This window comes from Pseudomonas sp. KH_021 (genome assembly GCF_057838865.1).
Map to the genome: position 1 here is coordinate 3,823,311 of NZ_CM174477.1, position 57,671 is coordinate 3,880,981.

The 57,671-nt window shown below is 59.5% G+C and carries 47 protein-coding genes and 4 pseudogenes (2 of these 51 cut by a window edge); 21 read left to right on the forward strand and 30 right to left on the reverse strand.

What is annotated here, in order from left to right; genetic code table 11:
• Window positions 1-430: the start of a DUF1302 domain-containing protein gene (locus AC3IX4_RS17650; RefSeq protein ID WP_489256696.1), read on the reverse strand. The gene continues 1,442 nt to the left of window position 1, outside the view; 430 of the gene's 1,872 nt are visible here — the first part of the coding sequence; it begins with the start codon at window positions 428-430; its stop codon lies off the left edge, out of view.
• Between the two features lie 305 nt (window positions 431-735).
• On the opposite strand from AC3IX4_RS17650, the gene AC3IX4_RS17655 reads away from it, so the two are divergent.
• Window positions 736-1,779, forward strand: coding sequence for an AraC family transcriptional regulator (locus AC3IX4_RS17655; RefSeq protein WP_489256697.1), 1,044 nt, complete (start codon window positions 736-738; stop codon window positions 1,777-1,779).
• A 15-nt stretch (window positions 1,780-1,794) separates the two neighbouring features.
• On the opposite strand, the gene AC3IX4_RS17660 is transcribed toward AC3IX4_RS17655, so the two are convergent.
• From AC3IX4_RS17660 to AC3IX4_RS17675, 4 genes are all read right to left on the reverse strand, one after another.
• The gene (locus tag AC3IX4_RS17660; RefSeq protein WP_489256698.1) at window positions 1,795-3,126 is read right to left on the reverse strand and encodes an MFS transporter; all 1,332 of its coding nucleotides are present in this window, start codon (window positions 3,124-3,126) and stop codon (window positions 1,795-1,797) included.
• Window positions 3,127-3,234: 108 nt separating this feature from the next.
• Entirely contained in the window at window positions 3,235-4,287 is a 1,053-nt protein-coding gene (locus AC3IX4_RS17665) for a beta-keto acid cleavage family enzyme (RefSeq protein ID WP_489256699.1), read from the reverse strand.
• Window positions 4,288-4,362: 75 nt separating this feature from the next.
• The gene (locus AC3IX4_RS17670) at window positions 4,363-5,211 is read right to left on the reverse strand and encodes a TauD/TfdA dioxygenase family protein (RefSeq protein ID WP_489256700.1); all 849 of its coding nucleotides are present in this window, start codon (window positions 5,209-5,211) and stop codon (window positions 4,363-4,365) included.
• Window positions 5,212-5,225: 14 nt separating this feature from the next.
• Window positions 5,226-6,206, reverse strand: coding sequence for a quinone oxidoreductase family protein (locus tag AC3IX4_RS17675; protein WP_489256701.1), 981 nt, complete (start codon window positions 6,204-6,206; stop codon window positions 5,226-5,228).
• Between the two features lie 388 nt (window positions 6,207-6,594).
• Here AC3IX4_RS17675 and AC3IX4_RS17680 point away from each other — a divergent pair, with 388 nt between their 5' ends.
• From AC3IX4_RS17680 to AC3IX4_RS17695, 4 genes are all read left to right on the forward strand, one after another.
• A complete protein-coding gene (locus tag AC3IX4_RS17680) occupies window positions 6,595-7,908 on the forward strand; it encodes an MFS transporter (protein ID WP_489256702.1) in 1,314 nt (437 codons plus the stop codon).
• 2,210 nt (window positions 7,909-10,118) lie between these two features.
• Window positions 10,119-10,427, forward strand: coding sequence for a transposase (locus AC3IX4_RS17685; protein WP_489256703.1), 309 nt, complete (start codon window positions 10,119-10,121; stop codon window positions 10,425-10,427).
• Entirely contained in the window at window positions 10,412-11,245 is an 834-nt protein-coding gene (locus AC3IX4_RS17690) for an IS3 family transposase (RefSeq protein WP_489256704.1), read from the forward strand. The genes AC3IX4_RS17685 and AC3IX4_RS17690 overlap by 16 nt, the downstream gene beginning before the upstream one ends.
• 163 nt (window positions 11,246-11,408) lie before the next feature.
• Window positions 11,409-11,855 (forward strand): REP-associated tyrosine transposase, encoded by a 447-nt coding sequence (locus AC3IX4_RS17695; protein ID WP_489256705.1) that lies wholly within the window; start codon window positions 11,409-11,411, stop codon window positions 11,853-11,855.
• A gap of 39 nt (window positions 11,856-11,894) precedes the next feature.
• Here AC3IX4_RS17695 and AC3IX4_RS17700 read toward each other — a convergent pair whose 3' ends face one another.
• From AC3IX4_RS17700 to AC3IX4_RS17745, 10 genes are all read right to left on the reverse strand, one after another.
• Entirely contained in the window at window positions 11,895-12,608 is a 714-nt protein-coding gene (locus tag AC3IX4_RS17700) for a maleate cis-trans isomerase family protein (RefSeq protein WP_489256706.1), read from the reverse strand.
• 93 nt (window positions 12,609-12,701) lie between these two features.
• Entirely contained in the window at window positions 12,702-13,934 is a 1,233-nt protein-coding gene (locus AC3IX4_RS17705) for an OprD family porin (RefSeq protein WP_489256707.1), read from the reverse strand.
• Window positions 13,935-14,046: 112 nt separating this feature from the next.
• Complete coding sequence (locus AC3IX4_RS17710) at window positions 14,047-15,054, reverse strand: asparaginase (protein ID WP_489256708.1); 1,008 nt, start codon at window positions 15,052-15,054, stop codon at window positions 14,047-14,049.
• 3 nt (window positions 15,055-15,057) lie between these two features.
• Window positions 15,058-15,420, reverse strand: coding sequence for a non-heme iron oxygenase ferredoxin subunit (locus AC3IX4_RS17715; protein ID WP_489256709.1), 363 nt, complete (start codon window positions 15,418-15,420; stop codon window positions 15,058-15,060).
• 19 nt (window positions 15,421-15,439) lie between these two features.
• Complete coding sequence (locus AC3IX4_RS17720) at window positions 15,440-15,997, reverse strand: nuclear transport factor 2 family protein (RefSeq protein ID WP_489256710.1); 558 nt, start codon at window positions 15,995-15,997, stop codon at window positions 15,440-15,442.
• A complete protein-coding gene (locus AC3IX4_RS17725) occupies window positions 15,994-17,229 on the reverse strand; it encodes an NAD(P)/FAD-dependent oxidoreductase (protein ID WP_489256711.1) in 1,236 nt (411 codons plus the stop codon). The genes AC3IX4_RS17720 and AC3IX4_RS17725 overlap by 4 nt, the downstream gene beginning before the upstream one ends.
• Window positions 17,226-17,552 carry a cupin domain-containing protein gene (locus tag AC3IX4_RS17730; RefSeq protein ID WP_489256712.1) on the reverse strand — a complete coding sequence of 109 codons (327 nt, stop codon included), beginning with the start codon at window positions 17,550-17,552 and terminating at the stop codon, window positions 17,226-17,228. Before AC3IX4_RS17730 ends, AC3IX4_RS17725 begins: the two co-directional genes overlap by 4 nt.
• Window positions 17,549-17,965: a cupin gene (locus tag AC3IX4_RS17735; protein WP_489256713.1), complete on the reverse strand. Its 417-nt coding sequence runs from the start codon at window positions 17,963-17,965 to the stop codon at window positions 17,549-17,551. Before AC3IX4_RS17735 ends, AC3IX4_RS17730 begins: the two co-directional genes overlap by 4 nt.
• Before the next feature lie 14 nt (window positions 17,966-17,979).
• A complete protein-coding gene (locus AC3IX4_RS17740; RefSeq protein ID WP_489256714.1) occupies window positions 17,980-18,363 on the reverse strand; it encodes a hypothetical protein in 384 nt (127 codons plus the stop codon).
• Between the two features lie 5 nt (window positions 18,364-18,368).
• Window positions 18,369-19,655 carry an aromatic ring-hydroxylating oxygenase subunit alpha gene (locus AC3IX4_RS17745; protein ID WP_489256715.1) on the reverse strand — a complete coding sequence of 429 codons (1,287 nt, stop codon included), beginning with the start codon at window positions 19,653-19,655 and terminating at the stop codon, window positions 18,369-18,371.
• A 239-nt stretch (window positions 19,656-19,894) separates the two neighbouring features.
• Between AC3IX4_RS17745 and AC3IX4_RS17750 the strand changes: the two genes are divergently transcribed.
• From AC3IX4_RS17750 to AC3IX4_RS17770, 5 genes and pseudogenes are all read left to right on the forward strand, one after another.
• Complete coding sequence (locus AC3IX4_RS17750; protein ID WP_489256716.1) at window positions 19,895-20,467, forward strand: TetR/AcrR family transcriptional regulator; 573 nt, start codon at window positions 19,895-19,897, stop codon at window positions 20,465-20,467.
• A 726-nt stretch (window positions 20,468-21,193) separates the two neighbouring features.
• A pseudogene (locus AC3IX4_RS17755) lies at window positions 21,194-21,415 on the forward strand (glycine betaine/L-proline transporter ProP); the annotation flags it as partial.
• 485 nt (window positions 21,416-21,900) lie between these two features.
• On the forward strand, window positions 21,901-22,914 hold the full coding sequence (locus tag AC3IX4_RS17760) for a TRAP transporter substrate-binding protein (RefSeq protein WP_489256717.1): 1,014 nt from the start codon (window positions 21,901-21,903) through the stop codon (window positions 22,912-22,914).
• Between the two features lie 127 nt (window positions 22,915-23,041).
• Window positions 23,042-23,614, forward strand: a complete 573-nt coding sequence (locus AC3IX4_RS17765) for a TRAP transporter small permease (RefSeq protein WP_489256718.1) — start codon at window positions 23,042-23,044, stop codon at window positions 23,612-23,614.
• Window positions 23,607-24,950, forward strand: coding sequence for a TRAP transporter large permease (locus AC3IX4_RS17770; protein WP_489256719.1), 1,344 nt, complete (start codon window positions 23,607-23,609; stop codon window positions 24,948-24,950). Before AC3IX4_RS17765 ends, AC3IX4_RS17770 begins: the two co-directional genes overlap by 8 nt.
• 89 nt (window positions 24,951-25,039) lie before the next feature.
• On the opposite strand, the gene AC3IX4_RS17775 is transcribed toward AC3IX4_RS17770, so the two are convergent.
• The 10 genes from AC3IX4_RS17775 to AC3IX4_RS17820 all read right to left on the reverse strand — a co-directional run bounded on the left by AC3IX4_RS17775 (window position 25,040) and on the right by AC3IX4_RS17820 (window position 40,708).
• Window positions 25,040-25,234 (reverse strand): hypothetical protein, encoded by a 195-nt coding sequence (locus AC3IX4_RS17775; protein ID WP_489256720.1) that lies wholly within the window; start codon window positions 25,232-25,234, stop codon window positions 25,040-25,042.
• Between the two features lie 30 nt (window positions 25,235-25,264).
• Window positions 25,265-25,531 (reverse strand): DUF1120 domain-containing protein, encoded by a 267-nt coding sequence (locus AC3IX4_RS17780; RefSeq protein ID WP_489256721.1) that lies wholly within the window; start codon window positions 25,529-25,531, stop codon window positions 25,265-25,267.
• Window positions 25,532-25,714: 183 nt separating this feature from the next.
• Window positions 25,715-30,907: a dermonecrotic toxin domain-containing protein gene (locus AC3IX4_RS17785; RefSeq protein ID WP_489256722.1), complete on the reverse strand. Its 5,193-nt coding sequence runs from the start codon at window positions 30,905-30,907 to the stop codon at window positions 25,715-25,717.
• Between the two features lie 174 nt (window positions 30,908-31,081).
• Window positions 31,082-32,077: an acyl-CoA dehydrogenase family protein gene (locus AC3IX4_RS17790; RefSeq protein WP_489256723.1), complete on the reverse strand. Its 996-nt coding sequence runs from the start codon at window positions 32,075-32,077 to the stop codon at window positions 31,082-31,084.
• 25 nt (window positions 32,078-32,102) lie between these two features.
• Window positions 32,103-33,260, reverse strand: a complete 1,158-nt coding sequence (locus AC3IX4_RS17795) for an acyl-CoA dehydrogenase family protein (protein WP_489256724.1) — start codon at window positions 33,258-33,260, stop codon at window positions 32,103-32,105.
• Entirely contained in the window at window positions 33,257-34,468 is a 1,212-nt protein-coding gene (locus AC3IX4_RS17800; protein ID WP_489256725.1) for a lipid-transfer protein, read from the reverse strand. Before AC3IX4_RS17800 ends, AC3IX4_RS17795 begins: the two co-directional genes overlap by 4 nt.
• 27 nt (window positions 34,469-34,495) lie before the next feature.
• The gene (locus AC3IX4_RS17805; protein WP_489256726.1) at window positions 34,496-35,635 is read right to left on the reverse strand and encodes an acyl-CoA dehydrogenase family protein; all 1,140 of its coding nucleotides are present in this window, start codon (window positions 35,633-35,635) and stop codon (window positions 34,496-34,498) included.
• A 762-nt stretch (window positions 35,636-36,397) separates the two neighbouring features.
• Entirely contained in the window at window positions 36,398-37,936 is a 1,539-nt protein-coding gene (locus AC3IX4_RS17810; RefSeq protein ID WP_489256727.1) for an acyl-CoA synthetase, read from the reverse strand.
• A 1-nt stretch (window position 37,937) separates the two neighbouring features.
• On the reverse strand, window positions 37,938-39,494 hold the full coding sequence (locus AC3IX4_RS17815; protein ID WP_489256728.1) for a long-chain-fatty-acid--CoA ligase: 1,557 nt from the start codon (window positions 39,492-39,494) through the stop codon (window positions 37,938-37,940).
• A 59-nt stretch (window positions 39,495-39,553) separates the two neighbouring features.
• Entirely contained in the window at window positions 39,554-40,708 is a 1,155-nt protein-coding gene (locus AC3IX4_RS17820; protein ID WP_489256729.1) for a CaiB/BaiF CoA transferase family protein, read from the reverse strand.
• Between the two features lie 283 nt (window positions 40,709-40,991).
• On the opposite strand from AC3IX4_RS17820, the gene AC3IX4_RS17825 reads away from it, so the two are divergent.
• On the forward strand, window positions 40,992-41,843 hold the full coding sequence (locus tag AC3IX4_RS17825) for an AAA family ATPase (RefSeq protein ID WP_489256730.1): 852 nt from the start codon (window positions 40,992-40,994) through the stop codon (window positions 41,841-41,843).
• On the opposite strand, the gene AC3IX4_RS17830 is transcribed toward AC3IX4_RS17825, so the two are convergent.
• Window positions 41,783-42,988 carry an ISL3 family transposase gene (locus tag AC3IX4_RS17830; protein ID WP_489256731.1) on the reverse strand — a complete coding sequence of 402 codons (1,206 nt, stop codon included), beginning with the start codon at window positions 42,986-42,988 and terminating at the stop codon, window positions 41,783-41,785. The two genes, AC3IX4_RS17825 and AC3IX4_RS17830, sit on opposite strands and share 61 nt — an antisense overlap.
• Window positions 42,989-43,114: 126 nt before the next feature.
• On the opposite strand from AC3IX4_RS17830, the gene AC3IX4_RS17835 reads away from it, so the two are divergent.
• From AC3IX4_RS17835 to AC3IX4_RS17850, 4 genes are all read left to right on the forward strand, one after another.
• Window positions 43,115-45,136, forward strand: coding sequence for a helix-turn-helix transcriptional regulator (locus AC3IX4_RS17835; protein WP_489256732.1), 2,022 nt, complete (start codon window positions 43,115-43,117; stop codon window positions 45,134-45,136).
• A gap of 167 nt (window positions 45,137-45,303) precedes the next feature.
• Window positions 45,304-46,443: an acyl-CoA dehydrogenase family protein gene (locus tag AC3IX4_RS17840; protein WP_489256733.1), complete on the forward strand. Its 1,140-nt coding sequence runs from the start codon at window positions 45,304-45,306 to the stop codon at window positions 46,441-46,443.
• A 52-nt stretch (window positions 46,444-46,495) separates the two neighbouring features.
• Window positions 46,496-48,007, forward strand: a complete 1,512-nt coding sequence (locus AC3IX4_RS17845) for a WS/DGAT/MGAT family O-acyltransferase (RefSeq protein ID WP_489256734.1) — start codon at window positions 46,496-46,498, stop codon at window positions 48,005-48,007.
• 59 nt (window positions 48,008-48,066) lie between these two features.
• On the forward strand, window positions 48,067-49,509 hold the full coding sequence (locus AC3IX4_RS17850; protein ID WP_489256735.1) for a DUF3336 domain-containing protein: 1,443 nt from the start codon (window positions 48,067-48,069) through the stop codon (window positions 49,507-49,509).
• A 276-nt stretch (window positions 49,510-49,785) separates the two neighbouring features.
• Here the strand turns inward: AC3IX4_RS17850 and AC3IX4_RS17855 are convergent.
• Window positions 49,786-50,124: pseudogene (locus AC3IX4_RS17855) on the reverse strand (transposase); the annotation flags it as partial.
• 248 nt (window positions 50,125-50,372) lie between these two features.
• Here AC3IX4_RS17855 and AC3IX4_RS17860 point away from each other — a divergent pair.
• The 5 genes from AC3IX4_RS17860 (at window position 50,373) to AC3IX4_RS17880 (ending at window position 53,931) form a co-directional block, all read left to right on the forward strand.
• On the forward strand, window positions 50,373-51,014 hold the full coding sequence (locus AC3IX4_RS17860; RefSeq protein WP_489256736.1) for a glycoside hydrolase family 19 protein: 642 nt from the start codon (window positions 50,373-50,375) through the stop codon (window positions 51,012-51,014).
• A gap of 43 nt (window positions 51,015-51,057) precedes the next feature.
• Window positions 51,058-52,167: a DUF3616 domain-containing protein gene (locus AC3IX4_RS17865; protein WP_489256737.1), complete on the forward strand. Its 1,110-nt coding sequence runs from the start codon at window positions 51,058-51,060 to the stop codon at window positions 52,165-52,167.
• A 20-nt stretch (window positions 52,168-52,187) separates the two neighbouring features.
• Window positions 52,188-52,868, forward strand: coding sequence for a hypothetical protein (locus AC3IX4_RS17870; RefSeq protein ID WP_489256738.1), 681 nt, complete (start codon window positions 52,188-52,190; stop codon window positions 52,866-52,868).
• Window positions 52,869-53,051: 183 nt separating this feature from the next.
• Window positions 53,052-53,519, forward strand: a complete 468-nt coding sequence (locus AC3IX4_RS17875; RefSeq protein ID WP_489256739.1) for a hypothetical protein — start codon at window positions 53,052-53,054, stop codon at window positions 53,517-53,519.
• Between the two features lies 1 nt (window position 53,520).
• Complete coding sequence (locus AC3IX4_RS17880; protein WP_489256740.1) at window positions 53,521-53,931, forward strand: hypothetical protein; 411 nt, start codon at window positions 53,521-53,523, stop codon at window positions 53,929-53,931.
• A 201-nt stretch (window positions 53,932-54,132) separates the two neighbouring features.
• On the opposite strand, the gene AC3IX4_RS17885 is transcribed toward AC3IX4_RS17880, so the two are convergent.
• Together AC3IX4_RS17885 and AC3IX4_RS17890 are read right to left on the reverse strand one after the other, a co-directional pair.
• Window positions 54,133-54,792 (reverse strand): SH3 domain-containing protein, encoded by a 660-nt coding sequence (locus AC3IX4_RS17885; protein WP_489256741.1) that lies wholly within the window; start codon window positions 54,790-54,792, stop codon window positions 54,133-54,135.
• Window positions 54,793-55,251: 459 nt separating this feature from the next.
• Complete coding sequence (locus tag AC3IX4_RS17890; protein ID WP_489256742.1) at window positions 55,252-55,488, reverse strand: hypothetical protein; 237 nt, start codon at window positions 55,486-55,488, stop codon at window positions 55,252-55,254.
• 474 nt (window positions 55,489-55,962) lie between these two features.
• On the opposite strand from AC3IX4_RS17890, the pseudogene AC3IX4_RS17895 reads away from it, so the two are divergent.
• Window positions 55,963-57,336, forward strand: a pseudogene (locus tag AC3IX4_RS17895) (transposase).
• A 176-nt stretch (window positions 57,337-57,512) separates the two neighbouring features.
• Here AC3IX4_RS17895 and AC3IX4_RS17900 read toward each other — a convergent pair.
• Window positions 57,513-57,671 (reverse strand): annotated as a pseudogene (locus AC3IX4_RS17900) (recombinase family protein) (its annotated part continues 162 nt past the right edge of the window); the annotation flags it as partial.

Below are 57,671 nucleotides of genomic sequence, written 5' to 3' on the forward strand. Positions count from 1 at the left end.
GCTGAATCACACCGGCCGGACGCGCGGCCACCAGATTACCGGCATTGCCCGCCTGACCCGGGAACGGGTTGGAGCTTGAACCGACATCGTCATAGGCATGGTCATACCAACTCGCGGCACTGACACGAAAGCCCATGCTGTCTTGGTAGACCACGTCCAGCTCGGTCAACAGATCGACCCGCTGGCTCACGGCACTGCCAACACTGAAATTCTTGTCGCCGTCGTTGAGGTTGGCGGTGTTGGCGATCTTTGAGTTCTGACCTTCTACCCGTTGACCGACACTGGTCTTGAGGGTGTTATCGAAGCGCACGGCCCAGTCTTCACTATCACCGCTGAGCTCAAAGGCATGGGCGGTCGGCAGGGTGGCGAGCAGAATAGCTGTGGACAGCAAGCTGCGACGCAGGGGGCTGAGTCCTGTAGTGGTGCGCATTACGTTGTCTCCGCATTTTGTTTTTTTATTGTTGATGCTCACAACGACTCACACGGTCTTGGCGGTGATGCGAGTCTCTTTCAGGCAGTTTTATTCCTGGAGCCCGGGCAACAGCACAGTAAATTTCGCCTGCTCGGACCGCTTCCCATAAAGCGTCAGTCCGTCCTCTTTTGATGACAACGCGCTGAGGATCGATCAGGTAAATTTACCGACAAGTGCTTTTCAATTTGCGACCAAGTCTCTATAAAATGGCGGGCAGTAGCGACAGGGAGTCCTCACTTGTCCCCAATGGAAAAATGCACACCATGACCGCTCTAGTCCGATCCGCCGCACTGACCCATTACCTGGAAGTGACTCGCTATCTGCGGCTGAACGTGAACGCTCTGTTGGCCGAAGTGGGCTTGAGCCCTTCGCTCCTGAGCGATCCCGATCGACGCATCCCGGCCAGCGCCGCCATTCACCTGCTGGAGCAGTCAGCGCACCTGAGTGGTTGTGAAACATTCGGCCTGCGTATGGCCGAGCTGCGCCACTTATCGAACTTTGGTGAAGTGAGCCTGCTGCTCAGTCACCAGAACACGCTGCGCGACGCGCTGAAAGTCATTGTGCAGTACCGCCACACCATCAATGACTCACTGGCGATCTACATTGAGGAAGCCGGCAATACGGTGATCATTCGCGAGGAACTGGTCACCGAGATGGCCACCAACAACCGACAATCCATCGAGTTGGCCATCGCCGTGATGTATCGTTTTTGTGCAGCCCTGCTCGGCGCGCACTGGCACCCGAGCAATGTCTGTTTTACCCATGAAGCGCCAGCGGACCTCGCCGTGCATCGGCGAATCTTCGGCTGCAAGGTGGAGTTCGGCTGCGAGTTCAATGGCATCGTTTGTCCCACCGCCAACCTCGACGCCCCCAACCCCCTGGCCAATGCAGCCATGGCCCGACATGCGCAGCGCTACCTGGATTTACTGCAGGCCAAAGACGACCACTCCCTGACGCTCGATGTGCGTAAATCCATCTACCTGCTGCTACCCATGGGGCGCGCCACCATTGAGCAGATTGCCCAGAGCCAGGGCATGAACGTGCGCACCCTGCAGCGCCGCCTGGAAGAAGACGGCGCCAGTTTCAGTGACTTGATCAGCAGCGTGCGCCGCGACCTGGTGATTCGCTACCTGGAGAACCCCGGCAACTCACTGGGACGGATCAGCGACATGCTCGGCTACTCCATGCCCAACTCATTCACTCGCTGGTTCATTTCCCAGTTCGGCATGACGCCCGCGGCCTGGCGCAATAAACACAAGATCGTGCCGCGCAAGGAAAGGCAGATAACGCCTCCCGCTGCCACCTGATCGGCACAGTACCTGTCACGGCGAAACCTCAAGCGCAGGGCCAGGTGGCGTTTCATCGACCTGCTCGCCCTGCGGGCGGGCAATGTCATCGAGGTAGTAACGCCGGGTGTAGAAGAACACTGCAGCCGCCCCGATACTCATCAGCGGCACCAGCTGGAACGCCCCGTGCAGACCGATAAGATCGGACACCTTGCCCGTCAGCAAAGGCCCCGGCGCCAGGCCGAGCAGGTTGTTGGCCAGGGTCAGGGTGGCGAACGCGGTGCCATGCACCGAAGAATGGGCCAGGTTAGCCACCATGGCACCACTGGTGCCGTTGGTGCCCGCTACAAGCAATGCACCCAGGCCGATCAGCACCAACTGAAGGGGCCCTGTCGGCAGTGCAAACGCCAGCGACAGTAACAAGCAACTGCCCAGGCAGTAGGCAATCGACAGGTCGATCTTGCGCAGCGGTGCATGCCGGCTCAAGCGATCGCTGAGCATGCCGCACAGCACCGTGCCGACGCCGCAGCACAGCACGATGATCGCCGCGGTGCCGCCAGACTTGGCCTCGTCCATGCCGTAATAGCGGTTCAGGTAGCTGGGCAGCCAGACCATGACGGTGGCAGTCACGAACATCTGCAGGCCGCTGCCCACATACGCACCAATCACCGAACGGGTGTTGTACAAGCTACGCAGGGGACGCTTGACCGCTGCTTGTTTTTTGTTGGCCGCCAGGGCCGGGCGCTGCGGGGAAATCCGTGCTTCCTTGACGATCAGCGGATACAACGCCGCGAGCAACAAGCCAAACAGCGCCATGCTGGCGAACGACCAGCGCCAACCCAACTTGGCCGCGATCGCGCCGCCCAGGGCGATGCCCAGCACGGAGCCGACGATACCGCCCGCCATAAAGGCGCTGGCCAGGGTGGCGCGCATGCTGCGAGGGAACACCGACACCACGACCGCGATGCCGACGCTACCGTAGGCCGCTTCGCCGACGCCGACCATAAAGCGCGCAACCAGCATGTGCTGGTAGTTTTCTGCCAGGGCGCAGCCCAACGTCGCCAGGCTCCAGAGCAAGGCCATCAGTGCCAGGCTCTTGACCCGGCCATAGCGGTCGGCCATCAGTGACAGGGGAAAAGTCAGGAGCCCGACCATCAGGGCGACAATGCCACTGAGCAAGCCAAGCTGACTGTCGCTCAGTGCCCACTCGCCCTTGAGAATCGGGAACACGGCATTGAGCACCTGCCGTGACATGTAATCGGAAATCAACAAGCCAAAGGTCAGCGCAAACACAATCCACGCGTACCCGCGCGCAATGCCGGCCGAACTATCCACTTCATCGCCCACTGTATCGTGGTGAAAGGCCATGCTGCCTCCTCGGCGTCCAGCACCTGTTTTGTTATTGTTTTTTGTCATTCCCGACCCGCGCAAGGCAGGTCGGGGCGGGAAGCCATAAGCCTCCCGTCCCGCGCCCCATCAGCCGCGCTGCGGCACACCTTTCTGGCCCGGCTTGCGGTTCGGCGCCATGCCATTGGCCAACAGGGTTTCTTCAACGGTGTCGTACTGCACGCCGATCCGGTAGATGTCGCGCGCTTCTTTACCGGTGGCGATTTCGCGGCCCAGCTCGTGAGCGATGCGCACGGTTTGCTGGATCTGCTGCACGGAAGAGAAACGCTTGCCGTGCTGATCGATAATGGTGTCTTCGTTACCCACCCGCGGATGCAAGCCCATGGCCAGGGCCATGGTGTTCAGTGGCAACATGTTCTTGAGCAGCGACTCAGAGGTGAGCGTGCAGCCATCGGGTACGCGATTGATGAAGTTGATCATGTTCATCGGGTTCGGGCCCTCAAAACCACCCCCAATGCCGATCCAGGTCAGGTTCATCGGGCCCCTGTAAATACCCCTGCGCACCAGGCGCTCAAGGGTTTCGAGGGCATGGATACCGGTCAGCTGGAAGTGCGGTTGGATATTGCTGGCCTGCAGGCGCTTGAGGTGCTCGGCCACCCAGGCTGGGCCGGCCGGTACGGTCATTTCGCTGTAAGCGGCCTTGGTGGCAGGGTTACCCAGCGAGGTGCCCTCAATGTATTCGTCAAACAGCAGCTCCATGATGTTCATTTGCGTGGTGTTGATCGCCACCGTGACCTGATCCGGCTTGGGCGACAAATCCGCGAGCATGTGCCGAGTGTCGTCGGACAGCCACAGGGCTTCCGCACCTTCGCCTTCAGGGGCAAAGGAAATCGAGCCACCGACCTGAATGATCATGTCCGGCACGGCTTCACGCACACCACCGATCAGTTCGTTGAACTTGGACAGGCGCTTGGAGCCCTTGCCGTCCAGTTCACGTACGTGCAAGTGCAGCACCGTGGCGCCTGCTTCATAGCAGTCGACAGCTTTCTGCACCTGCTCGTCCATGGTCACCGGAATGTCTTCCGGGAAATCTTCCGGCATCCACTCTGGGGCGTAAGGGGCGACGGTAATCACCACCTTTTCCATGTTTTCCGGGTGCAGCGAATCGTCGAAAAACTGCATTTTCGTCTCCTTTTTTATGGTTGCCCGTGCGACAGGCTTTGCGCACGGGCGCTTGCGGGGTGCAAGCGAAGTGGCTTAGTAGGTGGTTTCGCCAATCACCCCGGCGCGCTCCATCTTGCGATGGCAGGCCGGGTAATCCATCACGGCGTAGTGCTGTGTGCTGCGGTTGTCCCAGATAGCAATGCTGTTGGGTTTCCAGCGCCAGCGCACTTGATACTCCGGGATGCTGGCCTGATTGATCAGGTAACGCAGCAGCTCGGATGCCCCCTGGGTGAAGTCCTGGCCGACACGCACCCGTTCGGGCGTGTGATAGTTGCTGAAGTGGGTCGTGAAGCCATTGACGAACAGCACCTTCTCGTCCGTCTCTGGATGAGTGCGCACCACCGGGTGCTCGGCATCCGGGTACTGGGCCTTGAGTGCCAGGCGCCTCTCGATTGGCATGGCCGCGCCGAAGGTCGCCTCGATGCTGTGGCGAGCCCGCAGGCCTTCGATCTTGGCCTTGACGTCTGCAGGCAAGCGCTCGTAGGCCAGCACCATGTTGGCCCACATCGTGTCGCCACCCACCGGCGGGCATTCGACGCAACGCAGCACGGCGCCCATCGGCGGCGCCTCGCGCCAGGTGGCGTCGGTGTGCCAGGAGTTTTCGTAGCGATCAGGCGGGCTGTTCGGGTCCTTATAGACCTGCACTAAACCTGGGTAATCGGGGTGACTGCCAATCACCGGGTGATCCTCCAGGTCGCCGAAGCGACGGGCAAAGGCCACGTGCTCGGCGCGACTGATGTCCTGATCGCGCAAAAACAGCACGCGGTGCTTGAGTAGCTGGGCGCGGATCTCGGCGAACAAGCCGGTGTCATGAATGGCATCGGCCAGGTTAACGCCGGTCAGTTCCGCGCCAATGTTGCAGGTAAGTTGTTCAATTTGCATGGCGGCAGACCTCCTTAGATGACGAAGATCGACGAGCCAGTGGTCTTGCGCGATTCCAGGTCACGGTGGGCCTGTACGGCGTCCTGCAACCGGTAGTGCTGGTTGATCTCGATCTTGATCCGGCCGCTGCCGACCAGATCGAACACTTCACCGGCAAGGTCAGCCTTCTCGGCAGGGTCGGCGATGTAGTCGGCCAGGGCCGGACGCGTCATGAACAGCGAGCCTTTGGCCGCCAGTTGCGCCGGATTGAACGGCGGGATCGGGCCGGATGCAGTACCGACGCAGACCAGCAGGCCACGACGCTTGAGCGAGTCCAGCGAGCCTTCGAACGTGGTCTTGCCAACGCTATCGAACACCACGTTGACGCCGACCCCGTCGGTCAATTCACGCACGCGCTTGGCCACATCTTCATGGCTGTAATTGATCACATGCTCGCAACCATGAGCCCGAGCGATTTCGCCCTTGGCATCGCTGGACACGGTACCGATCACCTTGATACCCAGCAGCTTGGCCCACTGCGAAACGATCAGGCCAACGCCGCCGGCAGCGGCGTGCAGCAGCACGGTGTCACCGGCCTTGAAGTCATAGATGCGGCGCATCAGGTACGCCGAAGTCAGCCCGCGCATGGTCATGGCCGCGGCGGTTTCGAACGAGATGCTTTCTGGCAGTTTGATCAGCGGCGCGGCCGGGATCAGGCGCTCGGTGCTGTAGGCGCCCAGGGTATTGAGAAAACCGGTGTAGGTGACCCGATCACCGACGGACACATTGGTGACGCCTTCGCCCACCGCCTCGACGACACCGGAGGCTTCCACGCCCATGCCATTAGGCATCGGGACTGGGTAAGTGCCATTGCGAAAATAGGTGTCGGCATAGTTCAGACCAACGGCGACATGACGAAGCCGAACCTCACCCGGGCCGGGATCGCCGACTTCAGTCTCTTCAAAGCGAAGAACCTCGGGACCACCGGCTTCGTAAAAACGTACGACTTGGGCCATGCTTTATTCTCCAATCAGCATTCTGTGCGCTGCAGTTTTTGTTGACTGGAATGTAAGCCGCGGGATTTCTGCGCGCTTCCCATGAGATGACAACGCATGATCATTTCATGACAGGCATCGTTGATTGATCGCCTGAATGGCAGCCTTACCACTGAGCGCCTGCGCCAGCTTTTTTCTAAGTGGGGGCTAACGCCTCAAAAACGAATCATGTATTCTTTTGGTGTCTCTGCAGATGACGTTAAACCTATAAAAATAGCCTTGCGTGGTTAAACTCGGAAAAAACCGACATGAAAGCCACAGCAATAACGATCATTGTATTTTTTTAGCCACCCCGATTGAGGCGCTGGCTAAACCTTGCCTATAAGAACATCACCAAAAGGACAAATACGTGCATATCACCGAGACGAGCCATGCCGGGAAGGTCACCAGCCTTCCCCGCTCAACCATGCTGCTAGTGCTAGGCCTCTGCTGGGCCGCCATCCTCTCGGAGGGTTATGACATCGGCGTCATGGGCACCATCGTGCCTGCCCTGTTAAATGACCCTCAATGGAGCCTGACCCCACTGGAAATCGGCGCCATGAGCAGCTCTGCCCTGTTCGGCACGCTCATTGGTGCCTACTTCATCAGCCCATGGAGTGACATCATCGGGCGCAAACCGCTGATAATCCTCTGTATCGCGCTGTTTTCAGGCTCTATGCTGGCCGCAGCCTGGGCACCCACCCCGGAAATCTTCTCACTGGTCAGAGGCATTGGTGGCCTGGGGCTGGGTGGAGTCATCCCCGTGGCTGCAGCCTTGACGGTCGAATACTCGCCACCACACCGACGCAACCTCAATTTTGCCCTGATGTACTCCGGCTACCCGCTCGGTGCCCTGCTGTCAGCCTGGGTCGGCATGACGTTCATGCCCGATCATGGTTGGCGGACGGTGGTAGCCGCCGGTGCCCTGGCGCTGTTGCTCATCCCGATCATGTTGCTTTGGCTACCCGAATCGCTGGAGTTTCTGGTGGCGAAAAAACGCACCCGGCAAGCTCAAGCACTTGCCATACGATTGGGGATCAGCGAACTGCCTACCCCTCGCGACAACAAAGGGTCGGCGCAGCAGTCTCCATTCAAGGAAATCCTGGCCGAGGTTTTCTCCCAGAGAAATCGTCGAGGCACGTTGTGCCTGTGGCTGGCGCAGTGCACTGCCGTCATGGTGGTGTACGGGCTGGGAACCTGGTTGCCGCAATACATGAGACACAACGGTTACGACCTAGGCTCTAGCCTGATGTTCTTCGCCACTTTCAACCTGGCTGCCGCGGTGGGCGGTATCGTGATCGGACGGATAGCAGATCGCTTCGGAGCGCGCCGCACATTGGCCCTGGGCTTCACCTTTGGTGCCTGCGCCATTGCCGCACTGTCGTTCAAGAACTCGATAATGGTGAACTATGTGCTGGTGGCCTGCGCAGGCTTCGGCAGCATCGCCGTGGCCCTGGTGCAACTGGGGTATATCGCCAACTACTATGCACCGCACGCACGAGCTTCGGCGACGGGCTGGGCGGTGGGCATAGGGCGCTTCGGGGCCATGGGCGGGCCGATTCTGGGAGGCTTCGTTGCCGGACTTCAGCTCGATAGCTTCTGGAACTTCATGGTCTTTGCCACTGCCGCAATCGCTGCCGCTATCGCAATCATCATGACACCTGCGCCAGCTCACGAAAGATAACAACCCGCGCTGACCTCGCACAATCTGCCGTAGGAGCGGACCCGGCCGCGATGGGCTGCGCAGCGGCCCCAGAGGCCAGCGGCCTTGCAATGCAGACCTGCGGTTGAGTCGCTCTCAACATCGCAAGGGCCGCTTCGCAGCCCATCGCGGCCAGGTCCGCTCCTACGAATGGCGGGTTGCCTCAGGGCTTGTCAGCACCCCGCACAATCTGCCGTAGAGGCCAGCGGCATTGCAATGCAGACCTGCAGACTGAGTCGCTTTCAACATCGCAAGGGCCGCTTCGCAGCCCATCGCGGCCGGGTCCGCTCCTACGAATGACGGGTTACCTCAGGGCTTGTCAGCACCTCGCACAATCTGCCGTAGGAGCGGACCCGGCCGCGATGGGCTGCGCAGCGGCCCCAGAGGCCAGCGGCCTTGCAATGCAGACCTGCAGATTGAGTCGCTTTCAGCATCGCAAGGGCCGCTTCGCAGCCCATCGCGGCCAGGTCCGCTCCTACGAATGGCGGGTTGCCTCAGGGCTTGTCAGCACCCCGCACAATCTGCCGTAGGAGCGGACCCGGCCGCGATGGGCTGCGCAGCGGCCCCAGAGGCCAGTGGCCTTGCAATGCAGACCTGCGGATTGAGTCGCTCTCAGCATCGCAAGGGCCGCTTCGCAGCCCATCGCGGCCGGGTCCGCTCCTACGAATGGCGGGTTGCCTCAGGGCTTGTCAGCACCTCGCACAATCTGCCGTAGGAGCGGACCCGGCCGCGATGGGCTGCGCAGCAGCCCCAGAGGCCAGCGGCCTTGCAATGCAGACCTGCGGATTGAGTCGCTTTCAACATCGCAAGGGCCGCTTCGCAGCCCATCGCGGCCAGGGTGTCTCCTACGAATGGCGGGTTGCCTCAGGGCTTGTCAGCACCCCGCACAATCTGCCGTAGGAGCGGACCCGGCCGCGATGGGCTGCGCAGCGGCCCCAGAGGCCAGTGGCCTTGCAATGCAGACCTGCGGATTGAGTCGCTCTCAGCATCGCAAGGGCCGCTTCGCAGCCCATCGCGGCCAGGTCCGCTCCTACGAATGGCGGGTTGCCTCAGGGCTTGTCAGCACCCCGCACAATCTGCCGCAGGAGCGGACCCGGCCGCGATGGGCTGCGCAGCGGCCCCAGAGGCCAGCGGCCTTGCAATGCAGACCTGCAGATTGAGTCGCTCTCAGCATCGCAAGGGCCGCTTCGCAGCCCATCGCGGCCAGGTCCGCTCCTACGAATGGCGGGTTGCCTCAGGGCTTGTCAGCACCTCGCACAATCTGCCGTAGGAGCGGACCCGGCCGCGATGGGCTGCGCAGCATCCCCAGAGGCCAGCGGCCTTGCAATGCAGACCTGCAGATTGAGTCGCTTTCAGCATCGCAAGGGCCGCTTCGCAGCCCATCGCGGCCAGGTCCGCTCCTACGAATGGCGGGTTGCCTCAGGGCTTGTCAGCACCCCGCACAATCTGCCGTAGGAGCGGACCCGGCCGCGATGGGCTGCGCAGCGGCCCCAGAGGCCAGTGGCCTTGCAATGCAGACCTGCGGATTGAGTCGCTCTCAGCATCGCAAGGGCCGCTTCGCAGCCCATCGCGGCCAGGTCCGCTCCTACGAATGGCGGGTTGCCTCAGGGCTTGTCAGCACCTCGCACAATCTGCCGTAGGAGCGGACCCGGCCGCGATGGGCTGCGCAGCAGCCCCAGAGGCCAGCGGCCTTGCAATGCAGACCTGCAGATTGAGTCGCTTTCAACATCGCAAGGGCCGCTTCGCAGCCCATCGCGGCCAGGTCCGCTCCTACGAATGGCGGGTTGCCTCAGGGCTTGTCAGCACCCCGCACAATCTGCCGCAGGAGCGGACCCGGCCGCGATGGGCTGCGCAGCGGCCCCAGAGGCCAGCGGCCTTGCAATGCAGACCTGCAGATTGAGTCGCTCTCAGCATCGCAAGGGCCGCTTCGCAGCCCATCGCGGCCAGGTCCGCTCCTACGAATGGCGGGTTGCCTCAGGGCTTGTCAGCACCTCGCACAATCTGCCGTAGGAGCGGACCCGGCCGCGATGGGCTGCGCAGCAGCCCCAGAGGCCAGCGGCATTGCAATGCAGACCTGCAGATTGAGTCGCTTTCAACATCGCAAGGGCCGCTTCGCAGCCCATCGCGGCCAGGTTGTAGTGGCCTGGTATCCTTGGACCATCACGTAGGAGCCCCGGCCAAAGGAAAATACCGTGGGATATCGCATCATCAACAACGAAGCAAAAGCCGAGGCCATCCGCCTCGTTGTTGAGCAAGGTTACTCAGTGCCACAGGTCAGCGAGCTCACCGGTGTTGGGCGTACAGCCTTGCGGCGGTGGATCGCCGCCTGGAAGAGCGTCAACAACCCCCAAAAACCTGTCGTCGACTCCGCGAAAGATGAGTACGTGCAAATGCTAGAAGCGCGCCTGGCAGTTGCCGAAGCGGAGAACGAAGTACTAAAAAAACAGTTGCCCTCTCATTTGAAAGTCCTATTTCCCCAGCGGAAATGGTCGACAAAGTGAGAGGGACATTGTCGATTCGTCATGTTTGCCGTCTGCTGGATCTGCCCAAGAGCAGCTACTACGCAGCGCGCAAACCTGTGCCGCAGAAAACCATCGACCCCGAGCTGGACAAGACCATGCGCCAATTACATGCAGAGAGTCGCCAGGCCCTTGGCACGCGCGGCATGGCCAAAGCTTTGCACCGAGAAGGCTTTTCAGTAGGCCGATACCGGGCTGGCACGCTCATGAAGTCTGCGGGCTTAACGCTGCGGCGCAAGCGCTACAGCCACTATCGACGTGCAACCAAACCTGCGGCTAGCGCCCCCAATATTCTAGATCGGCAGTTTTCTCCAAGCCAGCCAAACACGTTTTGGGCGGGTGACATCACCTACATCCAGACCTCTCGAGGGTGGGTGTATCAGGCGATTGTGCTTGACCTGTTCTCTCGACGGGTCGTGGGCTGGGCGCACTCGCGAACCGCAGATGTAGACCTGACACTCAGGGCGCTTCGCGTCGCAGTGGGTCTTCGAGGGCCGGTAACCGGTTTGGTGTTTCACTCCGATCAGGGCTGCCAGTACACCGCGAACAGGTTCGTGAATTACCTGGCCGAGCAGGGATTTGTGCAAAGCATGAGTCGCCGCGGCAATTGCTGGGACAACGCTGTCGTCGAGCGCTATTTCAAGACACTAAAACACGACTGGATGCCACATACCGTGTATCCGTCGCACAAAGAAGCGATAAAGGACCTTACTGCCTTCATCGCCTACTACAACCTAAAGCGGGGCCACTCCTCGCTGAACTACCTGCCGCCAGTGCACTTCGAGGCAATGGCGGCCTGAAGCTCCTACAGGATGGTCTAGAAAAATTAAGCCACTACAGGTCCGCTCCTACGAGCAGCCCCAGAAACCCTGAACACAATGAAATCTCCAGACAAGTAATTCTCGAACGATTGCCTGCCCGCCTGACTACCGTTGCGACGTTAGCCCCTTCGAGTCTTCGCCAATGCACGCCCATCGATTACGTACAGGCCGTTACAGCGAAACAGGTCGAATCTATCTCGTTACAGCAGTTACCGCGCGACGCGCTCCAATTTTCACTGACATCGCTCTTGGCCGATTAGTGGTCGAACAGTTCAGGCATGCTCAACAGCAAGGGCACGCCAAGTCACTGGCCTGGGTCGTGATGCCCGATCACTTTCACTGGCTGTTGAGCCTTGAGTCGGAATCGTTGTCGGATCTGGTCGGCAAGGCCAAAGCTTGTAGCGCCCGAGCGATTAATATCCAGCGTCAAAGTGGTGGAGCCGTTTGGCAACACGGCTTTCATGATCGAGCCGTACGGGCAGAAGACGAATTGATAGATATTGCCCGGTATGTTGTCGCTAATCCTTTGCGCGCGAAGGTGGTGAAACGACTGGGGGACTACCCGCTTTGGGACGCAGTTTGGCTTTGAAGCGGGACCGCATCCGCCCCCCGCTGACCTCACACGCTCCTACAAATGGCGGGAAAACAAGGAACCAAAACCCTGCACCTGGCTTTCGATGTGCAATTGCTGCAAGCACATCCACACCAGCGCCTGATTACTACTGACCACCGGCAGATCCAGTTGCACCTCGATAGTCGCCAGCACTTCGGCCACCTGGATTCCGGCACAGCTAATCAATACGCCATCCAAGCCCTTGCCAGCGAATCCTTGAGCCAACTCAAGCCATGTCTGAGGCGGCAAGCAACCCTGCTCCACCGGGGTTGTGCAGGGTCTCCCCAGAGCACTGACCACTTCAATGCCAAGGCCGGCGAAGTACTCGCGCTCAACCTCCACCACTTCTTGCGGGTAAGGCGTCAACAAGCCGATTCGACGCATGTTCTGCGCACGACACCCTGCAATGACCGCCTCAATCGTGGTGACGCTATCAAGCCCGGTTGCCTCCAATAGACGCTTGCGCAAATTCTCTGGCCCTGCCAGCAAGGTCGCTGCAGTGCAGTTGATCGCCAGCAGATCCACGCTGGCATCTGCGAGTAATTGCGCGTGGAACTCAAGGCCTTCAGAAAACGCGCGATCAGCCTCCAGCGAGGTCTGCCGGAAAGGCACGCGAGTCGTGACAAAACGCACCCCCGCAGGGGCCATCAATTGTGGCTCGTGGTCGCAGATCCCGCCCGACGGGTAGAGCTGGCCAATGCGCGCCAAAGTACCGATACCTGGGTTCACGGGGCTTTCCTTTTAATGAGTTGTACAGGCTAAAACAGAAAAACCTCTGAGGACCAGTATGGCCCTCAGAGGTCAGTCACCACTAAACAGGCGCTACCAAATCGCCAGGGTATACCCGACGATCAGTCGGTTTTCGTCGGCATCGGTAGTCAAGCCGTTACCCGAACGGAAGGTGGCGTTACGCCAGCGTACATTCACGCCCTTCAGAGGACCGTCCTGCACGGTATAGGCGAGGTCGGTGTCGCGCTCCCACTCCCGACCATCATCCCGGGTGGCGGTTTTGACATCGCGCCCCTCTACGTAGCGGGTCATGAACGTCAAACCGGGCATGCCCCACGCGGCGAAGTCATAGTCATAACGTAGTTGCCACGAGTCCTCCTGCGCCTTGGTGAACAGATTGAAGGTCACAAGGTTAGCCACATAAGGCTCTGCGCCATTGAGGAACGGAAAATCACTGTCCCCCGACAGGTACTGCCAGGCCGTGGAAAACCGATGCGCCTTATATCCCAGGCTGATTGTCCCGTTGAAGTTGCGGTTATCGATATGCCCTGCGAGCTTTCGGCCCTCGTCACGGCTGTCGAAATAGCGAATATCGCTTTTCAACAGCACGCCTTCGGCCAACGGCCAACGATGAGTCAACCCCGCAAATTGCTGTTGGTAGATATCGTGTAAGTTCGCCGTGTAGTAACTCAGGTTTAACCGTGGCGTTAACGCATAGGTGCCGCCGGCAAAATCAAAATGATCACTCGATGCAGCGCCATAGCCAATATCTTCGTTGCTGGAAGAGTCGCGCAGGCTGGCCTGGGTTAATCGCCCTGCATTGAAAGAAAGCCCCTGAATGTCTTGGGAGTTCAACAAACCGCCGCGAAACGATGAACCCAGCAGGCGAGTGTCGTTATACATCACCACGGGCAACGTCGGCTGCAACGTTCCCACGTTCAGCACGGTTTTGCCGGCACGCAGCTTTGCCGTCAACCCCAGCTTGCTGTAACTGTCTGCGGCTTCCTGGCTGGCGCCAAACGGCAACAGGCCGGAATTGCGTCGATCGCGACTGGAGTCGAGCTTCACCCCCAGCTGGCCAAGCGCATCGACACCGACACCCACTGTCCCTTCGGTAAATCCGGAAACCAGCCGGGTGGTGAAACCTTGGGCCCACTCTTCAGTTTTCGCCTGTGGCGCGTTGTCCTGACGATAATCACGATTCAAGTAAAAGTTGCGTAATTCCACAGTCGCCTTGCTGTCTTCTACAAAGGCTGCCAAGGCACAGTTGGCCATGGAAGTACCCAAGGAAAAAATCAAAGGCACAGCAATACAAGATCGGTTCATTATTGTTATCCAAGCTCGATAAAAGCCGGGGCGGCCGGCAACCGGGCACCCATATGCAATACTTATTATTTTTGGAACTACGCCTCGCCACCGCCCACGGTGGCCAATTGTTTTATGCCGCGAGAATGCAAGCCTGCAACTGCGACGCCGGTAAATTCTGGGTCAAGACCAGCATCAGCAATATGCGTAACTTGTGAGGGCTCAGATCACTACCGGCCATCACACCATCGCGTTCGAGAAACGCCTGCAGCGGGACATTCCCACGCAGGGCTCGGGTAGCCTGTACCACGATGACACCTCCGTCTGTTGCCCGCTTGATAGCGGCCACCTCGCCCGAGGCCGGTCGACCAGGGGCTAAGCCTGCACAAATGATTGCCCGGCTTCCGGCAGCGACCAGGGCATCAATGACCACACCGTCGGCACCTGCGTAAGAGGTGACGATATCAACCCGTGCAAGCGCGTTGACGCCCTCGAACTGAAAACGTGCATGCCATTCATTGACAGGCATGTACCGGCGCCAGTGAACCTGAGCCAAGGCATCCACTTGCGCCAGCGGCCCATAAGGGATGGCGTCGAACGCATTGAGATCGAAGCTCGAACTCTTGGTCACGTCGCGAGCGGAATAAACCTTGTTATCCATGACCACTAGCGCACCGCACTCCTTGGCCTGCGCGCAACTCGCCACCGCCAGGGCGGCGCGCAAGTTGGCCAACACATCGCTGCCAGCGGTATTGACCGGGCGCTGGGCACCGGTCAATACCAGCCCCGCATCCAGATCCAGCGCCAGGTCGAGGAAATAAGCGGTCTCTTCCAGCGTGGCTGTGCCGTGAGTAATGACAAAACCGTCGATATCCGGGCGCTCGCTCGCCGTGCGTTCGATCAGGCGAGCAAGCTCCAGCCAATCGACCGGAGTGATCGCGGTACTGCCCAATGCCCGGAATGGCACCGGCACGCATTCGATATGTGGCGCTACTTCGCCCAATTGCTCAAGCAAATGATCAATCGGCAAGACCACTCCGCTTTCACTGTATTCAACCCAATCGAAAGTGTCGCGGGCCTGCATGGCGAACGTGCCGCCGGTGCCTATGACGGCGATCTTGGGTCTACGCTCAACACTCATCGATCAGACCTCCCCGAGCTGTACGAACACACAATCGTCTTCGACTTTGACCGAATGGCATCGCGTGTTTTTGACCAATGGACTGCACAGCGCCTTGCCACTACGCAGGTCGAACGCCCCGGCATGCAGCGGGCATTCGATTTCATAGCCATCCAGATCACCGTCGCTGAGCAGCGCATTGCCATGGGTGCAAATATCGTCAACGGCAAAGAACTCGTCGTCGACTTTAAACAGACCGATTTTGCGGCCATTGACCTGAACGCCAGCACAATCACCCTGGCCGAACAGTTCAGCGACCGCCCCTACGGCAATCCATTGCCCACTTTTCGCTTGTTCAGGAAAAATCAATGCTTGCGATGCAGTCATGGAAATATCGCTCCATCAATTAGTGCGCGGTGCGCATCGAAAAACGGGTTCGCTCGCGCAATGCGTCAAGCCCGGGCGCTAGCGGCAAGCTGCCATTGCCCAGCGCCGTCACCTGGACGTCACAAAAGCGCATCGAATCGATCAGCCAGCCTTCAGATTCGCTGTACTGATAGGTTTCCTCGGTGCGAGCCATCAGCAATACGGCCTCAGCGTTGTCAGCACGCAGGGCCAACTGCCACAAGCGCCAGGCCGCCTTGGCCTGTTGGCCGTCGACCGCGATATCCGCCCCGACGTAGTAATGCGCAGCAAAGCACCATGGGGAATGCTCGAACCACTGCGCCAGTTCCTCCCGTCCCACCCGATCGCCACCGAACTCGGCGCCATGCCAGACCGCCTGCGGGGTAAAGCACGCCGCTTGCGCCTTGGCCAATTCACTCAGGCGCACGGGCTCCTGTTGGCGGTAATCGGCTGTGTATTTGGCGTCGGCCAGGGCTGCGTAACGGGCCTTGAGCTGCCTGATGGCCTCGCAGGCCTCCAGCCGCTGCAGGCGCTCGGTCAATTGCGAGAAATCGCTCATGCCGCCATCCCCTTCAAGGACACTGACACGTCGCTCAGCAGCGCCTCGTCAACCTGTCGCCGGTCACGAATCAGCGCTTCCAGCGCCTTGCGCTCCTTGCCTTGGTTGACCATGACAGCCGCCACCACCCGGCGCTCCTTGAGCAGCACCATCGTCGCCTTGCCTTGCGCGAGATCGCCACGCCAGACGTGCCCGTCCGCTTCGTCGATCAACCCGACGACCTGGATGTTGTGTCCGAACTGATCGGTCCACATCCAGGGAATTTCACTGTACGGCTGCGAAGCCCCGGCAATCTGTCGAGCGACGGCCAGTGCCTGGTTTTCAGCATTGCGCCAAGTCTCCTGACGCAAAGGTCGACCGTAGAAAGCATTGTCGCAATGGGCAACATCACCCACTGCGTAGCACCAGGAGGCATCGGGACTGCGGCAGAAAGCGTCGACTACGACGCCGTTCAAGCACCTGATTCCAGCCTGTTCGAGGAACCCGGTTTCGCAGTCGATACCGATGGCGAGCAGTACCTGCTCTGCTTCCAGGACCTCACACACACCGTTGGCGCCTTGCACCTGCACTTGGTAAACAGCACCGTCATGGGCAATGGACTGCACCCCCACTTGCGACTTCAGGGAAACCCCCTGATGCTGATGTTGCTCCGCCAGCCACTGCGACACAGCAGCTGGCAGGCAACGGCGCATGATTTGATCAGACACGTCCAGCACGGTCACCGCAACGCCCAGCTTCGAGGCTGTCGCCGCCACTTCCATGCCAATGACGCCCGCTCCAATCACCAACAACCGCGAGCCACTGACCAAGGCCGTGGCCAACTTCTCACAGTCGCCGATGCCCCTGAGCACATGAAGGCCTGGCAAATCACCACCCGGCACATTCAAAGACCGCGCCGCGCCGCCGGTGGCCACCACCAGTTCATCGAACTCGACCTGACGGCCGTCATCGAGCCGCAAGCAACGCTGGTCGCTATCAAGCCCAACCACACGCGCGGTCATGCGGACCAGCCGGGCATGGGCCGTCCAAAATTCATCTGCAGCGATCATCAGTTCGCCCCAAGCCTGCTCGCCCGCCAACACCGCCTTGGACAAGGCCGGACGCTCGTACGGCGCATAAGGCTCATCACCGATCAGCAGGACCTGACAACTGTCGTCCAGCTCCATCAGATGCTGAGCGACTCGACCGCCGGCATGGCCGGCGCCGACGATAGCAATTCGCCGAACGCTCATGGCGTGCGCTCCTGTACAGCGCTATTGCGCACAATGGCGCGATAGAGCAGCCCCTGAGCCGAGGTGCAGACCCAACGCCGCGGCTCGTGTGCCGGTATCACGATCGCCTCACCCGCACTGAGGCTGTAGAACTCGTCGGCGGCAGATACATCGAAACTGCCCTCAACGATCGCGCCGACTTCCTCGCCCAGGTCGCTGATGCCGCCTTCGACGGCTTCACCCTGAACAAACGGACGCAGCTGCAAATCGAATGCATCACCGCTGACAGCGCTGCCCTCAGAGGATTCCAGAGGTGGCGTGACAAGACACTGTTGAGTGCTCATGGCTGATCACCCCGATCCTTGAGTGGGTAATAAGGCACGGTATCCTCCGGGCCGAATTCCGGCCGCGGCGGCGTGACCACATTCAGCCGCATGCTCACGCCCTGCGAGCCAAAACGATTACTGCCGTAATGGCTCAACTGCGCGGGAATGATCATTGCGCTGCGCGCCTGCATTGGCACCGCGACGTCATCCGACTGGCCAGTGCCTTCAAAAACAGTGCACTCGCCGACCAGTTGCAACGAAGCTTCCTCGCCATGGACGTGCGCCTTGGCCGGTAAGTCATGCCCGACTTTTTCCACAAACTTCACCACCGACACACTGATGTGCTTGCCGAACAGGTGTTTCATGTACAACCCGTCGGCGACGACTTCCTTGAGCCCGTCGTCGATCCCAAAAACTCTGCACTTGGCCATCGTCATCTCCGCGCTCAATACACAGGTTTGAGAGAGAAATCTTCTTCCGCCACAAAGCGGCGCGGATCAAAGCCGTACACCACTTCCTGCTGGTTGTAACACTCAACGGTGGGGGCGATTTCTGCCAAAGACAGCAGCAGCTTGAGCAAGGTGGTCTCCACCTCATCGAGCGCTGCCAAGGGTTTTCGATTGACGAACTCAAGCACCACATCGACCTGCGCCATCATGGCGTCCTTGAACGCGATGATGCTGTGCATCGACTGGCGGTGACGCTGAATGTTGCGTTCGGTTTCAGTTTCCAGTGCCCACACACCGACATAGGCCTGCAGTGACTGGAACGGTTCGGGCAACAGCACGTTTACCGGGTGATCCGCCTGCGAAGTTGCAATCATATTCATGGTGTTCACTCCGCAGCGGCTTGAGCAGCATTGCGTTCCAGCATGCGCTCGACAGCGTGATAGTTATGGCGCACGAGTACTTCGTTGTCCTGCAGGAACATGAAACGCTTGGCCCCCGTTTCAGCGGCCTTTTGCGTACGTTCCACGGTGCTCATGTCTTCGAGCAGCACATCACGCAAGGCGACCTTCATGTACTCGACGAAGAAGCGCCCACCGGCCGTGGTCATTTCCGGGTAGAACACCCGGCATTCGACGCGCGTACGGTTGTAGGCCGTGGGGCGGAAGGTGTAGCACTGGAAGTAATTGGGACGCAGGGACAGGTACAGGTCTGGAAACACGACATTAATGTCGAACAACCAGTTGGGGCTCTTGGTCCAGTTCATGCCCTCGGGCAATGCCTCGATGGGGAAATCATGTTTGGCGCTACCGGCAGCACCGCGCAGCGCCGCCGCCGAGATCGGCTTGGACTTGCTCGCCTCGACCAGCGCTTCTTCAAAGGCGGCCCCGCCCTCGGTCATGGCCTTGGGGTTGCCATAGACCGACTTCTGATTGCCCGACAGGGACAATCGACGGTGGTATTCGCCGCACAGCGCACCGAGCGGCGGCATGGCGCCATGTTCGTCCTTCTCCACCGCATCCGCGATCGACAGGCCGTGGATGTAAGCCACGTGGTAGGCCTCCTGGAATGCGTCCAGGGCCAGCTTCCAGTTGCACTCGACTTCGCTGACCCAGGAAAAACCCGAGGTCAGTTTTTCAAACGGGTAACCCTCGATCGAACCGAACATGGGCTTGAGGTAATCCTCAAGCGATTGAACAGGCTCTGCCTGCATATTGATAAAGATGAAGCCCTGCCAGATTTCGCAGGCGACCCGCGCAAGGCCATTGGCAGACTTGTCCAGGTCGAAGAAGCACTCCTCTTCCGGCACGCCGGTCAGGTTGCCATCCAGGTCAAACGCCCAACCGTGGAATTTGCAGGAAAACTTGCGGGTATTGCCGCATTTTTCGTAGGCAATCTGGTTCACCCGGTGGGAACAGACGTTGTGCATCGCATTGATCTGGCCCTTCTTGTTGCGCACAACAATGATGGACGCATCGGCGCACGCCAGGTCCTTGACCATGTAGTCCCCGGCGTTGGGGATTTCTTCAACCCGCCCTACCTCAAGCCAGGTTTTCTTGAAAATGTGCTCTTTTTCTCGCGCGTAGTACTCAGGAGAAATGTAGGGCTCTACCGGCACCGGGCCTTTACCCAGCTCGGGATAGTCGTCAGTGATAAAGGTGCGCTTTGTGCTCATTATTTTTCTCAAACCTCATCAGTTCGCCTTATTAACGAATGCTATTCTGTATTTGAGCGTATGAGCCTGTCAATAGCCCATAAGACCAAGGGTAATTCGACAGAAACCTCTTATAAAACGACTGACAGTCTGTAAAGGAAAGGATCGGCAGGAAGGGATTGCCCAGCCGAACGGCACTAGCTGATATGATTCGCCCCTCATTGCACGTGTGTGCGAGGCCGATCCAACAGGAGTAGAGCGTGGCGCAGATAAAAAAAATGGAGATCCGCGATGCCATCGTCGAATCCGCATTCACCTTGTTCAAACACAAGGGATACACAGCGACCACGATGAGCAGCATTGCGCGCGAAGCCGGCGTGACGGTGTCGAACCTGTACGTCTACTTCGATTCCAAGATTCTGATTCTTTACGAGATCTACACGCCGTGGTTTCAAGACCAGGTCATCCGATTAAAGGAATCCGTCAGTCGTCTGCGCCAGCAACGAGCACGACTAAAACGAATCTTGATCGGGGTTTGGTCGGAGCTCCCCGTTGCCGACCAGGCATTCGCCAACTGCATGATCGAAGCCTTGGCGAGTGCTCCCCGCCAACAGGGCAAACCCAATGACTTACTCAAGTGGTCGGAGCAGCAGATCAGCGAAATGCTGCTCGATGCGCTGCCTGAGGACCGCCATCACTTGGTGACCGACGGCCTCTTGGCACACATCCTGTGGATGGCTTTTGACGGGTTTGTCATCAATCAACGCATGGGTGATTGCCGGGACATGGAGAAAATTGCTGACCTGTTTACGGAAATGCTACTGCCCAATTGAAACGACTTCAGAGCCCCTGCTCATAGCGCGGGCGGGGCGGTGGTACCGCCACGCGACGATCGTGCGAGCCGCTTGCCGGCGTCGGCATGGGGGCATCGTAGCTCGATCTCAAGAGCAAAGGAAAAACCAAGGCAGGCACCTCGTGGGGGTCATGCGATCTGTTGGCAGGCACTCTGCGGTTCACCCTGAGAATGAAGGGAGGAAGACCGTTTCAAGGCTTCCAGGCGCTTGCCTTGGGTTTTGCGCTGTTGCCCAAATCGAGCGCCGCCCGCGCGGCGCATCGCGGCTGAAGCCTGCTCCTACATTTGTTGCAACGTGCCATGGCCTGCAGGATCGGCGTTGTTAGCTTTGGTGGTTCGGCTTTAGGTCTTTGTGGTTTCGGGGGTGTTGCGCGTGGCTGACAACTCCAATCTCACAGGCCATGGCACGTTGCAACCAATGTGGGAGCCGGCTTTAGCCGGCGATGCGCCGCGCGGGCGGCGCGCGATCTCAAGAACAAAGGAAAAACCAAGGCAGGCACCTCGTGGGGCTCATGCGATCTGTTGGCAGGCACTCTGCGGTTCACCCTGAGAATGAAGGGAGGAAGACCGTTTCAAGGCTTCCAGGCGCTTGCCTTGGGTTTTGCGCTGTTGCCCAAATCGAGCGCCGCCCGCGCGGCGCATCGCGACCAAGGGCTAGGCGCCCCCGTCGCTCCTACATTTGTTGCAACGTGCCATGGCCTGCGGGATCGGCGTTGTTAGTCTGACCACCGGCGTGACGATGAAAGAAACGGCGAACAAACCGTTGCACGGTGCAGCTCCGGCGGCTTCCGACATTGAGGAAGCGCGCGAAATGCTTCAGGAACATCACGACAATATCGAGCAGAAAATCAAGGACATCGAAGCAGAAATCGCCGAGCTGGAAGCTAAACGTGAACATCTCGCGCAGCAACACCCGCGAATCGAATAACGGGGCGAACAGATAAGCGAGGGTGTAGGAGCAGAGCTTGCTCGCGATACTGGCGCTGCGGTATGCCTGATGCTGCGCAGTGAAGCCATCGCGGGCAAGCCCAGCTCCTACAAATCCTCACGCCATCGCCAAGCTATCGCCACGCAAAAACGCCCTGAAAAGTGCAAAAAACGAGCCTGAAGTGAAGTTGTAAGCACTTGCGCACTGTATTCACGCACTCATTTTCTGGCCCCACGCGTGGACATAATGTGGCCCTAAACAACGTTCACATCCTAGGGAGAGTATTGAGCCCGGTTGAAGGGAACGAAGGGATTGTTCCAGCGAGGCTGATACTGCGCAGAGCACAGCCTCGCTGTCGTCGCCCTGAGACTCTCACCCAAACGTCTCGCCGAGCTCCTGCACCCAGCGGCGCGTCGCAACAAGCCCCTCCCGCACTTTCGTAGCCAACAACAATTACAACAAAAACTACAACGGAGCACACAGTTATGCCATCCAGCAAGCGCTTTACCCGCCCGCTCGGTCTGGTCCTGTGCCTTTCGGCCGCAGCCCTCAGCAGCGGTCTGGCTCAGGCCCAGACCTTCCGCATGGCCTTGGGCGATAACGTAGGCGGCACCCAGCATCAGCTTGGCCTCAAGTTTGCCGAGGAGTTCAAAGCCAGAACCGGTGGGAAACACGACGCCAAATTGTTCCCCAACGGCCAACTGGGTAGCGAAGAGGACACCGTCAGCAACGCCGCTATGGGCACTCTGGACTTCTCCGTCCTGGCCATCAACAACGTCACCCCCTTCTCCCCCTCGGTCGGTGTGCTCACCCTGCCTTACATGATCCAGAGCCTGGATGATGCCGTGACCCTGACCCAGAGCGAAATCGGTCAAACGCTGGTCGACAACACCGTGCGTGATGCCGGTGTGCGCATCGTTGGCTGGGCCTACTCGGGCTTTCGCGTACTGACCAACTCCAAGCGTCCGGTCACTACGCTTGCCGACCTCAAAGGCCTGCAGATCCGTGTACCGAAGAACGAGATCATGATCGATACCTACCGCGCCTGGGGCATCAACCCAACGCCGATGGCCTGGTCAGAGACCTTCACCGGTCTGCAGCTGAAAGTGGTAGACGGCCAGGACAATCCCTACATCACTGTTAACTCGATGAAGTTCGACGAAGTACAAAAGTACGTCACCAACCTTCGCTACCTGTTCTCCATCGAACCGCTGATCATCAGCGAGTCGGTGTTCCAGGAGCAACCCGCCGATGTACAGAAGGCCATCCTCGACGCCGGCAAGGCCGCCACCGAATACAGCGCCAAGTTCCTGGTGGTCGAGGAAAACAAAATCAAACAGGAGCTGACCGCCAAGGGCATGGTCATCGTCGATCCGGCCGATGGTGAGAAGGAATGGATAGATAATGCGATCTCCCAGGTATGGCCGAAGTATTACGACCAACTCGGCAAGGACAACCTGAACAAGTCCCTCAAAACGCTCGGTCGCGCCCCGATCTAGTCTTCTGCACGTATCCAGAGATCACCGTGCAAACGTCGGGCGGCAGAGCTGCCCGGCGTCCTCGACTCAAATCCGCCATCCCGCCAACCGGCAAAGCATGACTTTTCGTTTCTTCAGAAGGTGCCCCATGAAACTGGCCAGTACCCTGCTCAAGATTATCGACAACCTGGAAAACTACATTTGCCGCACGCTGCTGGCACTGTTTGTGGTCATCCTGTTTGTCCAGATTCTCAGTCGTAACTTGTTCAACTATTCGATTTCCTGGACCGAAGAACTGGTGACTTACATGTTCGTCTGGTTCGCCTTTTTCGGCGCCAGTTACGCCGCCAAGCTGGCAGCGCACAACCGCGTCACTTTCCAGTTCAAGCTCATGCCGCGCAAGATGGCCGTGGGCCTGGAAGTGTTATCCGACCTGGTCTGGGTCGCTTTCAACAGTTACTTCGTCTACCTCAGTGTGATCTTCTTCATGAAGGCCAATGTGTTCTGGAAATCCCAGACCCTGGGCATCCCCATGAAGTACCTGTACCTGATTCTGCCCATCGCTTTCAGCCTGATGGCTGTGCGCGTTCTTCAGGTCAACTATTACAAGCTGGTCAAGGGCATCGACATCCGCGACCCGGAAACCGCGGAGCTCAACAAGTTGATTCAAGAGTCCTCACAGCACGACGATGACAAACTCCGGGAGCGGGCCCATGCTTGACACCAATATCGTCTACATCCTCTTCGGCTCTTTCCTCCTGCTCCTGCTGATCGGCACCCCGATCAGCATCTCACTGGCCGTCTCGGCCCTGGCGTCGTTCGTCTACCTGGGCGAAAACCCGATCAAGTTCGTGCAGATTGCCTTTACCTCGGTGGGCTCCTTTCCGTTGATGGCGTTACCGGCCTTTATTCTCGCCGGTGCCCTGATGGAGGCGGCGGGCATCTCGAAACGCCTGGTGACCCTGGCGGAAAGTTTCGCCGGGCCTATCACTGGCGGTATGTCCGCCGCTGCCGTAATGGCCTGCCTGTTCTTCGGCGCCATCTCCGGTTCCGGCCCGGCCACCACCGCCGCGGTCGGCATGCTGATGATTCCGGCCATGGTCAAGCGTGGTTACGGCAAGGGTTATGCCTCGGCGGTCACCGCTTCCTCCGGCGGCCTGGGCATCATCATCCCGCCGTCGATTCCGATGGTGATCTTCGGCATCTCGGCCATGGGCCTGCTGCCGACATCGCAGGCCATAGAAAAGTACGGCGCCTTCGACTCGGTATCCATTCCAAAACTGTTCATCGCAGGCGTCGTGCCCGGACTGTTGATGGCCGGCGGGCTGCTGCTGATGAACTACGTGCGCTGCAAAAAGCTGGGCCACACCGGCAGTGGTGAAGGCTGGTCCACGGCAAAGATCCGCAAGGCCCTGCGTGATGGCTTCTGGTCGATCCTTGCCCCCTTCGTGATTCTCGGCGGCATCTACACCGGCCTGTTCACCCCGACCGAATCGGCCATCGTGGCCATCTTCTACACCCTGTTCGTCGGCGTGTTCATTCATAAGGAACTCCACCTCAAGGCGCTGTTCAAGTCGCTGGAGACCACCACCTGGATCACCGGGCGGGTGTTGGTGATTCTGTTCACCGCCACGGTATTCGGCCGCCTGCTGGTGGAGAACCAGATTCCGGCCGTGGTCGCCGACTCGATGCTCAGCCTGACCGACAACCTCTATCTCATCTGGATATTGATTATCGGCTTCCTGCTGTTTGTCGGCATGTTCATGGAAACCCTGGCGGCGATCATGATCCTTACCCCGGTGCTGCTGCCGATTGGCTACAGCCTGGGTATCGACCCGGTGCACCTGGGCATTGTGCTGATCTGCTGCCTGAGCATCGGTTTCATGACCCCACCGATGGGTGAAAACCTGTTCATCGCCTCCGGCATCTCCGGCACCGCCATCGAGGAGATATCGTACAAGGCCCTGCCTTTCGTGGCGATCCTGACTATCGCGACCTTGATCATCGCCTACGTGCCGGCGATCAGCCTGACCCTCCCCGCTCTATTGGGTTATTGACGGTACTCACCTGATTGACCAAGATCTCCAGCACGGTAAGTGCTGGAGATCCATGGCAGACGCCTTGGACAAATGACGTCGGCGCGGGGCTAGCGGCTGAAGCTCAGCCGGATATCGGCACAGTGCTGTATCTCGTCTCGCAGACTACGCTGCTCCAGTAGAAATCCCCGAATGGCGCACTGTTCGGTATCGGCAAGACTGGCGCTGGACAGGAACTCGGTAGTTACACCGCCTGGCTGGACCACCATGCCCACAGTGATGGAAGCGCGCTCAATGCCATGCATGGCCAGCCTGGCGGCCAGGGCCGAAGGCCATTACCCAGCTTCAACCTCGGCCGAAGGCGCCCGCACAGCGTTGGGTCGGTTGTCCCTGGCAGTGAAGGCAAAACGGGTGGGCGCATCACACAGGACACTCAACGCCAGCGTGCGCTGCATCTTCGTGACGCCATCGCGGGCCAGCTGCTGTGAATGGATACGCCCGAAGTTGACTACCCCGCCATTTGCCAGGCGTGGCGTACAGGCTGCCGGGGCAAAGCCCACCTGCAACCCGAGTTCGCGTCGCGTCCCGGCTACCTCCAGCAATCCGCTGTTTTCGCCAAGCTCAAAAGCGAGGCTCGCTAGTCACTGAGCGAACTATCGATGACAATGCTGCCGCTGAGCAGCTTGCGCACTGGGCAGGCATTGGCCACACCCAGCAGACGCTCGCCGCGAACTGAAAGCAACAAGGGCTGGCGACCGAGGCGGCCGCCAACCTGAACCGTCCGATCAGTCCAATGGAGCGGTCAACCTTGCAATCAATGACCGTTTGGCAGCCAATCTGCCATCCTTGAGGCTGTTGAGGAAGACCACGTACTGGTGGTCGGTGAAGGCTTGCCTCAACAATCTCCCGACATCGTCCTTGGCCAGCGGGGTGATCCCGGCGTCCTGAAACGACGCCTCACCCGCCTGGCCTGCCAAGAATGCAACAACGCTGTCGTGCAGCGTCGTTACCGCCTTACCTTCCTGCAGCGCCGTTTTCGCCTCTTGCTCGGTAAGCAGGCAATAATCTGCATACTCCGTGCCTTCATGCCAGCGTTTGCTCAACTCCTCAAACTGAGCCGTGTCACGCTCCTCGATGAAGCGCATCCAGCTGGGTTGATCAACAAGCCAATTCTGACGCTTGGCAGGGCTCTCGATCTGGCGGACCTCGAGCGCCACCTTATCGGCAAGCTGGTCACTGACAAAGGCCATATCCCGAAACAACATGCCGTAGGACGGCTCGGGGTAGTCCAGCGGCCCCGCCAGCGCCCGGCGCAGCGCCAGACGGATCTCGATATCATCGACACCGGAAGCCAGATCAGCATCGCTGATGTCATCCAATGGGTCTAACGGGAACGCCGACAACGACAGATTGTTTTCCAGCGCATCCCGGCGCCCCAAGCGCGTCGCAGTAATGCGGGCGGCAATCTGTTCGACTTCATGACGTCGGTACAGTTTTTTGAACAACCCCTTGAGTTCTGCCAGCGCGCCCTGCTCATGTATCGCCCGCGAGGCCAGGCGAAAGCTCATGAGCTCGATTTCCAGAGCGCTGAACACATCGGTGCCGGCATCACCGCAGGTTGGCGGGAAATCGTCGGCGATAGCTTCAAGGCTATCTCGCAACGCGCAATCCTGCGCGGCACTGTCGAGCAGGCTCCACACCCGCTGGCGCAGATGTACCGGATCGATTTGTGCCTCCTGCGAGTTCTCCAGGGTATTCAAGGCAATCCGCAATGATTCATAGCGCCGTTCAGCGAACAGGCTTTCCCACAGGTCATGACGCGCTTGATCGGCGCCTTCAAGCCACAGGTTCGACTGATCCTCATCAGCAAACACATGCCCCAGGCCAAGAGCGTTCAGGCGCCGTACCCCCTCGTCCAGAAGCGGGTTGTTGTCCACGCGCAACGAGAGCCCGGTGCTCGGCCCACCATCGCGCAAGTGTCGACCGAAACGGGTGCTGACCAGCTCTGGAATCTGCATGATGGCATTGTCGGACAGATCGATCCAACGCAGCTGGTATTGGTTCTGGTTCATCAAGGTGGTCAGGCTGTCGGGCCATTCGGTGAGCTGGCAGATCGACAGATTCAAGCTCTGCAGCCAGCCCATGGAGCTTAGATTCGGGGCACGCCTCAACGGGTTCCAAGTCAGGTCCAACTTGCGCATATAGATAAAATCAACAAACACCTCGGCACCGGCCTCATCCAGGGTGATGCGATTGAAGCTCAGATCGAGTTTACTTAACTTCAAGCGGGACATGCCGCGCAAATGTCGGGTCTCGAGCAGCAAGTTATTGAACCGAAGATCCAGGTCGGTTAACGACCTCATACCCCACAGCGCCTCCAGAGCGGCATCAGGCAATTGGTTGAAGTGGTTCGACCCCAGGTCCAGAACCTCTAGCCGGCGCAGGCTGCTCAAAGGCTCGAAGAGTGTCTCTGATGGCGTCAGTCGGTTATACGCCAACACCAGTTTTCTCAGCTCGGTGCAATGGGAAATTGCTTCAGGGATTGTCTCAAGTCGGTTGTCAGATAGCTCTAATGATTGCAATCGGGGAAAGCACTCCAGCAATCTCGGCGGAATGACTCCCTGGTTCACGGAGCGCAAGTCAAGTTCAGTGATGTGTTTGAGCTGTACGTCCAGCGTCGGCAGGTCGGCAAGGTCCATATCCTTGAGGTCCAGAGCATGGCTTCTTGAGCCCCCGGCACGTTGCCAGGCTTTTTTCAGGCGTGTGACAACCACCCTACGTGAGTTGCCTTGCGCACCTCGCATGGCCCAATAATTCAGTCTTCTTTTAAACTCGTCGAACGCCCTCTCCAACGCCTCGACGCTTTCGGCCAAGCCTCTGCTCGTCTGGCCTAGCTCATTCGCCAGCTGGGTAATCTGGCTCGGACTCAAGTCCGGGTAGAGCCGTCCCAGGCGCTGAAACGCTTCCCCTCTCAGCGTACCGACCGCGCCACCCAAGCGGTAACCGCTGCGTCCATCGGCCAGGCGCAATGGCGAACGATGCCACGGACGGCGGGGCTGCTGGCCGAGCAAGCGTGAAACCCGCTCGCGATCGGCAAGCGCCAACTGCTGGACATTTTCCTGCAGGGTTGGCGACTCGAACACGTCAATCGACAGATTCAAACGCTCGGAATTCGGCAGCGCCCTGAGCACGGCGGCAAAGAAATCCGCGCCAATATACAGCTCGTTACCCTGCGCATCGTAGCTGCTGTAGCGCCCGGCCTGGCGGACCAGGGTCTTGAGTTCGCCATTGGCACGACCGGCACTGGCGAGCAGGCGACCACTGGCGACACTTTCGCGCAGTTCCAGGCGCACAGTCCCGCTCCACCCTGGCAGCGACTCCAGTAATCCCAGCGCCAGCCGCTCGCTGTCCGGGTTGCCCATGCTCTGCCATTGCGTGCCTTCGATCGCTCGGCTAATACGCACTTGTTGTTGGTAGGCGCGCACTTCTTCGGCCAGGCGCAAAGGCACTCGCCCGTCAGCGCGCGTCAGTTGCGCATGCTCTGTAGCGTTGGCATGGCTTTCGATCTCCTCAGCCAGCCGTGGCGGCAATGACGGGTAGTCCCGGAGCAAACGCCTGACCCCGCTCGACTGGGCGTCGACCGGGCCGGCATGCAAGCTGTCGAGGATCTCGTGGCGGCGCCACTGCGCCTGCTCGGCCAGGGTGTCACGCACACGTTGCAGTCGATCGGTGCTGGCCACGCCATCACCGAGCCAAGCAGTGATTTCGCCTTCATCGAGCTGCGCCAGGACACGCTGCGGCAGTTGGCCTTGGCGTACTTCACTGGCCAGCAGCTTGAGTGCCCGCCCCTGCGGCCAGCGCTCCGACCCATAGGTCATGGAAGCGCCCCACAACTCCGGCCCGGTGAACACCTGCAGCACGCGATTGGCCGGCCAGCGTGGCAGTTGTACGATCAACGCGGCCGGATACGTCATTCCCGGTGGCAGCGGGTTCCCGGCACGGATCTCATCGCACATCCGGGTAATCGCCCGGTCCAGCTGCATCCGCCGCAAGGTATCGGCCAACAAGGCCGGCACCGGTTCGTTATGCACATACATATGGCGCAGGACCTGATCGTCGCTACCGCTGATAATGGCCGCGCGCTCAAGCATTGCATCGTCCAGGCCCTCACTCAGCACACCGATGCGCCGCAGCAGCTGGCGGCGCGGCCATTGCAGGGGCTGCTCGCCCTCAAAGGTCCAGGTACCCTGGCCATTGTGTTCGAGCAGTGGCTGATGGGCTTGCGCATCCTGCGGGTGCACCAACCGCCACTGCTGCTGTTGGGCATCGAAGCGCTGTTGGTACCAGCGCTCGTCCAGGCGCAGGTAGTGTTGCCCCTGGTGCAGGTACTGGCCCAATTCGTTGGCCTGGGTCGTTTCCGGGACCGCGACGTCGCTGGCGTAGCCGCGCAGGTCAGCGTTCCACAATCGCGTCTGGCCGTTGGGCACCGCCACACTGGCCAGGCTGTCAACAAACGGCGAAGGGTGCACGGCCACGCCCACCGCCCCCAAACCGATCACCAAGCCCAGGTTCAGACCCAGCGACTCCAGATGCGCCAGTGCTTCGGCGGTTTCATGGGCCTCCCAGGCTTGAACACCGAGGAACAGATCACCCATCATCTGGGCCCCGGCCACCGCCAGCATGACCTGGTTCAAACCGGGCACCACGAACGCGGCCGCATTGAGTACATTCAGGGCAATGCCCAACCAGCTGTCCAGTCGGCGTAACCGAGCGGCGTAGTTTTCATCATCGGTTGGCACCGCCAGCACCCGGGCGTTGGCTTTCAGTCGCTGTACCTGCAAACTTTGCAGGGTGGCCCAAAGTGCCCCTGACAGCGTCCGTTCGACCACCTGCAGGCGCGGCTGGGCAATGGGCTGGCGAACCTCTACATCGCCCCGGTAGCGCACCTCGAACAGGGTGTTTTGCAGCTGCTGGATAAATTCGGCCTTGCGTGATTGAGGCACTTTTGCCGCGATGGCGGCACTGTACGCGGGCGATTGCAGGCTAATGGCCAGGTCTTTGGCAAAATCACTGGTCGAACTGTACTCCTTGAGCGGATACAAGGGCGCACCCGCGATCCATGCAACGCAACGCTCCGTGCGAGTACTGGAGCTGGGGTCTGGGCCAATCAGTAACACATCGCTCAGCTCACTGCCCAGAATGGCAATTCGCCGGCAAACCACCGGTTTGCCGTCCAGCGAGGCGCTGCCTTGGGCGGTCAAGGTCTGGAGCATTTGATAGACCGAATCACTGATCTCACGCTTCATGTGCGCACAGTGCAGCAGCACCTGAAAATCGGTGCGGATGGCGGCCCCCATCTGCTCACCCAGGCGCGCCTTGCTTCCTGCATTGTCGAACACCTGCTGCAGATGCTCTTGATAGCGCTGGCCCAGGTCGAGCGTACGGCACAGGCGCGCAAACTCCGCGCTTTCCAGGTCGAGCTTGTCGGCCTCTCTGCCCTGGAGCGTCAGGAAGCTGAAGTGAAAGTCTTCATCGGCCTCGAAATTCTGTAGTGCAGCTTCCAGCAGGCTGGAGTGTCGTGCAGGCTCTTTGATTACCCATCGCGAGCCGATTTTTTCGCTACCCCAACGATGCAACCGGGCTGTCCTGACGTTCAGCTGTAAACCATGCTGGTCGAACAGCGCCTGGGTAAGCAAGGGCGTGGCGAAATCGGTGATGCTCTTGAGGTTCGACAAGCTGTTGGCCAGTGTCCAGCGCGCCGCTTGTTGCGCACTCTGGGCATCGAGCAATGCGCGTTGCAGTGTCTCGCTGCTGTCACTGAACCAGCGCTGATGTGTACCGTCGGGACTGACATGAATGGCGCGCTGGCTGTGCAACAAGCCTTGCAGGTTGCTGCGATCAAGATGGCGAAGCCTGGGCTCCAAGGCCGCGCTCAGACGTTTTTTATGAAAGGGAAGTGCTTGGAGGGTATCGGTCATGGCCGGGTTACCTGATGGTGGGTGTCGCATCAGATAGCCCGATCAGCGTCGAGCCTTGGCGATAGATAGTTATCGCCCGTATTCAGTCTGCCTGGCCTATGGACATCGCCGCATTGCCCGGGCAGGGCGCTTGTATTCCGGCGGGCAGGCATTAGGTGCTCATGGATGCTGTCCTTACGCAGGTTGGAGGGCGTTACGCACGAATTCGCTGGAGGTTGTGTGTGCCTGCGACAGCAGAGCTTCACCCACGACCCTGTTCCAGTAGGTTTCCGAACCTTCGCCGATCCGCCACTCGTGCAGGCGTCGGGTATAGAGTTGCAGGTCAAATTCTTCGGTGACACCAATAGCGCCGAACAACGCATGGGCGGTCGCTGTTACCTGTGGCACAGCCATACTGGTGCGCGCCTTGGCGATGGCTGCCGGAACCGAAGCCGGGACCGGTCCTGTGCCGACAAAGGCCAGCTCAGCGGCAACCCCGGCCACCGCGACCTGCTCCGCCATCACGCTCAGTTGATGCTGGACGGCCTGGAACTTGCCGATGGCCTTGCCGAACTGCACGCGATCGTTGCAGTACTCAAGGGTTTTGCCGAACGCCCACTCCATGGCCCCGGCGATGGCCGCCGCATGGATAGCCGCGCTGAAGGCACGCAGTTCTTCACCGTTCCCACCCAGTGGCTGCGGGACTGCTTGCGGCGGCCACAGCAGCGTGGCGCTCAGGCTGCCGTGCACACCACTGGGCGTGCGCCGGGCGTGCGCGCAATCGAGTAGCAGCAGATCCCCCTCAAGGTTGACCAAGGCAAACTGGGCCAGTAATCCGTAGGCCACTGAGGGTGCACAGAGTGCCCCATCGGCATCACGGCGAGCCGTGCCCGCCAGGGTCAGCATGCCCGCCGGGGCCGGCACCGGGCAATCGCGCAGCAGCGCCCGCGCCGCGATGCTCTGGGCCGCCGGAACCGGCAGTGCGTGACGACCGAAAGCGACAAAAATGGGAAACAGCGCGTCCTGGGAAAGCCCCGCGCCGCCTGCCGCTTCCGGCGTCAGCAGTTCGAGAAAGCCTGGGGCTTCCAGCGCACTCCACAGCGCCGCGGCAGATTCGCCATGCTCGATGGCGCGGATCTGGGCAGGCGTGCAGACATCGGTCAGGATTTTTTCAATTGCTTCAGTAAACATGCTCGGGGCTCCTCTCCGATATGAATTAACGCAGGCCGAGCCCACGGGCGATCATGCCGCGCAGGATTTCCCGGGTGCCGCCGCGTAGCGAGAACGTGGGTGAAACCTGGTTCAGATAGGCCACCGTGCGATACAGCTCCCCATCGACCTCGCCATCGGGGTTGGCACCGATCGCCGCAGCGATGGCCGTCGGGATGGCCTGCTCGAACTCGGTACCGATGTCCTTGACCAGCGCAGCTTCAACCACCGGGCTCTCGCCGCGTGCGAGCTTGGCGGTCACCGCGAGTGAAAGGCTGCGCAAGCTGGCCAATTGGCTGATAAAGCTGCCGACCAGGGTCGCCTCTGCGGGGGTCGCCCCGTTACGGCGCAGGTTGGCGACCCACTGATCGAGCAGCACGACGCTGGAATAGAAACGCTCCGGGCCGCTGCGTTCGAAGGCAAGCTCCGCATTCACCTGTTTCCAGCCGCTGCCCTCCTCGCCTACCAATGCGTCCTCACCCAACAGCACGTCGTCGAAGGTCACCTCCGAGAAATGCGCATCGCCAGCCAGGTCGGCGATAGGCCTGACGGTCACGCCAGGCTGCTTGAGGTCGATGATGAATTGCGACAGGCCACTCTGGCGGTCCTCAGGCATACCGGAGGTGCGCACCAGCGCAATCATGTAGTGGGCGTGGTGGGCGTTGGTGGTCCAGATCTTGCGCCCGCTCAAGCGCCAGCCAGCTTCACAGCGCGTCGCTCGACTGCGCACGCTCGCAAGGTCGGAACCGGCGTTGGGCTCGCTCATGCCAATGCAGAAGAACGCCTGCCCCGCACAGATGCGTGGCAGGTAGAAATCCTTCTGCGCCTCAGTGCCGAACTTGAGAATCAACGGACCGCTCTGGCGGTCAGCAATCCAGTGCGCGGCAACCGGTGCTCCGGCCGCCAGCAATTCCTCGACCAGCACAAAGCGACTGTAGGCATCCAGTCCCGCACCGCCGTAGGCTTTGGGCAGTGTCAGGCCGACCCAGCCACGCTCAGCCAGCCTGCGGCTGAACCCGGCGTCGAAGCCGGTCCAGGTGCGAGCGCGAATATCCGCCGGCGCCGGTTCCAGGTGGGTGGCCAGGAAGCCCCTGACCTGCTCACGGAACGCCTCGGCATGCTCAGGCAGTGCGGCCAGGCGGAAGGCATCCAATAGATGACTCACCGGGCACCTCCATCAATCTTGCCGTAGAGGGTGACCACACAGGCGCCACCCAGGCCCAGGTTGTGTGCCATGGCCAGCCGGGCGCCTTCGACCTGGCGCTGTTCGGCGTTGCCACGCAGCTGTTGTGTCAGCTCGTAGCACTGCGCCAGACCGGTGGCGCCCAGCGGATGCCCCTTGGACAGCAAACCGCCGGACGGGTTGATCACGATCTGGCCACCGTAGGTGTTGTCGCCCTCCATCACGAACTTCTCTGCGCCACCCTCTGGGCAAAAGCCCAGCGACTCATAGCAGATCACTTCGTTCTGGGCGAAGCAGTCGTGCAGCTCGCACACATCGATATCTTGCGGGCCGACACCCGCCTGCTCGTAGACCTGGCCCACGGCAGCGTGGGTCATGTGGGTGCCGACCCAATCGAGCAGCGAGGGCTTTTCGAAGTTGAAGGATTCCGGCGTGTCGGTCGTCATCGCCTGGGCGACGATCTGCACATCGCGGCGCAGCCCGTGCTGCTTGGCGAAACGCTCGGACACCAGGATTGCCGCCGCACCACCGCAGGTCGGCGGGCAGGCCATCAGGCGGGTCATCACGCCCGGCCAGAGCACTGGATCGGCCATCACCTCGTCGGTGGTGAGCACTTTGCGAAACAGCGCCAGCGGGTTATTGGCGGCATGCCGGCTGGCCTTGGCACGCACGGCGGCGAAGGTTTCCATCCGGGTGCCGTACTTTTGCATGTACTCGCGCCCGGCCCCACCGAAGGTGCGCAGGGCTTGCGGCATGTCGCTGGCGACGTCGGCGGTGAGGCCACGGAGGATCGGCAGAAAACGCTCGCGGGTCGGCGGGCGATCGTCCCAATGCGACTTCAGTGCACCGGCCTGCATCTGCTCGAAACCGACGGCCAGCACGCAATCGGCTGCGCCTGACTCGATGGCCTTGCGCGCCAGGTACAGCGCGGTGGAGCCGGTCGAGCAATTGTTGTTGACGTTGACCACTGGGATACCGGTCATCCCCACTTCGTACAGCACGGTCTGCCCGCAAGTGGAGTCACCGTAGACGTATCCGGCGTAAGCCTCCTGCACCCGCTCGTAGCCGATGCCCGCATCGGAAAGCGCAAGACGCACCGCTTCGGCCCCCATCTGGACGTAGGTTCCACTGGCGCTGGGCTTGTTGAACGGGATCATGCCAACCCCGGCTACCAGGACTTTTTCGCTCATGTTGTCACCTGAAAATGAGAGGAAGGATCAAAGCTGTCGCGCGATCAGTTCTCGCAGCACTTCGCTGGTGCCACCGAACACTCGGGTGACTCGCATATCGACGAAGGCGCGAGCGATCGGGTACTCGAGCATGTAGCCGTAGCCACCATGCAGCTGGACCATGTCGTCGAGGCATTTCCACAGGGTTTCGGTGGCGAACAGCTTGGCGATGGCCGACTCCTGGACGGTCAGGCGACGACGCATGTGTTCGGCGATGTAGTAATCGATGGTCAGTCGCGTGGCCGTGGCCTGCGCCTTGATGTCGGCCAGCTTGAACTTGGTGTTCTGGAAGTCCCACACCGTCTGGTTGAAGGCTTTGCGATCCTTGACATACTCCACCGTCTGTTCGAGCAGACGCTCAAGCTTGGCGGCGCAGTAAAGGGCGATGACCAGTCGCTCTTGGGGCAACTCCTCCATCAAGTGCATGAACCCCCTGTTCTCTTCGCCCAGCAGGTTGCCCACCGGCACACGAACGTCGTCGAAGAACAGCTCGGCGGTATCGGCAGCCGCCTGGCCGACCTTGTCCAGCTTGCGGCCACGACGGAAACCCTCGCGGTCGCATTCGACCACGATCAGGCTGCAGCCCTTGGCGCCGGCGCTGGGATCGGTCTTGCAGACCACGATGACTGTGTCGCAGGTCAGACCGTTGCTGATGAAGGTCTTGCTGCCATTGATGACCCATTCGTCACCGTCGCGTACGGCCGTGGTACGGATGGCTTTCAAGTCAGAACCGGTGCCCGGCTCGGTCATGGCGATCGCCAGGAGGGTTTCACCGGTACAGATTTTCGGCAGCCACTTGTGCTTCTGCTCCTCGGTGCCCAGACGCACGATATAGGGCGCTGAGATGTCAGAGTGCACACCCAGGCTCCAGCCGGAAACGCCGGCCCGATACAGCTCCTCGATCAACACGGCGCTATGGCCGAAATCCCCGCCACCTCCCCCGTACTCGGTCGGTACAGTGAGGCACAGCAGGCCCAGCTGACCGGCCTTGAGCCAGGTCTCACGGTCGACCTGACCGTCCTTGTCCCACTGCGCCTGGCGCGGCAGGCATTCACGCTCGAAGAAGCGCCGCGCGGTTTCGCGCAGCATTTCGTGATCGTCACGGTAGACGGTACGTTGAATATGCATTGTGTTCTCCCAGTGGTCCGCAAACATCTCGGGTATTGGCCAGGCAGGCGCTTGGTTCAGAGAGTGAATTTAGTGGCGATAGGGGTATTACAACTTCCCCCCGCATCGGGTGGAGCCCGGGCCTTGCCCCAATACCAGTCATAAGACTCACAATCTTGTAGGAGCAGAGCTTGCTCGCGATGCGGACGCCACAGTGCCATCTGGCAGGGCGCGGTGAGGCTATCGTGAGCAAGCTCTACTCCTACGCCGATCTCCGTTCAGCCCGATATCGAGCAGCCAGCTTTTGATCCTGTGGGAGCCAAGCTTGTCGGGGCGCCGAACCGTCGCGATGCAGACGCCATGGTTCATCTGGCAGAGCGCGGTGAAGCTATCGTGAGCAAGCTTTACTCCTACGCCGATCTCCGTTCACCTCGATATCGAGCTGTGAGCTCTTGATCCTGTGGGAGCCAAGCTTGCTCGCGATGCAAACGCCACGGTACATCTGGCAGAGCGCGGTGAAGCTATCGTGAGCAAGCTCTACTCCTACGCCGATCTTCGTTCACTCCGATATCGAGCCGTGAGCTTTTGATTTTGTGGGAGCCAAGCTTGCTGGCGATGTAGGCGCCACGGTGTATCTGGCAGAGCGCGCCGCGAATGAAAACACCGCGATTTTCCAGGCATTGCGCGTCATCGTTTATTCGCGTGGTCCGGCATTCGCGGCTAAAGCCGCTCCCACAGGATTTGTGTCGTTCGATGCCGTGACTGACTGGCATCCGGGCTTGCTCACACCACCCAGAACGGCTCGCGCAGTTCGCGCTTGAGGATCTTGCCGGCGCCCGACAGTGGCAACTCGCTGCGAAACTCCACGGTCTTCGGGCACTTGTAGCCTGCGATGAGCTCGCGGCAATGCCCGCGCAATTGTGCTTCGTCGAGCTGCGCTCCCGGCTTGCGCACCACCACCGCATGCACCGCCTCGCCCCACTGCGCGTGCGGAACACCGATCACGGCGCACATGGCCACGGCCGAATGACGCGCGATGACGTTCTCGACCTCAGCCGAATAGATATTCTCGCCACCGCTGACGATCATGTCCTTCAGGCGGTCGACGACGAACAGGTACCCCTGCTCGTCCATGTAGGCGCCATCGCCGGTATACAGCCAGCCGTTGCGCAGCGCCTTGGCCGTCTCCTCAGGCTTGTTCCAGTACCCCTGCATGACGTTCGGCCCGCGGACGATGATCTCGCCCACCGCTCCGCGCGGCACTTCATGCCCGTCACTGTCGACGATCTTTACCAACACGCCGTAGCCGCTGCGCCCCACCGAACGGGATAGCCCGCTCTGGCGTGCCGCCTCGGTGTGGTTGTGCGGCAGGTTGCAGGACACCGTCGGGCAGGCTTCGGTCAGCCCGTAGGAATGGCTGAGCTCGATCCAGGGCAGCGCCACCAACACCTGCTCGACCATCGCACCGGCGCTGGGCGAGGCGCCATAGGTCAGGCGCTTGAGACTGCGCAAGTCATGCCGGGTAAAGTCCGGATGGGCCAGCAGCGCAAGGATCATGGTGGGCACCAACAGCGTTTCGCTCACCCGTTCGCGCTCGATGAGGCGCAGGACCTCGCCAGCCTCGAAGGTCGGTACGACCGCGTGGCATTCACCGGCAAAGAACTGAATGAGCGCGCGGGCCATGCCGGCCACGTGAAACAACGGCGCCACATGCAACAGGACACCGCCGTGGATCGGTGGCATGTCCATGGTGCGAGGCATACAGGCCGACCACAGGTTCAGGTGCGACTGCATCACCCCCTTGGGGAAGCCGGTCGTGCCACCGGTGTACATGATGCACGCCAGGTCGTCGCCACCGCGGCCGACATCCTCCACCGCAGCCGACGCCTCGATCAACTGCTCAAAGCCCAGCATCCCGGCAGGCGGCTGCCCTTCACCGGCGTAGACGAAGATCGGCGCGCGCCGGGCCTTGGCCCGTATGCCGTCAACCCGCGCCAGGAACTGCTCATCGACGATCAGGATGCCGGTGTCGCAATCGTCCAGCGAATAGACAATCTCCGCGACGCTCCAGCGGATGTTGACCGGGTTGATCACACCACCGCCCCACCACACGCTCATCATGTATTCCAGGTAACGATCAGAGTTGAGCGCCAGCATGCCAACCCGATCCCCCGCCCCCATGCCCAGGCCTTGCAGCGCGCCGGCCAGACAGGCAACGCGCTCGACGAACTCGCGGTAGGTATGGCGCCGTTCACCGAAGACGGTGACGATTTTTTCCGGGGTTTGCTGCAGCGCGCGGTGCAGGCACTGGGTCAGGTGCATATCAGTTCACTCCCAATGTCTTGGCCGCCCAAAACGGTTCACGCAGGTCGCGCTTGAGAATTTTGCCGGCACCGGACAGTGGCAACTCGCGGCGGAACTCGATGGCCTTCGGGCACTTGTAGCCAGCGATGAACTCGCGGCAATACGCCCGCAGCTCCTCTTCGCCGACCTGGACGCCGGACTTGCAGACGACCAGCGCATGCACCGCCTCACCCCATTGATCGTGAGGGATACCGATGACTGCGCACATCAGCACCGCCGGATGCCGGGCGATGACGTTCTCGACTTCCGCCGAATAGACGTTCTCGCCACCACTGACGATCATGTCCTTGAGCCGGTCGACGATGAAGATGTAGCCCTGCTCATCCATATAGGCGCCGTCGCCGGTGTACAGCCAGCCGTCACGTAGCGCCTTGGCGGTTTCTTCAGGCTTGTTCAGGTAGCCCTGCATGATATTCGGGCCGCGCACGATGATCTCCCCCACGGTACCGCGCGGCACTTCGCGCCCCTGTTCATCGACGATCTTGACGTTGACGCCGTAGCCCGCGCGACCCACCGAGCGTACCAGGCCACTCTTGCGCGCCGCCTCATCATGGTTCTGCGGTGGGTTGGTGGAGACGATCGGGCAGGCCTCGGTCAGGCCATAGCCGTGCACCAATTCAAGGGTTGGCCGCTTGGCGAGGACCTCTTCGATCATCTCCCCCGCCGTCGGCGATGCCCCATAAGTCAGGCGCTGCAGGCTGCTCAGGTCGTACTCGTCGAACCTGGGGTCAGCCAACATGGCGAGGATCATGGTCGGTACCAGGCAGGTATCGGTGATCGACTCGCGCTCGATAGTCGCCAGCACCGCCCCAGGCTCGAAGGTCGGCACGATCACATGCGAACCCCCCGCGATAAAGCCGCACAACGCACGCGCCAGCCCAGCGCAGTGGAACAGCGGCATCACGTGCAGGTCGCGGTTTTCGAGCGGCGGCGGCAGCTCCGCCATGCGCTGTACGCAGGCCGACCACAGGTTCATGTGCGACTGCATCACGCCCTTGGGAAAGCCGGTGGTGCCGCCGGTGTACAGCACGCACGCGAGGTCGTTGCCACCGCGTCCGGCATCCTCGATCGGTGCTGAGTCTGCGATCAACTGTTCCTGTGACAGCATGCCCCTAGGCGCTTCGCCCTCACCGCAGTAGATAAAGATCGGCGCACGTTTGGCCGTGGCGCGAATGCCTTCGACCATCGGCAAGAAATAGTCATCGACGAGCAGGATGCCGGTGTCGCAATCGTCCAGCGAGTAGACGATCTCCGGTACAGCCCAGCGGGTATTGACCGGGTTGAGCACACCGCCCCCCCACCAGGTCGCCTGCATGTATTCCAGGTAACGGTCGGAGTTGAGTGCCAGCATGCTGACCCGGTCCCCTGCGTCCATGCCCAAGCTACGCAGCGCACTGGCCAAGCGCGCGACACGCTCGCCGAATTCGCGAAACGTACGCCGGCGTTCGCCGAAGGTGGTGATGATCTGATCCGGTGTCTGTTGCAGCGAACGTTGCAGGCCTTGAGTCAGGTACATGTTGAAATTCCTATGACTTGTTTTTATTCGAAGGATGACAGCCTGTTTGGGCCCTGTACTTAGGGTCGTAAACCCAGCCCTTGCGCTTGCAGGCGCTCGATGGCGACCGCATCGAAGCCCCAGTCGCGCAGTGCGCAATCGCCATGTTCACCTCGTTGCGGCGCCACACGCGGTGCTGCCGACGGGGTGCCAAGGAAGCGCGGCGCCGGTACGGGTTGTACCACCCCATTGACTTCGATGAAGCTGCCGCGCGCCTGGTTGTGGGGATGATTAGCGGCCTCGGCAAATCCCAGCACCGGGGCAACACAGGCATCACTGCCTTCGAACACCGCGCACCACTCCTCGCGGGTGCGGCCGACGAACGCCTCGATGAAGGCCTCGCGCAGTTGCGGCCAGCCATTACGGTCGTGCTGCTTGGGCAAGTTGGCAGAGTCCAGGCCCAACTTTTCCAACAGTTCGGCATAGAAGCGCGACTCAATCGGGCCAATGGCCATGTAATGACCATCCAGGGTCCGGTAGGTGTCGTACCAGGGCGCGCCGCCGTCAAGCAGGTTGCTGCCGCGCTGTTCGCGCCAGTTGTCGCTGGCCAGCAGCCCCCAGAACACCGAGCCCAGCTGGGCCGCACCTTCGGTCATGGCAGCGTCGATCACTTGCCCCTCCCCGCCCCGCTGCACATTCAGCAGCGCCGCCAACACCCCCATGGCCAGCAGCATGCCGCCACCGCCGTAGTCTCCAACCAGGTTCAGCGGTGGCACCGGACGACCACCCGCCGGGCCGATGCCGGAGAGCACACCGGACAGCGCGATGTAGTTGAGGTCGTGGCCGGCACGCTCGGCCAGCGGGCCGGTCTGCCCCCAGCCGGTCATGCGCCCGTACACCAGCCGTGGGTTGCGCGCCAGCGCCACCTCCGGGCCCAGGCCCAGTCGCTCCAGGGTGCCGGGGCGGAACCCTTCGATCAGGATGTCGGCGCGCTCGATCAGCTCGAGGGCGGTCGCCACCGCCTCTGGGCGTTTGAGGTCCAGGGTCACCGAACGACGGTTGCGCCCCGTGATATCGATCCGTGGACCGTCCAGCTTCGGCCCCAGGTCGCCCGGGGCAACCGGGCGGTCGATGCGCACCACGTCGGCGCCCATGTCGGCCAGCATCATGGTGCCGAACGGCGCCGGGCCTATGGCCTCGAATTCCAGCACACGAATTCCACTCAGTACGCCCATCTATAAGCCTCTTCGTCGATAAGCAGGGGCCGCTTCGGGCGCCCTGAAACAGTCAATCCATCCGGCACCGCTCTGGTCGAGCGAGCCGATGCTCTTGACAGAAAACTAGAGCAATAAGGGATTGATGGGCGTCCCCCCATGTCGGGTGGCACCCCGCTGACCGACCACCTGTGGTCACGCTCGCGCAACTCTCCCTAGCCATCCTTGAGCGATATGCTGCATGCTTGATCTCATTCGGCTTGAGTCGTTATTAATAATAAGAAGCCCTTGGATCACTATGGATATGCCAGGAAAAGCCCAACTGCCTGCACCCACCACTGCCGCCGGGGAAACTCGTCCAGGAGGACCGGCTTCTCTCAACCCGATCGACAGCAGCAGACTGTCCCCACCCCGTCTGAGCACTCAAATCCTGACCCGCGACAGACTGCATGAGCAGTTGCGCGACGCCCGTCACCGGCGCTGCATTGTGCTCAAGGGCCCCGCCGGCTGTGGCAAGACCACGGTGCTGGCCTCCTGGCGACAGATGCAGCTCTCACTCGGGTTTGACGTGGCCTGGCTGACGTTGACCTGCGATGACAACTCGTTGACGCGCTTGCTCGACTACCTGCTCGCCAGCATTGCGCGGGTCGATCCTGCAATCGTGCGCGACACGCTACTGCTCGAGGGCTACAGCAGTGACAGACAGGCCGTCGAACGTTCGATCGTCACCCTGGTGCGAGGAATTGCAGCGCATCCGCGCGAGCTCATCCTGGTGCTGGATGACCTGCACACCCTGAGCGACGCAGGCATTCACCAAACCCTGCAATGGCTGATCGATTACGCACCTGACAACCTGCATCTGGCGCTGGTATCGCGCAGTGCCGTGCCCGTGTCGCTGGCACGCTTGCGCAGCCAGCGGCTCACCCTTGAACTGGACCTGCGCGACCTGCGCTTCACCCAGGAAGAGGCGCAACAGTTCCTGAAAAATCAGTTGGGTGAGATCAGCCAAAGTGACGCCCAACTCATCTACAAGATGACCGATGGCTGGATCGCCGGCCTGCAATTGTTCGCCGCCAGCCATAAAAAAAAGGTTCTTCACGGATTGCCGGGAAAAGCGCATTTGATCTTCAAGAAGAAAAATGCGCTGTCCCGGTAGCCGTAAGCCATTCGCTTGATGACCTTGATCCGATTGTTGATCCCCTCTAGTTGGCCTGTGTGCATTGGCCATCGAACTCTGCTCAAAATGCCTCGCCAGTAACCGCTCAGCCTTTTCGCGAACTGGATCAACGAAGGAATGCCGCTCTGCTTGGCATGCCCCATCCATTGTTTCCACGCCCTACGCCATTCCCACGCTGTTTCGCTCGACCATAGCGCTTTGAGCTCAGCCTTCATGATATAGACCGTCATCAGCGACTGATTGGCATCCAATAAATCCTGCAGATGTACCTGCTGCTCTTGGCTCTTCAGATTTTCGGGGTTGCGCAGCAAGAGCCAGCGGGCCTGCTTGACCACCTTTCTCGCCGGTTTGTCATGGCGCAGTCGGTTAGCCTCGTCGACTCGTACCCTGTCGATGACTTCACGACCGTATTTGGCGATGACATGAAACAGGTCGTAGACCACTCGCGCATTGCGGCAGTGATGTTTCACTTCCAGATCGAAGGCCGTATTCATATCCATGGCGACCGCTTCGATTTGTGAACACCGCTCTGGCCCCAGATCCTCGAAAAACGAGCGTATAGCTATCCGGCTGCGCCCTTCACCCACCCACAAAACGCGACGCGTATCGGCATCCAAGATCACGCTGGCGTAGCGATGCCCCTTGAACAAGGCGAACTCATCCATCACCAAGCGCTTGGGCTCGGCCTCGGGTAGTTCATGCAATGTTTGCTCAAGCGCGCGACGCTCCAGGACGCGCACTGTTTCCCAGTGCAGGCCAAAGAGTTGAGCGACATGGAGCGTTGCCATCTGGCGACAGGCTTTGATGACCGCTTGGCAAAGCCTTGCGCTAAGCCTGGCGTACCGATCAAGCCAACTGACCGACTCCATCCGAGTCCCGCAGTCCAGGCAACGCAGGCGTCTAAAAACAGCGGTAAGCGTGACAGGGTGGCCAAGAATTGGCAGATCCCGAATGGATCGCTCTGACTGGTCGTGGACAGCAAGGCAGGGCTTGAGGCAGCCGCTGCAAAGAGGAATCTGATTAGGTCGAGGGGTTAGGTTGATCTGGAGAGAGCCGCCAACGACTTGGGCGGAAGCCACAGAAAATCCATCCCAAAAAGGCAGGATCGTATTAATATCTGGCATGAGAACGGCGGTTTGGTTGATGGGTTTGCTCGCACGAACATCATCGGTCAAATCGCCGTTCTTTTTTGTCTATTTCCCAGGATTCCGTGAAGAACCAAAAAAAAGGGCCGCACGCGACAATCCGAAGTGTCATCCGCCGCCTTGACGCTGGCCCAACTGCAAGACAACCGGGCTTTCGCCAGGTTCTTTGAGGATGAAGTCCTGTCACAGCTGACCCCGGCCGAGCTCGAACTGTTGCTACCCCTGGCGGTGTGCAACCGGTTCTGTCCGACCCTGTGCGCTGCACTGGTGAACCATCCGGCGGCCGTCAACGAAGCGGCAGCACTGTTCGAGCGCCTGGAGAGCGACAACCTTTTCCTGATTGCCGTTGACGACCTCGACAACGACGCTTGGTACCGTTTCCACCCCCTCCTGCGCGAGACGCTGCTCAAGCTCTTCGCGTGCACAAGCGAAGCCGAGCAACGGGCCGTGCACGGCCGCGCCTGGGTCTGGTTTCGTGATCGCGGCCTGCTCAGCGAAGCGGTGGGGCACGCCGTGCGTGGCGGCGAAGCCAACGCGGCGGCCACCTTCGTTGAAGAGCGCATTGAAGCGTTGTACGCCCAAAGCGATTTGCGCCTGCTGATCGATCTTGTTCGCCAACTGCCCATGGAACAGGTCCAGGCCAGCGTACCGCTGCGCATGGCGCTGGTTCGCATGCAGATCTATGCCCGCGATTTCGCCACCTGCGCCGAGGAACTCGAGCGGCTTGAGCGCGAAGTTCCCGAGAGCCAGGCGCAGATGCGTTTCCATTTGGCCATGCTGCACGCCATCCTGGCGGTCCAGCGCGACGACACCGACAGCGCCGTGGCGCTCCTGCCGCAACTGCTGCATCCGCCCCAGGACATGCCGGCGGTGATGATCGGTGGCAGCCTCAACGTGCTGTCCTGGCTGTACATGCACCGCGGCGAATTCGAGCGGGCCAGGCTGATCCAACTGGATCGCCCGAACCTGCTGGTCAATGGCGTACCGCTGCTGGGCACCACCGGCGGCAGCCTGCTGGGTCGCTGCCTGATCGGCCTGAGCCTGGCCATGGAAGGCCAGGTGAGCCAGGCCGAACGCATCTACCGCGAGGTGCTGTATCAGGCCGATCGAGGCGGCAAGACTTGCTTCGATGCCCGCTGCCTCGCCACGGCGCTGCTCGGCGAAGTGCTGTACGAGAACGGTGAGGTTGATGCCGCTTACCAACTGCTGGCCAACTGGGTGGATGTCTTTGAACGGGTGTCGATTCCCGATTCCTTCTTGCGCGTATTGGAGACCCTGGCCAAGACCCGCTGGTTTGTCGGCGACCACAAGGGTGCCTTCGCCTACCTGGATCGGCTGCAGGTGTATGCCAGCAAGCTGGGTCTGGATCGCCTGGAAGCCTACAGCCTGATGTACCAGACCTACTGGCACTTGCAATTGGGCGAGAAAGTCGCCGCCCAAAACGCGCTGGCCCGCCTGGATGCCATCAATGCCCGCCACCCCAATACAGAGCGCAGCTCGCTGCGCGATATTCAGATCCTGACCGGGCATGCCCATGTCCGCTGGCTAGCGGCCAAGGGTGACTTGGAAGGCGCGGCGCCACGACTTGAGCACGTCATCGCCCTGTGCGAATCCGGTGGTCGCCAGCTGGGCGTGACTCGCCTGAAAATGATCGGCGCGATATACGATGCGCAACGCGGGCTCATGGACATGGCACGAGAGAAAGTGCTCGCCGCATTACGCGCCGGGCACCGCTACGGACAGGTGCGCAGCCTGCTGGACGCCCACCCCGAGGCGATGGCGCTGATCACGCAAATTGCACAGGCCGAAACCCTTGATCCGGTGCTGACGTTCTATGTAGAACGCCTGCAAGCGACGCCCCTCCCGCCGCAGGCTGTCGAGACCGCCCCCATCAAGCCCAGTCTGCGCAAGCCACTGGCCAGCGGTATCAAAACCCTCAGCGCGCGCGAACTCGAAATCCTGCGATTGCTGGCCCAGGCACTGCCCAACAAGAAAATCGCCCGCGCCCTGGCGCTGTCCCCTGAAACCGTCAAATGGTACCTGCGACATATCTTCACCAAGCTCGACGTCACCACTCGCGATGAAGCTGTCGCCAGGCTGCGCGAAGAGGAACTCGGCTCCAGCTAAGGGGCTGAATACTTTTGAGCCTCGGCCTGGCTTTTAGCGAAAGCTAGCGCTCATCCGCCACCCGACTAGGGGGGAAGTCCGCCCCCCTGTTCACCACTACATTCATTCTCCACGCCAAGCACTTTGCTTGGTAGCGCCCGCACTCTGCGGACAACCTGGAGAATCCGATGCTTATTCACCGTACGGTCTTGCGCGATGACCACGAGATCTTTCGCACCACTGCGCGGCGTTTTTTCGAGCGCGAATGCCTGCCGCGCCAGGCCGCCTGGGATGAAGCCGGTCAGGTGGACCGTGAAACCTGGCTCAAGGCCGGCCGCGAAGGCCTGTTGGGCATCACGCTGCCCATCGAATACGGGGGTGGCGGCGGCGATTTCGGTCACTGTGCCGTCTTCAACGAAGAGTTCGCCCGGGCCGGCGTGAGTGGCGCCTACTTCGGCATGCACTCCGACGTCATCGCGCCTTACATCAATCGTTGTGGCAGCGAAGAACAGAAGCAGCAATGGCTGCCGGGCATCTGCTCGGGCGAGATCATCCTCGCCATCGCCATGAGTGAGCCGGGTACCGGCAGCGACCTGAAGGCCGTGCGCACCAGCGCCGTGCGCGACGGTGACGAGTATGTGATCAACGGCAGCAAGACGTTCATCAGCAACGGCCTGACCTGCGACCTGGTCATCGTCGTCTGCAAGACCGATCCAGAGGCTGGCGCCAAGGGCATCAGCCTGATCGCCGTAGAGGCGAGTCGCGCGGGCTTCCAGCGGGGTCGCAAACTGGCCAAGGTCGGCCAGCCGGCCGCTGACACGTCCGAACTGTTCTTCGATAACGTCCGCGTGCCGGTGAGCAACCGCCTCGGCGAAGAAGGCAAAGGCTTCACCTATCTCATGGGCGAACTGCCTCAAGAACGATTCTCCATCGCCATCTCCGCCGCCGCACGCCTGGAGACCTGCCTCGAACAGACCCTGGAGTACGTGAAGGAGCGCAAGGCCTTCAACCAGACCGTGTGGGACTTCCAGAACACCAAGTTCAAGCTCGCCGACATCAAGGCCCAGGCCACCGCCGTGCGGCTGATGGTCGATTACTACCTGGGCGAACACATGCGCCGTCGCCTGACCCTGGAAGAAGCGGCCATCGCCAAGCTGTATGCCACCGAAACCCTGGGCAAGGCCCTTGACGACATGGTCCAACTGCACGGTGGCTACGGCTACATGCTCGAGTATCCGATCGCCCGCGCCTTTGTCGACATGCGCGTCAATCGCATCTACGGCGGCACCAGTGAAGTCATGCGTGAACTGATCGCCCGCAAGCTGTGACCCCACGAATGCCCGCTGCAGGCTTCAAGCAACCCCAACCCGGATAACCCACATGAAGCAACTGACCCCCTTGGATGCACAGTTTTTCTATTACGATGCGCCGCATCAACCCATGGTCATCGGCGGCTTGTGGCTATGCGATCAAAGCACCGCGCCCAACGGGCTGGTACGACACAAGGACATCATCCAGTACATCAACAACCGGCTGAGCACCACCTCGCTGTTCCGCCGTCGCCTGCAACACGCGCCGCTGCGCCTGGACGACCCTTACTGGGTTGAAGACAAGAACTTCGATCTGGAATACCACATCCGCCACGTTGGCTTGCCACAACCCGGCGACTGGCGCCAACTGTGCATCTTCGCCGCCCGCGCCATGTCCCGCACCCTGGATATGGAGCGCGCGCCTTGGGAAATCACCATCATCGAAGGCTTGAACAATGTCGAGGGCGTTCCCCCCGGCAGCTTCGCTTTGATGCTGCGCCTGCACCACGCGTATGTGGACGGAAAGTCCGGGGTTGAACTCACCACCCTGCTGATGGATGACCAGCCCGAACACGACCCTTCCCAGTATCAAACGCCCTACCGCGAGCGCCTGCCGAGCCAGGCCCAGCGGTGGGCACATACCCTGCCCCGGCTGATGGGGCAAGGTCGGCGCAGTGTCCGCGCCGGGGTCAGCGTGGCGCGTAAAAGCGTCCAGCTGCTCGGCCGCTTGCAGGGCAAATCCAGACCGGACCAGCATCGCGTGCCGCGCACGCCGTTCAATGTCACGATCTCGCCGCACCGCAGCTACGGTGGTTTCAACTGGGAACTGCGCGACCTCAAGCAAATCCGCCAGTGCGTGGAGGGTGCCACGGTCAACGATACGATCATCGCCATCATCGCTGGCGGCCTGCGCCGCTACCTGATACGCCGCGAGGCCTTGCCGGTCGAACAATCACTGGTCACCCTGTGCCCGGTGTCGATTCGTCCAGACAGCGCGACTCGGGATATGGGCAACCTGATTTCCGTCATGCTGATCGGCATGGGCACCGACATCAGCGATCCCCTGGAGCGCCTGGCCTCTGTCACCCAACGTACACAACGCGGTGGTCCGCTGGCCAAGGAAGTGGTCCATGAACTCATCACCTCCCTGGGCGAACTGGTGCCTGCGCCGCTGCGTATGCTCAATGGCTGGCTGCAAGGCCAGGTCCGCTTGAGCAAGCGCCTGCCACTGTTCAATACCCTCATCACCAATGTGCCGGGCCCTGCCAGCGGCTCCGGGAAAAAATACATCGCCGGGGCGCAATTGCTGGCGATCTATCCGATCGTGCCGGTGCTCGATGGCGTGGGGTTATGCCATGGCATCACCGGACTTTACGGGCAGCTTACCCTCGGCGTCATGGCCGATCGTGAGGTGCTCCCGGACATGGACGTCTACATCGACTGCATCCGGCAATCGACCGAGGAGTATCTGGCCCTGGGCCAGACGCCAACCGTCGAGGCCCCGGCAAAAAACGCCCAAACCGCCAATGCCCGCAAACGTCCAGCGGCCCTTGCTCAAGAGGCTGAGCCGGAACCCACCTGACACCTCACTCAGCGCCATCGCTGGCGATGGCGCCTTTCAATCATTAGGGAGATCACCCGATGTTCTGGCTCCACTCGCCCGCCAGGCACCTGCAAAACAAGATGGAAAAGGCACAGCACTTTCAGCAGTGGGCGGAGTACGCCGCCGCCCATGACCAGCACACCGGCCTGGACCACTGGAGACACATTGAACCGTGCGACACCTACGACCACCGCACGGTCCGTCAACGCCTGGAGCGCTTGCGCAGCCTGCGTTACGCCCGCGACTACCCCGGCCTGATGTTCGCCCTCAATGAAGGCATCCACGGCAACCTTGCCGGCATGGGCAAGGCCGAGCTGTACAGCCAGGCCTTGCGGGGCACCAAGCAATTGATCCACCAGTACATCGAGGAAGTCTGCCAGGCACTCTGCGCCATCGACGAGACCGACGAAAAAATCATTACGCGGGCGGAAAAGGACGATTTTTTTCGGCGCGCCAGCCACTGCTTCGGCCGTTCGGCGCTGATGCTCAGTGGGGGGGCCGTGCTGGGGTATTTCCATGCCGGCGTGCTCAAGGCGCTGTTCGAACAAGGCCTACTGCCGGACATCATCTCCGGTTCCAGTGCCGGCTCAATCCTGGCGGCCATCGCCTGCACCCATGCTGACCACGACCTGCTCAAACAACTGCGGCCAGAAAACCTGGCGATAGTCGCGCCGCCAAAACGGCAATACCCGGGGTTGCTCAACGGCAAGCCCCCGCTCGACAGCAGCCACCTGCGCGATTATCTGCAGCGGGTCATTCCTGACCTGACCTTCGATCAAGCCTGGCGCCTGAGCGGGCGTCGCTTGAACATCACGGTCACCGGCCTGGAACCCCACCAGGCACCTCGTTTGCTCAACGCGATCACCGCGCCCAATGTGCTGATCCGCTCGGCGGTGATGGCCTCTTGTGCCCTCTCCGGCCTTTACCCCGCCGTGACGCTACAGGCCCGGGACGTCACGGGCGCCCAGGTGCCGTACCTGCCTGAACTGCAGTGGATCGATGGCTCCTTTATGGACGACCTGCCGGCCAAGCGCCTCGGGCGGCTGTATGGCGTCAACCACTTCATCTCCAGCATGGCCAACCCGGCCGCGCTGCTCTTCACGCCCAACCCGGACGCTCGCCCGGGGCTGCTACAAACGGCGTTTAACCAGCACCTCAAGCTCAGCAGAAACCTTGCAACCAGTGTGCTGAAATTCAGCCGAGACCACCTGCGCCTGCGCCATCCGACCCTCAGCCGTTGGCAACACCTGAGCTACAACGTACTGGCCCAGGACTACACCGCCGACATCAATATCTTCCTCGCAAAACGCTGGCACAACCCCATGAAACTGCTGGCGCCCATGCCGCTGCCGGCGCTGAAACAGATCGTGCACGAAGGTGAGCAAGCCACATGGGCGCGCATGGAGATGGTTCGAAACTGCACGGCCATCAGCAGGACACTGGACCGTATTCTTGCGCAACGAGGTGATGTTCGGCGGTGAACCCGTCAGTCAGGATCCCGTGATCCGCAGGCGCCCGCCGCCCCCGGCGCCGCGCTGTCGCGTATAGAACTCATGTGGGAGCGGTGGTCCGGCATTCCGTGGTCCGGCATTCCGGCTAAAGCCGCTCACACATGCATCTAAATTCAGTGCTTCGACGAACAGGTGAATCGGATGATCAAGATTTGCCAGAAGCTGTTGGACGATACTCACCTGTTGTGGCCGGTAGTAAGCGGCCATAACCGGCCTTCGGGGCTCGCCGCACCCCTGTTGGAGATTCTATGGTTGAGGAGAAGCCCTCAAGCTGCCTTTAGATACGTATTCGCTCTGGGTTTTCAGCAGGGCGAATACGACTTGCGCCAGTTTCCGGGCAAGCATGACCAAGGCTTGAGTCGTGCTGAAGCCGCGCCCCCGCTAATACTCATAAAATTCTTTCAATGCTGCGGTTCGACTGGCAGACATGGCAGCATTGTGCAAAAGTCGACGCGCTTCTGAGTCGCCTCGCTTGGTTAAACAGCGACGACCTTCTTTTTGTCCCGATTTAGCTACTTTCAAATCCATTCCCAGGAAGGCGATAAAGGCATCGCTGTTTCTAAAGTCCCCGCGTTGGAAGGTTGGGGTGTAACGCCCGTTCCTGATCCTCCGCTCATTACGCAATCAGCATCATCTTCGGTTCCTGCGTTCTCAACAAATCAGAACCATCCTGTTTGATCACTTTTTGCTCGCTAGGATTATTCTCCGGCGCTCTATCAACTGTGAGAAAACATACTAACAGATAGCCTTGATTATCATCGGACAGTCACTAGCCTCCACAACAGGTTCTTCACTTCCGAAAACACTCGCAAGCACTCGCAAGGAAGGCATCGATGACAGTCATCGTCATGCTGGCTCAAATCAGGAAACTAGCGCCGAACATTCGCTCCAGTTACAGCACGGCTTTTGATGTGGGGCAACCGATCCTGGATCATTATGGAATCAGCGATAACCCGTTGCGCGTCGTCCACTTCATGGCTCAGGTGCTCCACGAAAGCGGCGCGCTAAAGATCCAATGGGAATCGCTCTACTACACACCCAATCGCCTTCCGGAAGTGTGGCCTAAGCGGTTCAAACCAGGGGGGGAACTCGAGCCCAAGGAGTACGCCTACAACGAAGAAAAACTGGGCGAAGTGGTATACGGCGGACGGCTGGGAAACGATCAGCCCGGCGAAGGCTTCAAGTACCGCGGGAGGGGGTTGCTGCAACTCACTGGAAAGGAAGGTTACCGTGATGTCACGACCTGGCTGCGCCAGTGGATGCCGTCTGCCCCTGATTTCGTTATGGATCCGGACGCGGTGCTGGGCCCTGAGTGGTGCCTGCACGTTGCCGCGGCGAAATGGAAAGCTAGCGGTTGTAACAAGTACGCGGACCGGGACAGCGTCACCGAAGTGACCAAAGCTATCAATGGTGGAGCAATCGGCTTGGACGAGCGAAAGGACTGGACGAAGAAGACGCGGAAAATCTGGTTCTGAATATCCGCCGTGAACGCCATGACAAGAAGAGAGGAGAGCCATCATGAGCGATCGAATCACTGCTGCGATGCTGCGCTTTGACCCGGCATTTGCCTCGTTGCGCGATGGCCTTTCGGTCGCTCTACAAATTGGCGGCACACTTTGGGTGGCCAACGACGAAACTACGAGTCTGGAACGCCTGAAAGTTCAGGGCGCTGCGCGCGGCGAAGTGGTGATGTGCGATGAGCACCGTTCGTTCAATCTCTTGGAGTATTTGGACCTACCCATACCGACGCAAGACACCGAGATCGATATCGAGGGGTTGGCCTATGCCCCTGGCAGTGGTTACCTCTGGGTGGCGGGCTCCCATAGCCTGAAGCGCAAGAAGGCCGAGGTCGACAGACCTGCACAGAAGAATATCAATCGGTTATCGACGGTAGAGGCGGATGGTAATCGCTTTATGCTCGCCCGCATCCCTGTGGTACAGCAGAACGACGGCTATGTACTCGCCAGAAAAGTGGATACCGATGGACTTACGGCAGCGCAGCTACATGGCGATAGGGACAGTAACGACCTGACCAAGGAAATTGCTAAAGATCGTCAGCTACGCGACTTTCTATATATCCCGGGTAAAGACAACGGCTTCGATATCGAAGGGTTGGCGGTGATCGGCTCGCGCCTTTTTCTGGGGCTACGTGGACCGGTCATTCGCGGTTGGGCTCTGTTACTAGAGATCGAGCCCGAGATAAGCGCCGACTCGACTGACACGCTGGTGCTCAAGAAAATCGGTCCGGATGGGCGCCGCTACCGAAAACACTTCTTCGCGCTGAACGGCCTGGGTGTGCGTGACCTGTGCACGAGCGGCGACGATCTGCTGATCCTGGCGGGGCCCACCATGGACTTGGACGGTCCGGTAACGGTCTTCCGCTGGCGCGGTGGTTTCGCGTCCGCCGAGGAAAGCGTGGTCTTTACCGATCAATTGGAGATGGTGCTGGAGGTGCCCTTCGGGCAAGGCGACGATCACGCTGAGGGCATGTGTCTGTTCGACCCGGGTGAGCAGGCTGGGCAGGCTGGGCAGGCTGGAGAGGTTCTGCTGATCGTCTACGACTCTGCGGCGGAGAGTCGTAAACACGGCGATACGGATGTGGAAGGTGACGTGTTCATCCTAAATTAGCATGCAGCTAGAGGAATGCAATGCCATTTAGAACAATCATGTATTTACTTCATAAAGATATTTTAAGGCCTGCTGAGCGTCTTGTTTCTCGCTGTTATAGATACTCTATGGCGCTACAATTGGGCTCGAAGATTATAGGGTTGTTTCTTGTAGCGACCCCCTTGGCCTGTACCACTAACCCGCAGCCGAGTCTGAACAGGTCAATATCGTCAACTTTTTCCGTGGTAGAAATAACAGGGAAGCCACCAGCGGTACTTGCTGAAGAAAATAGAGTGCTATTAGAAGATAAACTCAGTGAGGTCTTGGAGTTCTGCCGCCCACGCTTATCAGGATATGAAATAGTGTCCGTTGAACAGGCCAAAAAGGCGTACTGGCTTTCAATGAGCGGTCTCATTGCAGGGTCGGTTCTGGTTCCTGGCCTAACAGCTGCTAGTGCTAGTGGTAACGCAGCTGCAATAGCCAGCCTGGGTGGATGGGCTGGGGCTACAAATTTCGCAGGGCAGTCGCTAAAAACCTCAGGCCTGAGTGGCTCAACAATCGCAGAGACTCGAAATCGAATAATTCAAAAAATCGACGAGACTATAGCGGTAGCTAGTGATGGAAGCAAGACGTTCGATGAACGTCGTGATGCACTAATGAAAGCTAGGTCTGCATGTATTGTATACGAAATTGCCGTGCCAAGTATTCCACAAGGAAATTAATGGGTTCGTCATTCGGTAGGCGTGATCAAGAGATATAAAACAGGGGGGGCTCATGATAAAAGTTAAAACTGCAACGCGGATATCTCATGTAATTCTCGCAAGCAGCATAGTGATCGGACCTGCTAGAGCACGCTTTCAAGGTTCAGTTTCGCTGTGGGCATTTTATAACATGGAGGGCTAGTGATGTCTGATGTTATTTCGCCTGATATACAAGCCATTGTCGGTCTGTTGCTTGCGGTAAGCATTGCATCAGAAAGACTTGTTGAGATCGTGAAAGGGTATATTCCGTGGCTAAATGAAGCGCACGGAGACCCTGTAACTGAAGGGCGCCGAAAGTCGGCATTACAGATCCTCGCTGTTGTTGCAGGAGTTATTACAGCGTTCCTCGCTTCGCCCATACTGGCGGAGAGTCTCAATAACATAAAGGGTCACAATATAGCGATTGTTTCGATAGGCCTGCTTGCAAGTGGTGGCTCAGCCTTCTGGAATGCTATTCTTAGTTACCTGCTCCAAGTTAAAGAACTGAAGAAACAGCAGGTGCGCTCAATACAATCCGACCCTGCGACTCAAACTTCTGGCGTTCTACCTGACTTCAATATTGGAAGTGAGCGAGTCTCGTCAAATGAATGCTATAACGTGGAGGACAGATAAAATGACCTGGCGTGTAGCTAAGAGTCTTATCCAGCTTCGTCAGCAAATAGACATTAAAGCACCCAAGCGAAGTAAGGCCAATGACGGAACTATTGGGGATGCCGCACATGCGGCCTCAACATCAGATCATAATCCGTGGGTAAAGGAAGGGCCTATCGGTATTGTTACAGCCATCGACATCACTCATGATCCAGTGGATGGTTGCGACGCACAGCAGATAGTGATGGCACTGATTGCAAGTAAAGATGTACGTATTAAGTACATCATTTGGAACAAACAAATTATCAGTTCAGCCGTTAAGCCTTGGGTCTGGAGGCCTTACAACGGAAAGAACCCGCACTCGCACCATTTCCACCTGTCGATACAGTCGGAGAAGAATTTGTACGACTCTGTGGAAATATGGCATTTGTAATGACGTCAATACCGCCATTCTGCCTTGATTCCATATCGCACAGAATGGCGGCGAACGCGGGTATTGCAGCGGTGACAACGAGCGAGACTAACCTAAATTAACCAGCCTAAGCGCATATAACTGACCGCAATGGTCGATTTCTGCTCTTCACGACTGTCAGCAATCGACTAGTATGGGAGGATAGAAACTGCATAGCAGTCGCTACTGCACCTCTATTCGCCCCCAGTCACCCTGGTGCTCGGTTATTTTTACTCGAGCGTTTTGTACTTGGCGGCCGATGATTGTTCCCCCAGGCGCATCTCGGACATTTAGGCGAAATGTGTTTATTAAGTAAGTATCGTCGACCGAATGTGTAAGAAACGCCTTGAGAACGTAGCCACTCATCGGTCTGGCTTGTGCATCAATAGCTACAGGCCGTTCGGGCTCTGGAAAATTGTTGTTTCGGGCATACTTAGCCAAGTCATCGAACAGAACATTCATTTGTTGATCGAACTGCTTTGTGCCAGCTGAGGTGAACTCGTCGACTCGCCTAGCGGCATCAGACTCCAATTGCCTCTTGATCTGAGGCAGCATCTCCTCAGTGACAATCTGTCGAAGCTTAGGTTCTGTGATTTTTTGAAACGTAGAGACGGCAGCATCTCTGGCGCTTAAAAAAGTTGAGACACCCAAGACAGTAGCGGCTAATGTAAATACTGCGGCAATCCGCTTTGCCCACCCAGTTAAATTTGCTTTTGCTGACTCAACTAGTTCCTGCTCTCGCTTGAATCGAGTGGCATCCTCTAGTTCTCGGAGTAGTATTTTTAGGCTCGCGTTTTCTTGCTGCAAAGACTTTAACGCGACAGCCACCTCAACTGAGTCCATGGTGTCCTCCATTATTTTTTTCGACGAAAAACTAGTGCATCTGCGGTGGCTGACGATTGATTTAAGCGGACACTGTGGGCATGTCAGTTTAAATTAATGTTAGACGCAAACAGAACTTGGTTGCACCTGCCTTGTGGGAGCCCAACGGGTTCCGATACATTCCAGCCACAGCTCTAAAAAGCGAACTTCCAATAATAATAGCGCCTGCCGCCATTCTTGTCTCTGATATGCGTCAAAAACGATGACCCACTTCTCCCGGAACCGGTCGACAGCGCACGCTGGTCAGTTTAACATTTAAGCCAAAGCTATAAGGGCTGTTACTGAGCTTCCACGACCGGGGGCATTCCCAGGATCGCGTGTGAGCGCTTGTAGCCCGTTTAGCCTTTTGCCCTTCTTACACCGTCTCTATTAATGCGCGGTCGATGGGGCGCCCCCCTTGACGTACCTAAAAAACGTACCTCAAAGCTGTCCAAGCCCCACTAGACGGGCATAACCAGCGGATGTTGGATCCGTTTCTGCCTGTTCGACACCGACCCGTTCGCTATCTTCCAGTCGAACAAGGTCCAGGGTGAACAGCTGTTCATCAACGAACGTTTTGAATGCCGTCTGGTTGAGGTAATTCAAAATGTACAACGCATAGAATTTCGGGTGCAGTTGCTCCAGATCCCAAGCATTCGCCTTAAGGGCGCACTCCAACACATAGACCAGTTTGTCGGGGTTGCCAGGGGCCTGCTGTTACGGGCAGATATCCATACCTTGTTCGATTAAAGGTGATTGCCATCGAGTCCGAGTCGATGGTCGTACGGGTATCACCAAAACTGGAAGGTGCTGAGTACGGAAAGTTGGAAGGTTCCTCGCTTCGCCAACCAAAACAAAATTCTCAACGAGTAAGCCCAGAGGCCTAGGATTGGCACAGTGTGGATGGTGCGACTGAAGGAGGAAGTGTGGCCAGTCCAGAAGCTGGTGGGCAGCTATTAATAGCGCAGATTTTCCAGGCTTACGAGGCTAAGCTCCTCATCAGATTTGATTCTGACTGGGCTTTTGGTAAACACAAATGAGCCGTAGGCATTAACGAATCGGATGACCTTTTGGCCGATTCTGTTGAAAAAGTAGCGCCCCTGACTGGCCTCCGGCAAAATCTATCCATTGGCCGGAGGGGGATCACACAGCATGATGGGACAGTTATCGAGTGGGCAGGAGCGACTGTTTTACTCGTTCAGCCTTGAAGATCACATCCCCGCCAATCACCTTCTGCGCAGCATTGATCGGTGTCTCGATCTGAGCGACCTGCGCCATTACCTCGCCGATTTTTATAGCCCGATCGGGCGTCCGTCGATTGATCCTGAACTGATGATTCGCATGCTGATCGTGGGCTATTGCTACGGCATTCGCTCAGAGCGGCGGTTGTGCGAGGAGGCCCATTTGAACCTGGCTTATCGCTGGTTCTGCCGCTTGAGCCTTGAAGATGAAGTCCCTAATCACTCGACGTTTTCCAAAAATCGACACGGCCGTTTTCGAGACAGTGATCTGTTTCGCTGGTTGTTCAATGAAGTGCTGCGTCGCTGCATGGACGCAGGCCTGGTTAAAGGCGAAGGCTTTGCCGTGGACGCCAGCATCATCAAAGCGGATGCGAGTCGGCAGCGCGGCGTACCGGGTGATGAACCGGTCAACTGGAGCGATCCGCCCCTGAGCACCCGCGCCGTGCGTGAGTACCTTGAAGCCCTCGATGAAGAGGCTTTGGCCGAAACGCTACCGAAGCGCCTGTCGCTGACGGATCCTCAGGCCCGCTGGACCGCTGCTCCAGGCGGCCCAGCTTTCTACGCTTACTCTACGAATTATCTGATCGATACCGAGCACGGCGTGATCATGGATGTGGAACCCACACCGGCTCATCGAACCGCAGAAGTCGAGAGCACCAAGACGATGATCGAGCGGGTCGAAGCGCAGTTCGACATCAAGCCGGAACGCCTCATTGGCGACACCGCTTATGGTACAGCGCCGATGCTGGCCTGGATGGTGGAGGAAAAAGACATCGAGCCGCATGTGCCGGTATGGGACAAAACCGAGCGCAAGAACGACAGTTTCTCGAGCAACGATTTCCACTGGAATGAAGAGACTGAGGAATACCGCTGCCCGGCCGGCAACGTATTACGCAGCGAATGGCGTGCCTTCAAGAACGAGCGTTCGCACGTCACAAAAGCCAACACCATCATCTTCCGATCCAGACAGACCGACTGCGCGATATGTCCGATGAAAGCCAAGTGCTGCCCGAACACTCCGATTCGCAAGATCGTCCGCAGCGTCCATGAAGCCGCTCGTGATGTGGCTTGACGCATTGCAGCGACGCCGGAGTACGTGCGCTCTCGCCACGAACGTAAGAAGGTCGAAATGTTGTTTGCTCACCTCAAGCGCATCCTGAAACTGGATCGCTTGCGACTACGCGGCATGAGTGGCGCGTCCGATGAGTTCACGCTGGCGGCCGCGGTACAGAACCTGCGACGTCTGGCCAAACTTACATCTCAAGGGCCACCTTCTACGGGATAGGTGCGCCTGCACGAAGCAAAAAACCTCAAACTAACCCACTAACAGAGCAGCAAAGGTCAACGAAGGGCCGAGAAACCACTCAATGTGGTGAGTAGGTTCTCCGGGGGGTGGTCGTGCCTGAGTTCTGGTGAGTTGAAAATCCGACTTTTTCAACAGAATCGGCCGTTCTGAGCCACTCATTGGACTCTCTCCAGTAATTTCGCTCCGTCAGGCCGCAGCTCGCCCTTGGGCGAGACATGTCGATAGAGCGTCTGACGGGTAATACCCAGCTCTTCACACAAATCCGACACCTTGGTTTCCGGCTGCCCCATGGCCGCCATCGCCAGGCGTAGTTT

Excerpts from the sequence above, each read along its gene's own strand:
- AC3IX4_RS17655 (WP_489256697.1), top strand. The coding sequence starts at position 736 with ATGACCGCTCTAGTCCGATCCGCCGCACTGACCCATTACCTGGAAGTG.
- AC3IX4_RS17660 (WP_489256698.1), bottom strand. The coding sequence starts at position 3,126 with ATGGCCTTTCACCACGATACAGTGGGCGATGAAGTGGATAGTTCGGCC.
- AC3IX4_RS17665 (WP_489256699.1), bottom strand. The coding sequence starts at position 4,287 with ATGCAGTTTTTCGACGATTCGCTGCACCCGGAAAACATGGAAAAGGTG.
- AC3IX4_RS17670 (WP_489256700.1), bottom strand. The coding sequence starts at position 5,211 with ATGCAAATTGAACAACTTACCTGCAACATTGGCGCGGAACTGACCGGC.
- AC3IX4_RS17675 (WP_489256701.1), bottom strand. The coding sequence starts at position 6,206 with ATGGCCCAAGTCGTACGTTTTTACGAAGCCGGTGGTCCCGAGGTTCTT.
- AC3IX4_RS17690 (WP_489256704.1), top strand. The coding sequence starts at position 10,412 with ATGGTCGACAAAGTGAGAGGGACATTGTCGATTCGTCATGTTTGCCGT.
- AC3IX4_RS17695 (WP_489256705.1), top strand. The coding sequence starts at position 11,409 with ATGCACGCCCATCGATTACGTACAGGCCGTTACAGCGAAACAGGTCGA.
- AC3IX4_RS17705 (WP_489256707.1), bottom strand. The coding sequence starts at position 13,934 with ATGAACCGATCTTGTATTGCTGTGCCTTTGATTTTTTCCTTGGGTACT.
- AC3IX4_RS17710 (WP_489256708.1), bottom strand. The coding sequence starts at position 15,054 with ATGAGTGTTGAGCGTAGACCCAAGATCGCCGTCATAGGCACCGGCGGC.
- AC3IX4_RS17715 (WP_489256709.1), bottom strand. The coding sequence starts at position 15,420 with ATGACTGCATCGCAAGCATTGATTTTTCCTGAACAAGCGAAAAGTGGG.
- AC3IX4_RS17720 (WP_489256710.1), bottom strand. The coding sequence starts at position 15,997 with ATGAGCGATTTCTCGCAATTGACCGAGCGCCTGCAGCGGCTGGAGGCC.
- AC3IX4_RS17725 (WP_489256711.1), bottom strand. The coding sequence starts at position 17,229 with ATGAGCGTTCGGCGAATTGCTATCGTCGGCGCCGGCCATGCCGGCGGT.
- AC3IX4_RS17730 (WP_489256712.1), bottom strand. The coding sequence starts at position 17,552 with ATGAGCACTCAACAGTGTCTTGTCACGCCACCTCTGGAATCCTCTGAG.
- AC3IX4_RS17735 (WP_489256713.1), bottom strand. The coding sequence starts at position 17,965 with ATGGCCAAGTGCAGAGTTTTTGGGATCGACGACGGGCTCAAGGAAGTC.
- AC3IX4_RS17740 (WP_489256714.1), bottom strand. The coding sequence starts at position 18,363 with ATGAATATGATTGCAACTTCGCAGGCGGATCACCCGGTAAACGTGCTG.
- AC3IX4_RS17745 (WP_489256715.1), bottom strand. The coding sequence starts at position 19,655 with ATGAGCACAAAGCGCACCTTTATCACTGACGACTATCCCGAGCTGGGT.
- AC3IX4_RS17760 (WP_489256717.1), top strand. The coding sequence starts at position 21,901 with ATGCCATCCAGCAAGCGCTTTACCCGCCCGCTCGGTCTGGTCCTGTGC.
- AC3IX4_RS17765 (WP_489256718.1), top strand. The coding sequence starts at position 23,042 with ATGAAACTGGCCAGTACCCTGCTCAAGATTATCGACAACCTGGAAAAC.
- AC3IX4_RS17770 (WP_489256719.1), top strand. The coding sequence starts at position 23,607 with ATGCTTGACACCAATATCGTCTACATCCTCTTCGGCTCTTTCCTCCTG.
- AC3IX4_RS17775 (WP_489256720.1), bottom strand. The coding sequence starts at position 25,234 with ATGCATGGCATTGAGCGCGCTTCCATCACTGTGGGCATGGTGGTCCAG.
- AC3IX4_RS17785 (WP_489256722.1), bottom strand. The coding sequence starts at position 30,907 with ATGACCGATACCCTCCAAGCACTTCCCTTTCATAAAAAACGTCTGAGC.
- AC3IX4_RS17790 (WP_489256723.1), bottom strand. The coding sequence starts at position 32,077 with ATGTTTACTGAAGCAATTGAAAAAATCCTGACCGATGTCTGCACGCCT.
- AC3IX4_RS17800 (WP_489256725.1), bottom strand. The coding sequence starts at position 34,468 with ATGAGCGAAAAAGTCCTGGTAGCCGGGGTTGGCATGATCCCGTTCAAC.
- AC3IX4_RS17805 (WP_489256726.1), bottom strand. The coding sequence starts at position 35,635 with ATGCATATTCAACGTACCGTCTACCGTGACGATCACGAAATGCTGCGC.
- AC3IX4_RS17810 (WP_489256727.1), bottom strand. The coding sequence starts at position 37,936 with ATGCACCTGACCCAGTGCCTGCACCGCGCGCTGCAGCAAACCCCGGAA.
- AC3IX4_RS17815 (WP_489256728.1), bottom strand. The coding sequence starts at position 39,494 with ATGTACCTGACTCAAGGCCTGCAACGTTCGCTGCAACAGACACCGGAT.
- AC3IX4_RS17820 (WP_489256729.1), bottom strand. The coding sequence starts at position 40,708 with ATGGGCGTACTGAGTGGAATTCGTGTGCTGGAATTCGAGGCCATAGGC.
- AC3IX4_RS17825 (WP_489256730.1), top strand. The coding sequence starts at position 40,992 with ATGCCAGGAAAAGCCCAACTGCCTGCACCCACCACTGCCGCCGGGGAA.
- AC3IX4_RS17830 (WP_489256731.1), bottom strand. The coding sequence starts at position 42,988 with ATGCCAGATATTAATACGATCCTGCCTTTTTGGGATGGATTTTCTGTG.
- AC3IX4_RS17840 (WP_489256733.1), top strand. The coding sequence starts at position 45,304 with ATGCTTATTCACCGTACGGTCTTGCGCGATGACCACGAGATCTTTCGC.
- AC3IX4_RS17845 (WP_489256734.1), top strand. The coding sequence starts at position 46,496 with ATGAAGCAACTGACCCCCTTGGATGCACAGTTTTTCTATTACGATGCG.
- AC3IX4_RS17850 (WP_489256735.1), top strand. The coding sequence starts at position 48,067 with ATGTTCTGGCTCCACTCGCCCGCCAGGCACCTGCAAAACAAGATGGAA.
- AC3IX4_RS17860 (WP_489256736.1), top strand. The coding sequence starts at position 50,373 with ATGACAGTCATCGTCATGCTGGCTCAAATCAGGAAACTAGCGCCGAAC.
- AC3IX4_RS17865 (WP_489256737.1), top strand. The coding sequence starts at position 51,058 with ATGAGCGATCGAATCACTGCTGCGATGCTGCGCTTTGACCCGGCATTT.
- AC3IX4_RS17870 (WP_489256738.1), top strand. The coding sequence starts at position 52,188 with ATGCCATTTAGAACAATCATGTATTTACTTCATAAAGATATTTTAAGG.
- AC3IX4_RS17875 (WP_489256739.1), top strand. The coding sequence starts at position 53,052 with ATGTCTGATGTTATTTCGCCTGATATACAAGCCATTGTCGGTCTGTTG.
- AC3IX4_RS17880 (WP_489256740.1), top strand. The coding sequence starts at position 53,521 with ATGACCTGGCGTGTAGCTAAGAGTCTTATCCAGCTTCGTCAGCAAATA.
- AC3IX4_RS17885 (WP_489256741.1), bottom strand. The coding sequence starts at position 54,792 with ATGGACTCAGTTGAGGTGGCTGTCGCGTTAAAGTCTTTGCAGCAAGAA.